Below are 48853 nucleotides of genomic sequence, written 5' to 3' on the forward strand. Positions count from 1 at the left end.
TGCTCGCGTCGCGCTTCATGAATGCTTGCGGATTGGCGTCGAACAGCGCGCGGCCGGCACGCGCGAGCACGCCGGGATCATGCGATTGCGTGGCCGCTTTCGCGATGTCGTTCAGCGACTGGCCCGGCTGGACCGTCACGGTAAGCGGTACGGCGCCGCCGACGGCGGACGCCGGCAGTTCGACGGTGCCGACGGCCCAGGCCGATGCGGCTGCGCCGAGCGCCAGGATCGCCAGCGCGCCACGCACGGCGCGCGACAGACGGGACTGACGCGGAAACAAGGAAATTCGGGACATCGTGGGCTCTATCGCCGCGCGCGGGCGCGGCTCGGATTCGCGGTTGAAGGCGTCAATAAAGTTGCCGCAGAAATGCAAAAGCGTCGCGCGGAACGCGACGCTTTCGGCGGGTCTGTGCGTCGTAACCGCGTAGTTTACTTCACGCGATCGCATTCGGGCCGAATTCGTCGCCGGCCGGTGCAACCCGGCGCGGCCGCCCGGCGATCGGGCCATCGCGCCGCCCGGGTCCGCATGCCGCGGCCGGCCGCCGGGCAGATCGAACACAGCCGCATCAATGGATGAAAATCATCGCCGCGCCGGGCAGCCCTCGGACGATCAAGACGCGGCAGGCAGTCGACCAGACGCCGCCGAGCATGCGCCGATCCATTCGCACATGAAAAACGCGCCGCGCCAGCCCCGAACCGGGGGCCGACGCGGCGCGTCATCGCGCGCAGTCCGGCCTGCGGGCCGGACATGCTGACAGGCTTACTTGTCGAGCAGGATGCGCAGCATGCGGCGCAGCGGCTCGGCCGCGCCCCACAGCAGCTGGTCGCCGACCGTGAACGCGGACAGGTATTCGCCGCCCATCGCGAGCTTGCGCAGGCGGCCGACCGGCACCGTCAGCGTGCCCGTGATCTTCGCCGGCGACAGGTCGCGCATCGACGCTTCGCGCTCGTTCGGCACGACCTTCACCCAGTCGTTCGCCGACGCGAGGATGCCGTTGATCTCGTCGAGCGGCACATCCTTCTTCAGCTTGATCGTCAGTGCCTGCGAGTGGCAGCGCATCGCGCCGATCCGCACGCACAGGCCGTCGACCGGGATCGAGCCCGGCTCGCCCATGGCCGGCTTGCCGAGGATCTTGTTGGTTTCCGCGCCGCCCTTCCACTCTTCCTTCGACATCCCGTTGCCGAGATCCTTGTCGATCCACGGAATCAGCGAACCGGCCAGCGGCACGCCGAAGTGGCTCGTCGGCATCGCATCGCTGTTCATCGCGGCCAGCACGCGGCGGTCGATGTCGAGGATCGCCGACGCCGGATCGGCCAGCTGTTCCTGCACCGCGCCGTTCAGCGTGCCCATCTGCGACAGCAGCTCGCGCATGTTCTGCGCGCCCGCGCCCGATGCGGCCTGGTAGGTCATCGCCGTCATCCAGTCGACGAGGTTCTCGCGGAACAGGCCGCCGAGCGCCATCAGCATCAGGCTGACCGTGCAGTTGCCGCCGACGAAGTTCTTCGTGCCCTTGACGAGCGCGTCCTTGATCACGTCGAGGTTGACCGGGTCGAGGATGATGACCGCGTCGTCCTTCATCCGCAGCGACGATGCCGCGTCGATCCAGTAGCCGTTCCAGCCGGCCGCGCGCAGCTTCGGGAACACGTCGTTCGTGTAGTCGCCGCCCTGGCACGTGATGATCACGTCGCACTTCTTCAGCTCGTCGACGTTGGTCGCGTCCTTGAGCGTAGTCTCGTTTTTCGCGAACGACGGCGCCTTGCCGCCCGTGTTGCTGGTGCTGAAAAACACCGGTTCGATCAGGTCGAAATCGCCTTCTTCCTGCATGCGCTGCATCAGGACGCTGCCGACCATGCCGCGCCAACCTACGAGACCTACGTTCATGACTAACCCTTTGCTTTGAATGGAGCTTCCCCGCCATTTCCGTCCCCGCGTGACCGCGCGGGGAAACAGGCGGGCACGACGGCGATCAGCGTTTAATGATCGTTTTCGTGGTAATGGTTTTCGTGATGACGATGGCGCGCGCACCCGCACGGGCAGTGTTGCCGTGGAGTTTCAGGACCGGGGAGATCAGGGAAATCAGCGCCATCGTTCGAGTCTACACAAAGCCGGTGGCCCGCACAACGGCCAACCGGGGGCGAACCGGCCGATTTTCCCGGCCCGTTCGCGCCCTTTCTATATTACTGCCGCGTTGCCTTACAGCGCCGCGACCACCGCATCGCCCATCGCCGCCGTGCCGACCTGCCGGCAGCCCGGCGTGGCGATGTCGCCCGTACGGTAGCCCTGTTCGAGCACCGTTTTCACCGCGCGCTCGATGCGATCGGCCTGCTCCGCGCGATTCAGCGAGTAGCGCAGCAGCATCGCGGCCGACAGGATCGTCGCGAGCGGGTTGGCAATGCCCTTGCCCGCGATGTCCGGCGCCGAACCGTGCGACGGCTCGTACAGGCCCTTGTTGTTCTTGTCGAGCGACGCCGACGGCAGCATGCCGATCGAGCCCGTCAGCATCGACGCCTCATCGGACAGGATGTCGCCGAACATGTTGCCCGTGACGATCACGTCGAACTGCTTCGGCGCCTTCGCGAGCTGCATCGCCGCGTTGTCGACGTACATGTGCGACAGCTCGACGTCCGCGTATTCGTTCGACACGTCGATCATGACGTCGCGCCAGAACTGCGACGTTTCGAGCACGTTCGACTTGTCGACCGACAGCAGCTTCTTCGCGCGCTTGCGGGCGGCCTGGAACGCGACGTGCGCGATGCGGCGCACTTCCGGTTCCGAATAGCGCATCGTGTCGAAGCCTTCGCGTTCGCCGGCGAACGGGCCGTCCGGTGCCGCACGCACGCCGCGCGGCTGGCCGAAGTAGATGTCGCCGTTCAGTTCGCGCACGATCAGGATGTCGAGGCCCGCGACGAGTTCCGGCTTCAGCGGCGAGGCATCGACGAGCTGCGGATAGCAGATCGCCGGGCGGAAGTTCGCGAACAGCTCGAGATGCTTGCGCAGCCCGAGGATCGCCTGCTCGGGGCGCAGCGCGCGCTCGAGCGAGTCGTACTTCCAGTCGCCGACCGCGCCGAACAGGATCGCGTCGGCTTCCTTCGCGAGCGCCAGCGTCGCGTCGGGCAGCGGATGGCCGCTCGCCTCGTAGCCGGCGCCGCCGACCGGCGCCTGTTCGAGTTCGAACTTCTCGTCGAGTGCGTTCAGCACCTTCACGGCTTCCTTGACGATTTCCGGACCGATGCCGTCGCCGGGCAGCACTGCAATCTTCATGCGAAATTCCTGACTGGGTAGGTTGTATGAGGCAGGCCGGCGAACGCGCCGCTGGCGCGCCCGCCCGAAAGGCACGATCAGCCGACCAGCTTGGTGTTGAGCCACGGCTGCTTCACGAGCCGCTCCGCTTCGAACTGGCGGATCTTGTCCGCGTGGCGCAGCGTGAGGCCGATGTCGTCGAAGCCGTTCAGCAGGCAGTACTTGCGGAACGCGGTGATCTCGAACGGATACTCGCGGCCGTCGCCCGAGCGCACGACCTGGGCGTCGAGGTCGATCGTCAGTTGAAAGCCGTTGAACGCCGCCGTCTCGTTGAACAGGTGATCGACCTGCTGCTCGGTCAGCACGATCGGCAGCAGGCCGTTCTTGTAGCAGTTGTTGAAGAAGATGTCCGCGAAGCTCGGCGCGATGATCGCGCGGAAGCCGTACTGCTGCAGCGCCCACGGTGCGTGCTCGCGCGAGCTGCCGCAGCCGAAGTTCTTGCGGGCGAGCAGCACCGATGCGCCCTGGTAGCGCGGCTGGTTCAGCACGAAGTCCGGATTCAGCGGACGCTTCGAGTTGTCCTGGCCCGGCTCGCCGTGATCGAGGTAGCGCCATTCGTCGAACGCGTTCGGACCGAAGCCCGTGCGCTTGATCGACTTCAGGAACTGCTTCGGGATGATCGCGTCGGTGTCGACGTTCTCGCGATCGAGCGGCGCCACGACGCCGGTATGTACAGTGAATTTTTCCATGATCCGTCTATCCGGTTGAAGGGCCGGCACGCGGCCGGCACACATCGACAAATTCTCGGTGGCGGTGTCAGTCCGCGGCGCGCTTGAGCGCGTTGCCCGCGGCGTTGACGTCCTCGCCGAAGCCGCGGACGGTATTGCAGCCCGCGAGGCCGAAGCCCAGCCCCGCCAGCGCCAGCGCGGCAACCAGCCGCGCGATGACCTTCGTTGCCGTCACGCGTTACCCCAGCTGGCGAATGTCGACGAAGTGACCTTCGATCGCCGCGGCTGCCGCCATCGCGGGGCTCACGAGGTGCGTGCGACCGCCCGCGCCCTGCCGGCCCTCGAAGTTGCGGTTCGACGTCGACGCGCAGCGCTCGCCCGGATCGAGCCGGTCGGCGTTCATCGCGAGGCACATCGAACAGCCCGGCTCGCGCCATTCGAAGCCCGCATCGGTGAACACCTTGTCGAGCCCTTCGCGCTCGGCCTGCGCCTTCACGAGGCCCGAACCCGGCACGACCATCGCGAGCCGCACGTTCGATGCGATCCGGCGGTTCAGCTTCTTCACGACATACGCGGCCGCGCGAATATCCTCGATCCGTGCGTTCGTGCACGAGCCGATGAAGATCTTGTCGACCTTGATCGATTCGATCGGCGTGTTCGGCTCGAGCGCCATGTAGGCCAGCGCGCGCTCCATCGCGTCGCGCTTGACCGGATCCTTCTCGCGCTCGGGATCGGGCACGCGACCGTCGATCGACGTGACCATTTCCGGCGACGTGCCCCACGTGACCTGCGGGACGATCTCGGCCGCGTTCAGCTCGACCACGCGGTCGAACTGCGCGCCGTCGTCCGACTTGAACTGGCGCCAGTATTCGACGGCCTGATCCCATTCCGCGCCGGTCGGCACGAACGGCCGGCCCTTCAGGTAATCGATCGTCGTGTCGTCCACCGCGACCATGCCCGCGCGCGCGCCGGCTTCGATCGCCATGTTGCAGACGGTCATGCGGCCTTCCATCGTCAGCGCGCGAATCGTCGAGCCGCCGAATTCGATCGCGTAGCCCGTGCCGCCCGCCGTACCGATCTTGCCGATGATCGCGAGCACGATGTCCTTCGCGGTACAGCCGCGCGGCAGTGCGCCCTCGACCTTCACGAGCATGTTCTTGCTCTTCTTCTGCAGCAGGGTTTGCGTCGCGAGCACGTGCTCGACTTCCGACGTGCCGATGCCGTGCGCGAGCGCGCCGAACGCGCCGTGCGTCGACGTGTGCGAATCGCCGCACACGATCGTCATGCCCGGCAGCGTCGCGCCCTGTTCCGGCCCGATGATGTGGACGATGCCCTGGCGCACGTCGTTCATCTTGAACTGCGTGATGCCGAACGCATCGCAGTTCGCGTCGAGCGTGTCGACCTGCAGCTTCGAGACGGGATCGGCGATGCCGTGGCTGCGGTCCGTCGTCGGCACGTTGTGGTCCGACACGGCGAGGTTCGCGCTGATGCGCCACACCGGGCGATGCGTCATCTTCAGCCCTTCGAACGCCTGCGGGCTCGTGACTTCGTGCAGCAGCTGACGGTCGATGTAGAGCAGGGTCGTGCCGTCTTCCTCGGTGTGGACCACGTGGGTGTTCCACAGTTTGTCGTAGAGAGTCTGTGCCATGGGTATTCGGGGTCGTTGTGACTACAAGCCTTGCGGATGAAGTCGATTATGCCACGCAGCGTGCGCCCCGGCTCAGGCCGGGCGCGAAAAAACCCATTAAAAACAGTAGTTTGGCTGGTAGTGCCAATACCTGTATCGGCATTACCCGGCAAAACGGGGCACGCACGATCCGGCGGGCGGCGATCGCGCGGCCGCATCGCCCGGGTCGCGCGCCGCGCCCCGTGGCTGGCGCATCAGCCGTTCGGGTACGCGCGGTTGATCAGGTCGAGCCGCAGCATCGCGAGCTGCATGCCGGCGTTGCCCAGCAGGTAGAGATCGCGCCGCCGCATGGCCGCCATCTGCGCGGACGTGTCGTAGCGCGACGGCAGCGCGAGGCCTGCCGGCACCGCCGCCTGCATCCCCGCGGCATTCGACGCGCGCACGGCGAGCGACGCCTGGTCCTGATGCGTGACGACGCCGACCTTGCCGAGCGCCGCGCTCGCGGCCGCCTGCCTGACGATCGCGGCGGCGACGCCGTCGGGGGTCGATATCGGGCTGCCGGCGGCGACCGCGGGCGTCGCGATCGACGTCACGCCGGCCGTGAGCCCGTATGTCGACGCGAGCACGCTCGCGACCTCCTGCTGCGCGAAGATCGGTGCCGCGACCTTCTGCCGAAGCTGGAACACGGTATCGGCAATCGCCTCGTTGACGGGGCCCGGTACGGGTGCGGCGGCCGATGCGCCGGCGCGGCTGCCGAAACTATATGCGACGATCGTATCGATGGCGGCCGCCGCGACGCTCGGCGGCGTCCACGAGAAAAACGTGTCGAGCAGATAACCGGTTTCGGCGGCGGCGGTCGCGCGATCGTTCAGTTCGTTCGTCAGCTTGCCGAGCATCTGGCGCTGCAGTTCGGCATCGGTGGCCGGCGCGGCGCTCGCGAACACGGGCGTGACGGCCGCGCACGACGCGGCCAGGACGGAGGTGGAAGCCAGGAAATGGCGACGGGTATGCATGGTCATGAGCATCGATGGGGGATCGGCGGGCGTCAGCCCTTCGGGTAGGCCTGCGTCGTCGCGGTCATCGCGCGCGTCAGCATCTGCGCATACATGTCGTGCACGAGGTAGAGGCTGCGGTTGCGCGTCCACGGCTGGCCCGACTGCGGGTCGTACACCGTCGGCAGCGGCACCTCGGCGACGGCCGCCGCCTTCATGCCCGCCTGTTGCGACGTCTGGATGCAGCGCTTCGCGTGATCGCGATGGCCGACCACCGCGACGGTGCCCATCGCCGCCGCCCCGCCCGCCCGCGACACGGCGACCGCCGCGACGCCCGCGGTACTCAGGTACACGATCGAGCCGTCGTTCGCGATCACCGGTTCGACCGACGACAGCACGTCGGCGCCCATCCCGTATTTCGACACGAGAAACCGCGCGATTTCCCATTGCGCATAGACCTTGACGGGCTTCAGCTGGCGGATGCGGTACACGGCGTCCGCCAGCGCCTCGTTCACGGGCCCCGGATCGGGCAGCGCCGCCTGGTTGCCGCCGGTGCTCGACGTGTTGCCGCTCGACGCGTTCGGACGGTTGCCGAAGCTGTACGCGACGATCGCACCGATCTGCGCGGCGGCCACGGTCGGCAGGTCCCACGTGAAGCCGACGTCGGACATCGCCGGGACGATCGCGTCGACGGTCGCCGCGTCGCCGAGCTGCGCGTTCAGTTTCGCGGACATCTGCGCGGCCAGCGCGCTGTCGGTGACCGGCGCCGACGTGACGTCGTCGCCGCCGCAGGCGCTCAGCAGGGAAGAGGCCGCGACGGCTGGCGCGGCGGCGAGGAATTTTCTTCGGGACGAAGCCGGGGAATGCTGACTCATGTACACGCTACGCCATGATGCGAATGACGACCGTGCGTGAGGACAGGCAGGGTCGACGAAATTCGCGGGGTCCAGGGAAAAGGCAATCGGGCAACCGCGCGCGAACCGGCATTGCGGCATGCCATCGATCGATGCAGCGCGATCCTAGGCGGCGTTGGTTAAATTGCGGTGAAAGTAACGGCCGAATCCGTTCGATCGCCGCGCCGTTTCGCCGATGGACGATCTTGTTTCACCTGCGGCGAGCGAATCGCGCGCCTGTTTCGCCGGTGGAGCGCTCGCGACTGGCGCGGCGTTTCGACATATCGGCACCCGCATCACCATGGCGCAAGCCGCGTTCCCTCACGATCCGGACCCGGAGCCCGCCACGATGAAGCTCGGCCTGAACGAATCGCTTGCGCGCCTCGACGACGAAGGCACGCTGTTCACGACGCTGTTTCGCCACGGCACGCGCGATGTCGAGCTGTACCGGCCGCGCGTCGAGGACGGGCAGACGCCGCACACGCGCGACGAGATCGACGTGATCACGACCGGCGCGTCGCGCTTCGTCGTCGACGGGCGCGAATGCGGCGTCGCGGCCGGCGACACGCTGTTCGTCCCCGCCCACGCGGCGCATCGCTTCGTCGGCTTCTCCGACGACTTCTCGACCCGGGTGTTCTTCCACGGCCCGGAAGGCGGCGAGCGCGCACGCGACGCATGATGCCGCGCACGGCGCTTTTCGTTCGATCGCCTAGACTGTCTATTCGCAACGGGCGGCGCGCGGCCGCCCGGTCGTCACGAGGCCGGCGGCAGCCGGTTCAACGAACTGGACAACAGCATGCGATATGAACTCTATTACTGGCCCGAGATCCAGGGCCGCGGCGAGTACGTGCGGCTCGCGCTCGAGGCGGCCGAAGCCGACTATGTCGATGTCGCACGCGAATCGGGGCGCGGGATGGGCGTGTCGGCGATGATGCGCATGATGGACAGCACGAAGGCCGAGTGCGTGCCGTTCGCGCCGCCGTTCCTGAAGGCGGGCGACGTGGTCGTCGGGCAGACGGCGAACATCCTGCTGTTTCTCGGCGCGCGGCTCGGGCTCGCGCCCGACGACGAAGCCGGCCGGCTGTGGGTACACCAGCTCCAGCTGACCGTCGCCGACTTCGTCACCGAGATCCACGACACGCATCACCCGATCGCCAGCTGCCTCTACTACGAGGACCAGAAGGCGGAAGCCGCGGAGCGCGCGGCCGACTTCATCGAGAACCGGCTGCCGAAATTCCTCGGCTACTTCGATCGCGTGCTCGAGCAGAATCCGCACGGCGGCGGCTACATCGCGGGCACCGCTCTCAGCTACGCGGACCTGTCGATGTTCCAGCTGATCGAGGGCTTGCGCTATGCGTTTCCGAAGGCGATGAAACGCGCGGAGCGGAAAGTCGCGGCGCTCGTCGCGCTGCACGATCGCGTCGCGCGGCATCCGCCCGTCGCGCGCTATCTCGCGTCGGCGCGCCGCATCCCGTTCAACGACATGGGGATCTTCCGGCACTACCCGGAGCTCGACCGGTAACGGCGCCGTTCAATCGCCATATCGATAGCGGCTGCGCATCGCGTCGAGCGGATTGCCGTCGGCCAGCGTGCCGCCGAGGCTGTGGATCACCGCGCTCGCCGCATTGATCGCGGTCTGCACCGCGCCCTCGATCCAGCCGCCCGTAAACGAACAGCAGCAGCCGGCCAGATAGATCCCGCGGTCCGACGACGGATCCGCCGCCGTCTGGAACTGGTAGAACAGCGCCTGCGAGTGGATGTCGTCGCCCGGGTAGTTCAGCTTGAACGCGCCCAGCGCGTAACGGTCCGACAGCCAGTCGTGACTCGTGACGTTGCGCGCGTAATCGTCGTCGAGCGGGCGCAGATGCGCGGCGAACGCCGGCGACACGACGCCGATCTCGGCCACGAGGCGCTTGAACCGCTCGATCTTGTCGGTCAGCGACAGGATCTTGTGCGAATCGTCTTCCCACGTGTAGCTGATCAGCACGACGCCGTGCGCGTCGGGATCGTCGGGCGCGTAGTCGAGGCAGTAGATGCCGCGCGCGAGCGTGTCGGTCTGAATGTTGTGCGGCAGCCCGTGCTTGAGCCAGAACTTGTCGCGGGTCAGCACGAAAAGCTTCGACGAGCTGACCATGTGCGTCTCGTTGATCGCGCGGACGACGTCCGGGGCGAACAGGTTCGCGATGCCCGTCATCCCCATGCCGACCTGCATCGCCCGCGTCGTCGTCGCGACGATCACGCGATCGAACACGCGGGTCGCCCCGTCGTCGAGTGCGAGCGCAAGCGTACCATCGGGCTGCTTCGTCACGCCGCGCACCGCTGCGTGAACGATGCAGTCGCGCACGCGCACGCCGTCGGCGCCGTCGTCCAGCAGCCCCTGCGCGAGCGCGAAGATGCCGGCCGGGATCAGCCGCTGGTCGACCTCGAGCTCATTGACGACGATCCGCAGGATTTCGAGGAACGACGCGCGATAGACCGGCTGGAAGCCGCCCGACCCGATGCCGAGCGTGCCGAACAGGCGCAGGTCCTCGCTCTTGCGCCAGCGAACGCCGCCGGGCGGCGTCGCGCCGGTGAAGATCTTCACGATCGCCGAATAGAACGACTCGTCGCCGAAGCGGTCGATGTACTGCTGCCAGCCGCACCGCGCATCGTCGTAGCGATGCGCGCGCAGCAGCGCCGTCAGTTCGGCCGGCGCCGGTAGCGACGTGCCGTCGTCGAGCCGCACGCCGTCGCGGATGAACGCGCGCCAGCCGCAGTCGACACGCTCGAACAGCGCCGGCGGCGCTTCGCCGGCCGGCCAGCGGTACGCATGACCCTGATAGTGGATCTCCGTGTCGACGATGCCGGGATCGGGAAACGCCGATGCGCTGTCGACGCCGAACCGGTCCAGGTAGTGATACAGCGCCGCCTGCGACGGCGGAAAGCGCATCGCGCCCATTTCGGCGAGCAGGTGCGGATGCTCGGGATTGATCGACTGCGTCAGCAGGCGTCCGCCGACGCGCGCCCGGTTCGCCTCGAACACGACGACCTGCCGCGCACCGGCGCGCAGCAGTTCGCAGGCCGCGACGAGCCCGCCGACGCCCGCGCCGACGATCGCGATCCGCGCATCGCGCGCGCTTTCGGCCGCCAGCGTACCGACACGGCCGCCGGTACGGGACAGGAAAGCGCCATAGTCGTACAGCGTGTCGATGTACGGTAGCGTGTGCGGCAGGCGTTCAGGGGCGTTCATGGAATCGGGACCAAACCAGGGAAGGAAACCGGCAGCGCGAGCCCGCGCTCACACGGGCAGGTGGATGCTGCCGAGCGGCGCATCGGCGTTGACGAGGTCGACGCGCTTCACGCGGATGCGCAACGCGTCGCCGCTGACCGCGAGTTCGTGCGTGTACCAGCCGGCAAACAGCGTCTGCTCGTCGCGCCGCGCTTCGACGTAATGGAACGGCGTGCGCAACACGTACACGCCGCGCGCCGGGTCGGCGCGCTCGACGTACGGCTGCTGGAGCAGATGATGGCCGCGGCTCGCCGGCTGCTGCGAGAACGTGCGGCGGCCGGCCAGGCGCTCGATGCGGATGCGCAGCAGCAACCGGTCCTCGTCCATCAGCGCGCCATGCAGCACCGAATCGGGCTGATCCGGCGACAACGGCATCCAGTAGCGCGCGTCGTCCGCGTACAGCGCGAGCCAGTCTTCGTAGCGCCGCTCGTCGAGCAGGCGCGCCTCGCGATACACGAACGCGGCGAGTTCATCGTGAGCAAACGTGCGCATCGGCGGCCTCCTTCGTCGATGCGGGCGCGATATAGCGCAGCCACGCGCGGAACTGGTTGCGGATCTGCAGCTCGCTGGTGCCGTTCGTCTCGGCCGTCGCGTGCATGTGCTCGTGCGGATCGAACAGCCGTCCCACATGCACCCAGTCGCGCGATTGCGTCGCGAGGCCGCGCTGCGCGCGTTCGTACATCTCGAGATCGTCGTGCGCGACGATCGACGTCGGCGCGTTGATCAGCCGGTTGTAGGCCAGCGTGCGCTCGAACATCGAATCGGGTGCGCCCGCAAGACGGAACGACCACGATTCGACCAGCGTGCGGTCGGCCGCGAGCGGCTTGAACACGCGCAGGATCTGGATCGGCCCCTTCACCATCGCGTTCGGGAACAGCACCGTGTTGTGGCGCACCTCGCCGAGAATGCGGGCCGCGCGCGCTTCGCCGTACGCCGCCGTCATCTTCTCGTGATAACCGGGAATCGGCGTATAGCGCGCATGGATCGAATCGGCGGTGCCGGTGTGACCGTGCCCGTTGGGCCACACGCGCAGCCCCATCCGCTCGAAGAACGCATGCGGCTGGATGAACGGCTCCAGCAGTTCCACCGCCATCGGCTTCGCGCCTTCCATGCCGTCACGCTCCCAGACGCGCACGGCCGTGCCGGCCGACGACTCGTGCGCGACCATCGGGTGACAGGTGTCGGTCTGGTTCTCGACCAGCATCTTCCAGTTGCACGCATGCACGTACCGGAACACGCCGCCCGCGACTTCGACGCGCCCTTCCGGCGAGCGGTCGACCAGGTTGTCGAGCGACGACAGCGCCGCGCCGAAATAGTCGTGGAAGCCGACGCCCTCCGGGTTCAGCCGACAGAACACGAAACCCCGATGCTCGTGGGTCGCGCCGACCGCCTGCATGCCCTTGCTCGCCTCGCACGATTCGAAGCCGGTCTGGTCGTAGCCGCGCCGCAGCGGAATCGCATGGAGGCTGCCGTCGGTCCGGTAGGACCATGCGTGGTACGGACAGCGAAAGAACGTACCCGTGTTGCCGCACGCGTCGGTCACGAGCTGCGTGCCCTTGTGCGAACACCGGTTGTGCAGCACGCGCACCGATCCGTCGACGTGACGCACCATCACGACCGGCTCCGCGCCGATCGTCGTCGTCACGTAGTCGCCGGTGTCCGGAATCTGGCTGACGTGGCCGACGTACACCCATGTGTTCGCGAACAGGTGGCGCATCTCCAGTTCGAAGATCCGCGGTGACAGGTAAAGATCCTTGTGCACCTCGGTATCGCGCACGAGCGCCGCCACCCCATCGGTGAACCCGGGCGCCGTCATGCGCACCTCCGGCCGCGCACGCGTTGTTGCCGCGCGCCGTCGCGGCGCGCGGATTCGATTGTTGTTATCGTCATCTCTCAGGTTTCTGCTCGTAGGTGCCGCTCGGACTCCATACGCCCGCCGCCAGGCACGCGGCGGCGGGCGCGGCGGCGACGGTCAGCCCGTCACCGGTGTTTCATGCAGGCGCAGCCAGCCGATGCGGCCGTTCGCGTCGCGCTCGAATACGACGGTCGAACGGCGCACGGTGCGCCGCCCCGCTCCGTCGACCTGCGTCTCGCGATAGGCAATCACCGCGCCGCCCTGCCACGCGCTCACTTCGTGCAGTTCGTCGATCGCGATCCGCAGCCCGGGACGCGCGCCGTGGCCGCGCGAGAACAGGACGTCGACATCCGCGAAATCCAGCGCATGCCCCTGCAGCGAAATCATCGAGAAACGCCGCGAAAAACGCGCGATCAGCGGCGCGAGCGCGTCGCGTGACGCATGGCCGGACAACCATTGCTCGATGTCGACGTGCGCGTCGACCACTTCCTGGAAAAACGGGTTGGACGGATTCATTTCGACACTTGCGTACGTTGGGAAACCGGTCGCGCGGCAGGCGCGCGGTGCAGGGCGAGGCGCGCGACGAACGGCAGCGGCAGCAGCGTCAGCAACGCGGCCAGACCGAAGCACTGCTGGTAAGACAGCCGCGCGTCGTCGCCCTGCGTCGACAGCAGGAAATTCAGCGCGCTGCCCAGCACGGCGACGCCGAGGCAGAAGCTCAACTGCCGGTTGATGTTCCACAGCGCGCTCGCGTCGCCCATCCGCGCCGCGGGAACGTCGAGGAACGCCGCGCTTTGCGACGTGCTCGTGCACATGCTGGCGCCGAGCCCCATCGCGACGAAAGCCAGCACGCGCCCGGCCTCGAAACCAGCGAGCGGTGTCGCGAGCAGCACGATGCCGATCGCGTCGATCGCGATCCCGCCGATGAACAGCGGCTTCGCGCCCCACTTCGGAAAACAGCGCCGCGTCGTCGCGATCGCGACGAACGACGCGATCGCCCACGGCACCATCAGCGCGCCCGTATGCGTCGCGCTGAGCCCGAGCGCGTTCTGCAGGTACAGCGCCGCGACCAGGTTCACGCCGGTGAACACGCCCGGCACGCACAGATAGACGACCAAGCCGATCCGCAGCAGCGGCTGCGCGACGAGGCGCAGGTCGAGCAGCGGGGACGCCGCGCGCCGCGCATGCGCGACGTACGCGCCACCGGCGACCAGCGCGACCGACAGCGGCGCGATCGCCAGGCGGCCGCCCCCCGGCTGGCCCGCGAACGTCAGGCCGAGCAGCAGCGCGACCAGCGCCACGGCGCTCAACGCGAGGCCGCGGGCATCGAGCGCCGGCGGACGTTCGCCCGCTGCGTCCGGCGGCAGCCACGCGAACGCGAGCACGCTGGTCGCGGCGGCCAGCGGCACCATGCCGAAGAAGATCGCCCGCCACGACGCGCGATCGACGATCACGCCGCCGAGCGCCGGCGACAAGGCGGGCACGAGCAGCGCGACCATCATCACGATCGACGTCAGGTGGGCACGTGCATCCGGCGGATACGCGCGATAGGCCATCGTCTGCCCGACCGGGATCAGCAGCCCGCCGCCGAGCCCCTGGATCAGGCGCCACGCGAGCAGCGCGCCGATCGACGCCGACAGGCCGACGCCGACGCTGCCGAGCGCGAACAGCACCAGCGACGCGATCAGCAGCCGGCGCTCGCCGAAACGCCGCGCCAGCCAGGTGCCGAGCGGGATCACGACGGTCAGCCCGAGCACGTACATGTTGCCGATCCACGCCAGCTGCGCGACCGATGCGTGCAGCTCGCGCTGGATCGTCGGATACGCGGCGTTGATGACGAACATGTTGGCGAGGTCGATCGCGAACCCGAGCAGGTAGACGGCGGCGATTTTCGAGCGATCGGTCATGTGGCGGAAGACGAACGAAACGCCGCAGTGTAAGGTTCGACGCGCGCGTCGATAAGACCGTCCGGACGGCAAGACTGGTCGAAAAATTTTGACAATCAGGGCAACATGTCGGTTTTCCGGAAAGCAGCCGACACGCCATGGTGAGTCTCGATCGTTTCGCCGTCTTCCGCGCCGTCGTGGAAGCGGGGTCGTTTACGGCCGCCGCCGCCCAGTTGAATCAGGCCCGGGCCGCGGTCAGCTTCAACATCAAGCAGCTCGAAGCCGAACTCGGCGTCACGCTGTTCACGCGCACGACGCGGCGCGTCGAGCTGACCGACGCGGGCGAGCGCTTCCATGCGCGCTGCCTGCGCGTGCTGGAGGAAGCCGAGAGCGCGATCGACGACGCCCGCAGCGAGCACGGCGGGATGCACGGCGTGCTGCGCGTGACGTCGACGGTCGAGTATGGGACGATGGTGGTCGCGCCCGCGCTGCATGCGTTCATGCAGCGCCATCCCGCGCTGCGCGTGCGGCTCGAGACGCATGCGGCGCAGGTCGACCTGGTGCGGGAGCGCGTCGACGTCGCGATTCGCCTCGGGCGCCTCGAGCAGTTCCAGGACCTGCCCTACCGCGGCGCGTGCCTGGCGACCTACGAAGTGCGGCCCGTGATCGCGCCGTCGCTGCTCGCCGCCGCGGGCCTGTCCCGCATCGACTCGCCCGACGTGCTCGCGCGCCTGCCGCAGCTCGGGCATACGCGGCTCGAGCGCATCGCCACCTGGACGCTCACGGACCGCGACGGCAACCCGCATGCCTTCCGGCCCGGCGCCAAGCCGCGCGTCGTCGTCGACAACGCGTCGGTACTGCGCGTGCTCGCGCGCCAGGGCAGCGGCGTCGCGCTGCTGCCCGAATGGCTCGTGCGCGACGACCTCGCGTGCGGCGCGCTGGTCGACGCACTGCCCGACTACCGGTTTCCGCCGCAGGCCGTCTACGCGTTGTATCCGTCGACCACGCACGTGCCGCAAAAGGTGCGCGCGTGGGTCGACTTCATGAAGGCCTATCTGGCCTGAACGCGGCCGCGGCTCAGGCGGCCGCTGCGCGATCCCGCAGCCGCGCGTCGATCCGGCGGGCGATCGCGAGCAGGCGCCGGTCGCTGCCCCACGGCCCCTCCAGCATGAGCCCGACCGGCAGCCCCGTCCGCGTGGAAGGCCCGGCCGGGATCGACACGGACGGTACGCCGGCGAGTGTCGCCGGCGACGTCTGGCGCACGACGCGCGCGAACAGCGCAGCGCCCTGTTCGGGCGTCATCGCGGCGGTGTCGCCGAGCGACGGCGGCTCGCCCGGCACCGTCGGCATCGCGATGCAGTCGACCGGCGCGCCGAACGCATCGTCGTACCAGTGCACGAGACGCTGCCGGCACACGATCGCTTCCGCATAGGCGTCGGCCTCGACCGGCGCTTCGACGAGTGACCGGAAGATGCCGCGCACGTCGTCGCTCGCGATCCGTTCGACGAACGTCTCGAACGGAATGCGCAGCCGCTCGGCCGCAAAGCGGCGCCAGTACCGGTTCGCCTCGAACGCCACGATCGGCAGGCCGCAGGCCTCGCTCGCGTCGTGCAGCGGCATCGCCGGCAGCGGCACGAGCGTCGCGCCGGCCGCCACGCACGACGCGAGCGCGTGTTCGATGCGGGCCGCAACGCCCGGGTCGAGCGCGTCGAAGTAAGGCGCGCCCGGTACGCCGATACGCAACTGCGGCCATTCCGGCGCGACGGCCACGCTGTCGTCGCGCGTCAGCACGGCGTCGAGCAGCAGCAAATCGTCGATGCCGTGGCCGATCGGCCCGACCGTATCGCGGGTGGGCGACAGCGACAGCACGCCATGCGGCGAATAGCGCTGCGCGGACGGCCGCAGCCCGTACACGCCGCAGAATGCGGCCGGAATGCGCACCGAGCCACCCGTGTCGGTGCCGAGGCCGAACGGGATGCCGGCCGCGACCGCGGCCGCCGTTCCGCCGCTCGACCCGCCGGCGATGCGCTGCGGATCATGCGGATTGCCGACCGCGCCGAAATGCCCGTTGCCGCTCGTGATGCCGAACGCGAGCTCGTGCATGTTCGCCTTGCCCAGCGGCACCGCACCGGCTTCGAGCAGGCGCCGTACGGTCTGCGCATCGCCGGTTGCGCGATAGCCGCCCAGCGCCGGGCTCGCACCGAGCGTCGGCATCGCGGCGGTATCGAGGTTGTCCTTGATCACGAACGGCACGCCCGCGAGCGGCAGCGCCTCGCCCCGCGCGACGCGGGCATCGATGCGCTCGGCCGTGCGGCGGGCCAGCTCGGCATCGACGTGCACCATCGCATTGAGCGGCGCGATCGCCGCGAGACGCGCGAGCGCGTCGTCGGCGACGTCGACGGCACGCCGTCCGGCCGCGCGCACGGCATCGGCGATCTCGCGCACGCTGGCGCGGGAGGCAAGTGACGGGGAGGAAACGCGGTTCGGCTGGGTTGTCATGTTGTGTGCTGGACGCGAAATCGATCGGGAAACGCGCGGCATGCCACCGGCCCGGGCAGCACGCCGTGCGAATCGCGATGTTATCGCGGCCCGCGGCCGGCCGTCACGCGAGCGGCCCGCCCGCTACGCGCCGCGCGACGACTCGCGCGCATCCGCCGCCCCGTCGACCGCGCGCGCCAGCCACGGCCCGATCTCCATCTCCTCGTAGCGCACGAGCCGGCTCTTGCGTGCGCGGCGATACGCCCACCAGATCGCGACGAACAGCGGAATCCAGACATAGATCGACAGCACTTCCATCCAGTCGATGCGCGCCGCGAAGAACGCCTGATAGTCCTGCCCGAGCGAAATCACGATGCAGATCGCGATCGCGAACAGCGGCCCGAACGGGAACCACTTCGCGCGGTACGGCAACTGGTCGAGCCGGTAGCCCTGCTTCAGGAAACCCTTGCGGAACCGGTAATGGCAGACCGCGATGCCGAGCCACGCAATGAAGCCCGTGATGCCGACCGTGTTCAACAGCCACAGATAGATGCGCTGGTTGTTGGTCAGCGACGTGAGGAAGCACAGCCCGCCGACGGCCATCGTCGCGTACAGCGCGTTGCGCGGCACGCCGCCCGGCGACAGCGTCGCGAACATCGCCGGCGCGCGCCCTTCCGCGGCGAGGTTGTACAGCATCCGCGTCGCCGCGTAGGTGCCGGAATTGCCGGCCGACAGCACGGCCGTCAGGATCACCAGGTTCATCGCGCCGGCGGCAAGCGGGAAGCCCGCATGGCTGAACACCAGCGTGAACGGACTCACGCCGATGTCGGTCACGTCGCTCTTCAGCAGGTTCGGGTCGGTGTACGGCACGAGCAGGCCGATCACGAAGATCGCGAGCACGTAGAACAGCATGATCCGCCAGAAGATCTGCTTCACCGCGCGCGGGATCGTCTTGCGCGGATTTTCCGATTCACCGGCCGCGATCCCGACCAGCTCGGTGCCGAGAAACGAGAAACCCGCGATCAGCGCGACGCTCATCATCGCGTGCACGCCGCCGACGAACGGCGCGTCGCCCGTCGTGAAGTTGCGCCAGCCGACCGGATGCCCGGTGCCGGTATGCCCGGTGCCGGTATGCCCGCTGCCGAGCACGCCGGCCGCGATCAGCAGCCCCGCCGCGATGAACGCGATCACGGTGACGACCTTGATCAGCGAGAACCAGTATTCCGATTCGCCGAAGCCGCGCACCGACAGCGTATTGAGCAGGAAGATCAGCACGAGGAAGCCCGCGCCCCACCCGATGCCCGGCACCGCCGGAAACCAGTAGCGCATCACGATCTGCGCGGCGACCAGCTCGATCGCGATCGTCACGGCCCAGCTGTACCAGTAGGTCCAGCCGAGCGCGACGCCGAAGCCTTCGTCGACGTACTTCTCGCCGTAGATCGCGAACGAGCCCGACACCGGCATCAGCGCCGCCATCTCGCCGAGCCCGGTGACGACGAAATAGACCATGATCCCGATCGCGATATAGGCGGCGATCGCCCCGCCCGGCCCCGCCTGCGCAACCGACGCGCCCGATGCGACGAACAGCCCCGTGCCGATCGAGCCGCCGATCGCGATCATCGCGATGTGGCGGCCCTGCAGACGGCGCTGGAGCGTCGTCCCGGACGGCGCAGCCGTCTCCACTGCCGCTTGCATAGCATCCATAGTGTTCACCCTGATTGGTTCCGGCTTCTTCCGCCAATTTTATTGATTCGGGATGCGAATCGATTGGCCTGGTCATTCGCGTCGAGCCGGGTCCTGCCCGGCCGGGCGCATCACACGACGCTGCGCTTGATCGCCTGCAGTTCGGCCGTCGTCACGATTTTCTCGATCCGGAATCGCGGGCTTTCCAGCCACACGTTGGCGATCCGCCGGTACTCGTCGAGATCCTCGCACGCGAGCCGCACCAGAAAATCGAACGTGCCGCTGACGAGCCAGCAATCGAGCACGGCCGGATTCGCCCGCATTTCGTCCTCGAACGGCGCCTGCGAACGCCCGTGGTCGGCCAGCACGATCTGCGCGATCACGACGATCGGCTTGGTCGCGCGCGGCGCCTTGATCACCGCGCGGTAGCCTTCGATCACGCCGAGCGCCTCGAGCCGCTCCACGCGCGCCTGGCAGGGCCGCGGCGTGAGGTTCACGCGCTCCGACAGCTTCCGGTAGGAAATCCGCCCGTCGGTACGCAGGATGTCGAGGATCCGGAGATCGATCTTGTCGAGCTGCCTCTTCTTGTCGGTCATCCGCGTTCGCTCCGGTCGGTCGTGGCTGGTGCGCGGAACGTGTCCTCGTCCGCGCGGGGCCACATTATCCGGCCGAAGCGGCCGCGCGCCAATCGGCTAGAACCGCAGCGACAGGCAGGTCAGGCCGCCGTCCATCTTGCGGAACTCGCTCGTGTCGATCACGTGCAGCGGCATGCCGAGCGACGCGATCGCATCGTGAACGCGCGGATAACCGGCCGGCGTGATCAGCGTGCCGTTCACGCGCAGCGTGTTGCCCGCGTATTCGTCAGCGGCCGAGACCGTGATCCGGCGATAGCCGGCGAACGCCGGATGCGCGGCCAGCGCTTCGGTCACGAGCAGCGTGTCGTCGCCGAGCGCGTTGACGACCGACTTCAGGTGCAGCCCCGCGCCGACCGGTACCGCCACGACCGAGTAGCCGTAGCGCGACACCAGCGCCTCGAACGCGGCGATGCCTTCGGCGTCGGTGCGGCCCGTCAGGCCGATGTAGAAGCACTTGCCGACCAGCATCACGTCGCCGCCGTCGAGACGGCCGTCCTGCATCGGCAGCAGGTCGCGATGCGCGGCGAGTGCCGCTTCGATATGCACCGTCTCGCCGCGCCGCGCAGGGGCGCCGGGGCGCGTGATCACCGCGAATTCCGGCGTCACGACCGCGACGTCCTCGACGAAGTGCGAATCGGGGAACGCGTCCAGCGGCGGCAACTCGGTCAGCGCGACGCCGAGCGTGCGCAGCGCGTCGCAATACGCATGAAACTGCGTGAGCGTCTTGTCGTAGTCGGGTGCGCCGAGTGCGGCGGTGGTCAGGCCCGCGCCACACGACGGTGCCGGACGGCGAACGATCGCTTGCGTGAATTGCATCGACTCCTCCATGGTCTGCGCCGCACCCTTGCGGCGCAAGGGCCCGCGGCGTTGTGTCCGGACCATTATCGGAAGCCAAATTGCGCAATTCGCGTCGATTTCGGCAGCGCCGACAGCCGATTGCGTCGAATTGCGCGCGGCACGCAGCGGATTCGGCAGAAGGCCGTCACGCGCCGGGCCCGAACCCCATCTGCGCTCGGCCCAGCACCGTCAGGTCGCCTTCGTCGCCACGCCCGTCGAAATCGACCTCGAAATGATCGGCCGGGAAATCGGGCGGACTCTCGCCGCGCACGAACGCGGACCGCTGACGCCGCAGGTACGCGTCGTTCTTCGCGCAGCCCGGCGCGGCCGCGATGTACATCACGTTGCTGTCGCCGCTGCCGCGGTGCGCATCCTCCACCGCATGCACGACGTCGCCGTGCCAGAACACCGCGTCGCCCGGCGCCATGTGCGGGATCGGCACCAGCGCGTCGAGCAGCAGCGCATGCCATTCGGGCCGGATCGACAGCGCGCGGCCGGGACGCGCGCCGCACAGGTCGTCGTCGGCGACGTCGTCCTGCAGCGCGCGCAGCACGACGTAGGCCATCGCGTTCGCGACCGGGATCAACTGCAGCGTGCCGTCGCCGGGCCCCTGCGGCGTCAGCGCGGTCCAGCCCTGGAACGTGCGGAACATCGAACAGACGGCCGGCGACGGAATCTCTTCCACGTCGGGACGGAACGCGGCGTCGAACGGATCGTAATCGCGCCAGCGACCGGCCAGCACGTGCCGGTAGACCTGCCGGAAGTTCGCCCCGAGCCAGCGCTCGACGGAGCCGCCGTCGACGTGCGGCGACAGCCCGAGCGACGTCGAACCGGGCGGCCGGCGGCGAATCCGGTCCGCATAGGCCGGCACCTGGTCCGGATCGAAATGCATGCGCACGGCATCCGCGCGCCGCCACAGGCGGTTCAGGAACACACGTGCCTGCGTCAGCGCCGGCGACTGGCGCGCGGCCACCTGCGGCTTCGACCAGTAGACGCCGTAGATCTGCGGCTTGCCCGATGCGAGATTGCCGAAATAGCGGTCTTCCGCACGCGCATTCAACCGCTCGGCGAAGCGGTTCGCATCCAGATACGCACCGATCTCGTCGTTCCAGTCGCGCGCCTGATGCGCGTCGAATACGCCGCGGATCACGACCGCGCCGTGCGTGCGGATGGCGGCGATCGCGCGAGGATCGACGGTGCCGCCCGCGATATCCGCGAACGGCACGACCGGGATCACGTCATGGCCGTGCGCGTGCGCGCGGCGGATCGCCTCGACCTGCCGCGCGATGTCGCCCTCCAGTTCGCGAAACGACGCCGCGTAACCGGGCAGGTCGGCGCGCAGCACCCGTTTCGCCGCGCGGATCGCGGCCGGCAGATCGTCAATCGTCAGTTGCATCGTGGTCTCCTCGCTGAAGCGTATCGTGATGTGCTGTCAGCGTACGGCCGGTACGGGGCCGCCATCACCGCTATCCGGTCAACTATCGATACAATTCTGACAACCGCGCGTTACTCCGGACGATGACAGACCACGCAGAGCTTGTTGCCGTCCGGATCGCGAAAATAGGCGCCGTAGTAGTCGCGGTGATAGTCCGGGCGCAGGCCCGGCGGCCCTTCGCAGGTGCCGCCGTGCCGCAGCGCGAGCGCGTGGCAGCGATCGACGAGCGCGCGGGCCGGCGCGACGAACGCGACCGTGTGCCCGTTGCCCGGTTCGGGCGCGCGGCCGTCGAGCGGCCGGCCGAAGAAGAACAGCGGCCGGTCGGCATCGGCCGGCATCCAGCCCGACCAGCCGTCCGGCTCGCGGAATTTCAGGCGCAGCCCGAGTGCCGCGAACAGCGGCGCGTAGAAATCGTAGGCGCGCGTCGTATCGCTGACGCCGACGCAAACGTGTGAAAACATGGCATCGCTCCGTGGTGACGATTGCGTTCTCGATCATGCCACGACGCGCTGCCCGCCCCTACCGGAGGCCGCGATGAAACCGCAGTACGAGCATGTGACGTTCTCGCCAGGCTGTTCGATCCGCGTGTATCACCGCCAGCTCGCGCGCATCCCGTTCGAATGGCATCGCCATCCCGAGTACGAACTGACGCTGACGCTCAACAGCCGCGGCCAGCGCTTCATCGGCGATCACGTCGCGCGCTACGCGGACGACGATCTCGTGCTCGTGCCGCCCAACCTGCCGCATACGTGGTCGTCGAACGCGCGCATCGATCGCGCGGCGCCCGAAGTCGCGCTCGTCGTCTGGTTCGACGGCGACTGGGTGCGGCGGCTGGCAGATTGCTGCCCCGAATACGCGCCGCTGCGCTCGCTGCTGCGTCGCGCGGCGCCCGGCCTGCGTTTCGACGTGGAAGCCGCCCGCGCGATGCGGGCGCGACTGCCGCGGTTGCTCGATCCGTCGCCGCGCGCACGGCTCGCGGCGGCGCTCGACACGCTCGCCGATCTCGCCGAAGCCGGCGGCACGCCGCTCGCCACCGCACACGCGTATGACCGGCCGGACGGCACGGCACCGTCCGCCGACGCGGCCGCGCCCGAAGCCGAACGCCTCGACCGCGTGCTCGATGCGATCGACCGGCGCTTTCACGAACCGCTGCGCATCGACGCGCTCGCCGCCGCCGCGCACATGTCCGAGCGCACGCTGCAGCGCCTGTTCGTCCGGCATCTCGGCGAAAGCGTCGGCCGCTACCTGCAACGGCTGCGACTCGCGCACGCGTGCCGTCATCTCGTCGGCACCGACTGGCCGATCGCGACGGTAGCCGCGCGCTGCGGCATTCCGAACGCCGCGAACTTCAACCGCCAGTTCCTCGCCGCGCGCGGGATGACGCCGGGCGCGTACCGGCAGTTCTTCAAGCAGCACGGCCACGCCCCCGACGACGACGCGCCGGCACTCGATACCCGCCCGCCCTCGCTGGAGCGCCGCGCCCATTCACGGCACAAATGAAAACACCCCGACGGGCGGACCCGTCGGGGTGTCGTGGCGTTGCGATTGCCCGACGCGAGCGGCCTGCCGGCCGTTCGCGCCGCACACGACTTAACGTGCGTCGATCGGCTTCGCTTCGCGCGGCGTGTCGCCGATGAACAGCTGGCGCGGACGGCCGATCTTCTGTTCCGGATCGGCGATCATTTCGTTCCACTGTGCGATCCAGCCGACCGTACGTGCCATCGCGAAGATACACGTGAACATCGACGTCGGGATGCCCAGCGCGCGCTGGACGATGCCCGAGTAGAAGTCGACGTTCGGGTACAGCTTGCGCGACACGAAGTATTCGTCTTCCAGCGCGATCTTCTCGAGCTGCATCGCGAGCTTGAACAGCGGGTCGTCGTGCAGGCCCAGTTCGTTCAGCACTTCGTAGCACGTTTCGCGCATCAGCTTCGCACGCGGATCGTAGTTCTTGTACACGCGGTGGCCGAAGCCCATCAGCTTCACGCCCGAATTCTTGTCCTTCACCTGCTTGATGAATTCGGGGATGTTGTCCGGCGAACCGATCTGCTCGAGCATGTTCAGCGCGGCTTCGTTCGCACCACCGTGCGCCGGGCCCCACAGACATGCGATACCGGCGGCGATACACGCGAACGGGTTCGCACCCGACGAACCGGCGAGGCGGACCGTCGACGTCGACGCGTTCTGCTCGTGGTCGGCGTGCAGGATCAGGATACGGTCGAGCGCGCGGACGAGCACGTCGTTGACCTTGTACTCCTCGCACGGGTTCGAGAACATCATGTGCATGAAGTTCGCGCTATACGACAGCGAGTTCTTCGGATACACGAACGGCTGGCCGATGCTGTACTTGTACGCCATCGCGACGAGCGTCGGCAGCTTCGCGATCATGCGGATCGCCGACACTTCACGGTGACGCGGGTCGTTGATGTCGAGCGAGTCGTGGTAGAACGCGGACAGCGCGCCGACCGCGGCGACCAGGATCGCCATCGGGTGCGCGTCGCGGCGGAAACCACGGAAGAAGAAGTGCATCTGCTCGTGCACCATCGTGTGCTTCGTGACGGTGTCGACGAATTCCTTCTTCTGCGCTGCGTTCGGCAGCTCGCCCTTCAGCAGCAGGTAGCAGCTTTCGAGGAAGTCCGCGTTCTGCGCGAGGTTGTCGATCGGGTAGCCGCGGTACAGCAGCTCGCCCTTGTCGCCGTCGATGTACGTGATCGCCGAATTACAAGCCGCCGTCGACATGAAGCCCGGGTCGTACGTGAACTTGCCGGTCTGGCCGTACAGCTTGCGGATGTCGATTACGTCCGGGCCCATCGTGCCCTTGTAGATCGGCAGTTCGACGCTCGGCGAGTTGTCGCTGAACGATAGCGTGGCTTTAACATCAGACGGAGTCATGGCACATCCTCAATCGAAATAAAGAAACGGGATTCGATAACGGGCACAGCGCGTTACACCTTGGCGTTACACGTTGCGCAGCATCTCCAACAGCCGGTGAATATCCGGGCTGTCTAGGTCGCCCTCTGGTTCCTTGCGCGCGAGGAGCAAGTCCATCAGGTCGTTGTCGCTCAGATCGAGCAGGCGCGACAACGCGCCTACGTCTGCATCGGTGAGGTCATGCTCGTATCTGCCGAAGAAACGCTCGAATACGATATCGTTTTCCAGCAGACCCCGCCGCGCGCGCCAGCGAAGGCGCGCGCGACGGTGCGGGTCGGATTGATGCGAATCGTCGCTCATTGCAACCCGGCCTTAAACCGCGCGGCGGACCATCAGTTCCTTGATCTTGCCGATCGCCTTCGTCGGGTTCAGGCCCTTCGGGCAAACGTCGACGCAGTTCATGATCGTGTGGCAACGGAACAGACGGTACGGGTCTTCCAGGTTGTCGAGACGCTCGCCGGTGGCCGTGTCGCGGCTGTCCGCGATGAAGCGGTAAGCCTGCAGCAGGCCGGCCGGGCCGACGAACTTGTCCGGGTTCCACCAGAAGCTCGGGCACGACGTCGAGCAGCTCGCGCACAGAATGCACTCGTACACGCCGTCGAGCTCGTCGCGTTCTTCCGGCGACTGGAGACGTTCCTTCTCCGGCGGCGGCGCGTCGTTGATCAGGTACGGCTTGATCGAGTGGTACTGGTTGAAGAAGTGCGTCATGTCGACGATCAGGTCGCGCACGACGGGCAGGCCCGGCAGCGGACGCAGCACGATCTTCTGCGGCAGGTCGTTCAGGTTCGTCAGGCACGCGAGACCGTTCTTGCCGTTGATGTTCATCGCGTCCGAACCGCACACGCCTTCGCGGCACGAACGGCGGAACGACAGCGTCTCGTCGACGGCCTTCAGCTTCACCAGTGCGTCGAGCAGCATGCGCTCATGCTGGATCTCGAGCTCGTACGTCTGCATGCGCGGCGCTGCGTCCTTGTCCGGATCGTAGCGGTAGACTTCAAAAATGCGTTTTGCCATTTCGGATTCCTTTGACTCGGCTTAGAACGTGCGCGGCTTCGGCGGCACGGATTCGACCGTCAGCGGCTTCATTTGAACCGGCTTGTAGTCGAGGCGATCGCCTTCGCTGTACCACAGCGTGTGGCGCAGCCAGTTCTCGTCGTCGCGATGTTCGTAGTCGCTGTGTGCGTGCGCGCCACGGCTTTCCTTGCGCGCTTCCGCCGACACCATCGTGGCGCGCGCCACTTCGATCAGGTTCTCCAGCTCGAGCGCTTCGACGCGCGCGGTGTTGAACACCTTCGACTTGTCCTTCAGGTGGATGTTGTCCACGCGCGCCGCCAGGCCGGCCATCTGCTCGACGCCTTCCTTCAGCAGCGCCGACGTGCGGAACACGCCCGCGTGCTTCTGCATCGTCGCGCGGATGTCGTTCGCGACGTCCTGCGTGTATTCGCCCGACGTCGACTTGTCGAGCTTGTTCAGGCGCGCCAGCGAGAATTCGCCTGCATCGGCCGGCAGCGGCTTGTGTTCCTTCTGGTTCTTCACGTGCTCGACGATGTGGTTGCCGGCCGCACGGCCGAACACCACGAGGTCCAGCAGCGAGTTCGTGCCGAGGCGGTTCGCGCCGTGCACGGACACGCACGAGCATTCGCCCACTGCGTAGAAGCCGTTGACCGGTTCCTTGTGATCGCGCGACGTGCCGACGACCTGACCGTGGATGTTGGTCGGGATGCCGCCCATCTGGTAGTGGATCGTCGGGACGACCGGGATCGGTTCCTTGATCGCGTCGACGTTCGCGAACTTCAGCGCGATTTCGCGGATCGACGGCAGACGCTTCATGATCGTCTCGGCGCCGATGTGCGACAGGTCGAGCAGCACGTGATCCTTGTTCGGACCGACGCCGCGACCTTCCTTGATTTCCTGGTCCATCGAACGCGACACGAAGTCACGCGGCGCCAGATCCTTCAGCGTCGGCGCGTAGCGCTCCATGAAACGCTCGCCGTTCGCGTTGCGCAGGATACCGCCTTCGCCGCGCACGCCTTCGGTGATCAGCACGCCCGCGCCGGCCACGCCGGTCGGGTGGAACTGCCAGAACTCCATGTCCTGCAGCGCGATGCCCGAACGCGCGGCCATGCCGAGGCCGTCGCCGGTGTTGATGAACGCGTTGGTCGACGCCGCGAAGATCCGGCCTGCGCCGCCCGTCGCGAACAACGTCGTCTTGCCTTCCATGATGTAGACGTCGCCCGTCTCCATCTCGAGGGCCGTCACGCCGAGCACGTCGCCTTCCGCGTCGCGGATCAGGTCGAGCGCCATCCATTCGACGAAGAACTGCGTCTTCGCTTCGACGTTCTGCTGGTACAGCGTGTGCAGCAGCGCGTGACCGGTACGGTCGGCGGCCGCGCACGCGCGCTGGACCGGCTTCTCGCCGTAGTTCGCGGTGTGGCCGCCGAACGGACGCTGGTAGATCGTGCCGTCCGCGTTGCGGTCGAACGGCATGCCGAAGTGCTCGAGTTCGTACACGACGTTCGGCGCTTCACGGCACATGAATTCGATCGCGTCCTGGTCGCCGAGCCAGTCGGAACCCTTGATCGTGTCGTAGAAGTGGAAGTGCCAGTTGTCTTCGCTCATGTTGCCGAGCGACGCACCGATACCGCCCTGCGCGGCCACCGTGTGCGAGCGCGTCGGGAACACCTTCGACAGCACGCCGACCGACAGGCCCGCGCGCGACAGTTGCAGCGCTGCGCGCAAGCCCGAGCCGCCCGCGCCGACGATCACCACGTCGAACTTGCGGCGCGGCAGGTTAGTTTTGATTGCAGCCATTCTTTACACTCTCCAGAGAATCTGCGCGGCGTAGCCCGCACATGCGAGCAGCCAGACGATGGTCAGCGATTGCAGCAGCAGGCGCACACCGACGGGCTTCACGTAGTCCATCCAGATGTCGCGCACGCCGACCCATGCGTGGTAGAAGAGGGAAAGCAGCATCACGAAGGTCGCGAGCTTCATCCATTGCGCGGCGAAGATCGATGCCCAGCCTTCGTACGAAAAATCGTGCGCGCCGAAGAACAGGACGAGCAGAATGACCGTGTAGACCGCCATGATGGTGGCGGTGATGCGCTGCGCGAGCCAGTCGCGCAGGCCGTAGTGAGCGCCGACGACGAGGCGCTTCGAGCCGATTCGGTTATTGGCTGCCATTTTCTTAGAATGCTCCGAACAGTTTGAGTGCCATGGCGATCGTCAGCGCGATCGAGACGACAAAGACGACGACGGCCGTCCGCTTGCCGCCTTCCTTCGTGACGGCGTCGTGGTTGACGTCCATCAGCAGGTGGCGAATGCCGGCGCAGAAATGGTGGAAGAAGGCCCACGACAGTGCGAGGACGATCAGCTTGACGATGATGTTGGAGAGGAAAGCCTTGAAGACTTCGAAGCTGAGCTCGGACGTGAGGCTCTGGTCGAAGAGGAACAGCAGGAACGGCAGGAACAAGAACAGCAGCGCGCCGCTGACTCGATGGAGAATCGACAATATCGCCGCCAGCGGCATGCGATATTTCATCGTGATATCGCCGAATCCGATGTTCCGGTATTCCGGCCTCGGCTTTCTTACTGCATCAGTCATGCTAGACCCCTACTATGTTGTCACACTAATCCGCGATTTTAGCGCCTTTTTATATCGCGCTGCAGCGAAAGTCTGCTCTGGATAGTTGCGCGAACACGAACAAAGGCGGCCCGAAACGTGCTTCGCGAGCGTGGGAATCGCGAACGCACTCGGCTTGAGCCGAAGCTGCTCAACTCAAGTCATTCTGATAGTAGTACCCGGTTGTGACATACCAGCCGCGACGCACTTCCACCGGCCGGTCCCCGTATGTATAGGACACGCGCTCGACCGACAGCAACGGGAAACCCGCGGGCACATGCAGCAGGTCCGCCACCGACGGCTCCGCCGCGACCGCGCGGATCTTCTCCGTCGCGCGGATCATCCGCGTGCCGAATTCCGTCTCGAACATCGCGTAGAGCGGCCCCTTGTACTCGCTCAGCCGCTCGAACGTGAGCCCGCGGAACATCGCGCCCGGCAGCCAGATCTCGTCGAGCACCGTCACTTCGCCGTCGAACTCCAGCAGCCGGCGCACCTGCACGACCGGGTCGGCCGGCTTCAGGTCGAGCTGCCGCGCGATCTCCGCCGGCGCACGCAGGCGACGGCATTCGAGCAGGCGGCTCACGTGCGGGTGTTCGGCGCCGTCGTCGGCCAGCAGACGCAGGAAGCGGAACTGCGCGCGATCCTCGTTGTGCGTTGCAACAAAAGTACCCTTGCCCTGCCGCCGGACCACGAGGTTTTCGGCGGCCAGCTCGTCGATCGCCTTGCGAACGGTGCCCTGGCTGACCTTGTAGCGGGCCGCGAGCTCCACTTCGCTCGGAATGATCTCGCCCGGCTTCCATTCGCCGGATTCGAGACTTTGCGTGATCAATGACTTAATCTGCTGGTATAACGGGCTGAACGTCGGCGACGGCGACGCCGCGGGCGAAGGTGCGGGATCGCCCGCGCCCGGCTGCCCTGGGCCGCCTGCGCCGGTCTGATTCGCGGTATTCGCCTGGTTCGATGTCATGGCGCGCATTTCATCACAAACCGCACTTTTTCGTCCACTCAATTTCCGCAAAACATCTGTCTTATATAAGACATATGATACCGTTTGACTTTGCGCGTGACGGCTCCTACACTCCCGGTCGAGCAAGGGTTCGCGGGTGCAACAGCGCGTCCCCGGCTACGTGCCACGGCCGTCTCCAGGTTCACCGCGTCTGCCATCGCGAGTCCTCCGCCCTGCTTCAATGCAACGCTACGCACAACGCGCATAGAATGGCGTTTTCGCTCGCGTCCAACGCTTCATCCGTCCTGGAGATTTTCAATGGCTAAGCCCGCAAAGCGCGTTGCCGTCACCGGCGCCGCAGGTCAAATCGCTTACTCCCTGCTGTTCCGCATCGCGAACGGCGACCTGCTCGGCAAGGACCAGCCGGTCATCCTGCAACTGCTCGACCTCCCGCAAGCCCAAGCCGCCGTCAAAGGCGTCGTGATGGAACTCGACGATTGCGCGTTCCCGCTGCTCGCGGGCGTCGTGATCACCGACGATCCGAAGGTCGCATTCAAGGATGCCGACGTCGCGCTGCTCGTCGGTGCACGTCCGCGCTCGAAGGGCATGGAGCGCAAGGACCTGCTGTCGGCGAACGCTGAAATCTTCACGGTTCAGGGCGCCGCGCTGAACGAAGTCGCGAGCCGCGACGTGAAGGTGCTGGTCGTCGGCAACCCGGCGAACACGAACGCCTACATCGCGATGAAGTCGGCGCCGGATCTGCCGAAGAAGAACTTCACGGCCATGCTGCGCCTCGACCACAACCGCGCGCTGTCGCAGCTCGCCGCCAAGTCGGGCAAGCCGGTCGCGTCGATCGAGAAGCTCGCCGTGTGGGGCAACCACTCGCCGACGATGTACCCGGACTTCCGCTTCGCGACCGCCGAAGGCGAATCGCTGCTGAAGCTGATCAACGACGACGTGTGGAACCGCGACACGTTCATCCCGACCGTCGGCAAGCGCGGCGCGGCGATCATCGAAGCGCGCGGCCTGTCGTCGGCGGCGTCGGCGGCCAACGCGGCGATCGACCACGTCCGTGACTGGGTGCTCGGCACGAACGGCAAGTGGGTCACGATGGGCATCCCGTCGGACGGTTCGTACGGCATCCCCGAAGACATCATCTACGGTGTGCCGGTCGTCTGCGAAAACGGCGAGTACAAGCGCGTCGAAGGCCTGGAAATCGACGCGTTCTCGCGCGAGAAGATGGACGGCACGCTGGCCGAGCTGCTCGAAGAGCGCGACGGCGTCGCCCACCTGCTGAAGAACTAAGCATCACGCGCCGGTGCCGGGCGGCCCTCGGGCCACCCGGTTTCGACCCGGGCCGGCCAGCCGCCGGCCCGGCCGAACGATCCGATCCGCGCACGTTTTGCCGCCCCGCGCCCACGGCGCACCGGCCCAGAACCTGCCCGAATCCGATTTTCTCCACGCTGACACGCTCCCCTGACGTCGAACAGATGGCCGCGCTCACTCCTGCACAAGTGCTGTACGACGGGGCGTCCCCGCCCGCGATCCTGCCCTGCTGCGATCATTACGCGGGCAGCGAAAAGCTGATGCGCAAGTCGCTCGCGCTGCAGGCCGAGCTGGGTCCCGTATTCGACATCACGCTCGACTGCGAGGACGGCGCCGCCGTCGGCCAGGAAGCCGCGCATGCGGCGCTCGTCGCCGACCTGCTCGGCAGCGACGAGAACCGCTTCGGCCGCGTCGGCGTCCGGATCCACGACTTTTCCCACCCGCACTGGCGCGACGACGTCCGCATCGTGCTGCGCGCCGCGCGTGCACCGGCCTACATCACGCTCCCGAAGATCGCGGCCGCGGCCGATGCCGCGGAAATGTCCGCGTTCATCGAAGGAACGCGCCGCGAGCTCGGCATCGCGCAGCCGATCCCGGTGGACGTGCTGGTCGAGACGCACGGCGCGCTGGCGCAGGCGGCCGCGCTCGCCGCGCTGCCGACGGTCGGCACGCTGAGCTTCGGGCTGATGGACTTCGTCTCCGCGCACCATGGCGCGATTCCCGATTCCGCGATGCGCTCGCCCGGCCAGTTCGACCATCCGCTCGTGCGCCGCGCGAAGCTGGACATCGCCGCGGCCTGCCACGCGCACGGCAAGACGCCGTCGCACAACGTGACGACCGAGGTGCGCGACATGGGCGTCGTGGCCGGCGATGCGCGCCGCGCGCGCGACGAATTCGCGTTCACGCGGATGTGGAGCATCCACCCCGCGCAGATCCGCCCGATCGTCGACGCGTTCGCGCCGCGCACCGACGAGGTCGCGCTGGCCGCCGAGATCCTGCTGGCCGCGCAGGCGGCCGACTGGGGCCCGACGCGCCACGGTGATACGCTGCACGATCGCGCGAGTTATCGCTATTACTGGTCGGTGCTGCGCCGTGCGCGCGCCACCGGCCAGCCCGTTCCGGCCGAGGCCGCGCCGCTGTTCGGCCCGGCCGCCGCGGGCGCCGCGCCTTGAGCGCGCGCCGCCGGCCGAACCACGCGTTTCATGCATTCGCCGGGACGCAAGCCGGACAGAGGTTTGCGAAACGACAAAAAACGTAACGGAGCCCGAAAACCTGATATCTGCGCGGCCAAATAGGTGAAAATAGCGGCCGCTGCGCGCTTTCGGGGCGCGTGCAGTTTCAAACCGGCCGGCGGTTTCGATTGCCGGCCCTTGTCAACTGATTATCGAAAGGTTCTGACTCCATGAAGAAACTCCTGATCGCTACCGCCATCGGCGCCTTGTCCGCCACGATGCTGGTGTCGGCTCCGAGCGCGTTTGCCCAGGGTACGGCCACCACGACCGCGAAAAAAGCCACGGCCAAGCGCCCGGCACCGGCCAAGCGCATCATCCCGCGCAGCAAGAAGGCGCAGGCGCGCGCAGCGGCCAAGGTCGATCCGGTACCGGACGGCGCGGTCAAGTGGTCCTGTAAGGAAGGCCTGTCGTTCGATCTCGCCGGCGACATGAAGCGCGACCAGGTCGTCACGGTTCACTGGGCGAAGAAGAACTACAAGCTGCCGCGTCAAGCCACGACGACGGGCGCCGACACGTTCTACGATCCGGCAGCAGGCTTCAAGCTGGTCGTGATCCCGACCAAGGCGATGCTGTTCTCCGACGCCAACGGCGGCGAGCGCCTCGCGGACGAGTGCGTGACGCCGGAAATGGCGCAAGGCACGCCGGCACCGACGCAGTCGAACGAACTGAAGCCGGCAACGAACTAAGCGCGTTCCCCTCGGCCCCTCGATGTCCGCCCCGGTCTCCAACGTCCGCCCTGCTCCGGATACGGTACTCGTCGATATCGTCGACTACGTGCTGAACACCGGCATCGACAGCGCGCTCGCGCTGGAGACGGCGCGTCATTGCCTGATCGACACGCTCGGATGCGGACTCGAGGCGCTGTCCTACCCTGCCTGCACCAAGCTGCTCGGCCCCGTCGTGCCCGGCACGATCGTGCCGAACGGCGCGAAGGTGCCCGGCACGTCCTTCCAGCTCGATCCCGTCCAGGCCGCATTCGACATCGGCGCGATGATCCGCTGGCTGGACTTCAACGACACCTGGCTCGCCGCCGAATGGGGCCATCCGTCCGACAACCTCGGCGGCATCCTGGCGACGGCCGACTGGCTTTCCCGCACGGCCGTCGCGGCCGGCCGGAAGCCGCTCCCGATGCGCGACGTGCTGGTCGCGATGATCCAGGCCCACGAGATCCAGGGCTGCCTCGCCCTCGAGAATTCGTTCAACGCGGTCGGGCTCGACCACGTGCTGCTCGTGAAGGTCGCGTCCACGGCCGTCGTCGGCCGGCTGCTCGGGCTCACGCGCGACGAGCTGATCAACGCGGTGTCCAACGCGTTCGTCGACGGCCACGCGCTGCGGACCTACCGCCACGCGCCGAACACCGGTTCGCGCAAGTCGTGGGCGGCCGGCGACGCCACGTCCCGCGCGGTGCGCCTCGCGCTGATCGCGAAAACGGGTGAAATGGGCTACCCGTCGGCGCTCACCGCGCAAACCTGGGGCTTCTACGACGTGCTGTTCGGCGGCAGGCCGTTCCGCTTCCAGCGTCCGTACGGCACGTACGTGATGGAAAACGTGCTGTTCAAGATCGCGTTCCCCGCCGAATTCCATGCGCAGACGGCCGCCGAGGCCGCGCTGCAGTTGCATGCGCGGCTCGCCGCGGCGGGCCGCACGACCGACGACATCGGCAGGATCACGATCCGCACGCATGCGGCCGCGATCCGCATCATCGACAAGCAGGGCCCGCTCGCCAACCCGGCCGACCGCGACCACTGCATCCAGTACATGGTCGCCGTGCCGCTGCTGTTCGGCCGGCTGACCGCCGCCGACTATGAAGATTCGGCCGCGGCGGACCCGCGCATCGACGCGCTGCGCGCGAAGACCGTGTGCGTCGAGGATCCGCAGTTCACGAAGGATTATCACGATCCGGACAAGCGATCGATCGCGAATGCGCTGACGATCGAATTCACGGACGGATCGAAGCTTGCCGAAGTGGCGGTGGAATACCCGCTCGGCCATCGGCGGCGCCGCACGGACGGCATCCCGCTCCTGGTCGACAAGTTCAGGACCAACCTCGCCCGCCGTTTCCCAGCCAAGCAGCAACAAGCGATTCTCGACGTGTCGCTGGACCAGGCAAAGCTCGAAGCGATGCCGGTCGATCAGTACGTCGATCTGTATGTGATTTAGCCGTCATCTACAGGACACGTAGTTTCCTAGCCTTAAACCCAGGAAAATCACCATGGCCCACAATCTCCACAAGACCCTCAAGGAATTCGACAGCGGTTCCGGCAAAGGCAAGTTCTACTCGCTGCCGCAACTCGGCAAGGAGCTGAAGACGAAGATCGAACGCCTGCCGGTGTCGATCCGTATCGTGCTCGAGTCCGTGCTGCGCAACTACGACGGCAAGAAAATCACCGAAGAGCACATCGAGCAGCTCGCGAACTGGAAGCCGACCGCGAAGCGCGTCGACGAGATTCCGTTCGTCGTGTCGCGCGTCGTGCTGCAGGACTTCACGGGCGTGCCGCTGCTCGCCGACATCGCGGCCATGCGCGGCGTCGCCGAGCGTACGGGCAAGAACCCGAAGAAGATCGAGCCGCTGGTCCCGGTCGATCTCGTCGTCGACCACTCGGTCCAGATCGACTACTTCCGCCAGAAGGACGCGCTCGACCTGAACATGAAACTGGAATTCCAGCGCAACAACGAGCGCTACCAGTTCATGAAGTGGGGCATGCAGGCATTCGACACGTTCAAGGTCGTGCCGCCGGGCGTGGGCATCGTCCACCAGGTGAACCTCGAATACCTCGCGCGCGGCGTCCACAAGAAGACGGACGGCGGCGACACCGTGTATTACCCGGACACGCTCGTCGGCACCGACAGCCACACGACGATGATCAACGGCATCGGCGTGGTCGGCTGGGGCGTGGGCGGCATCGAGGCGGAAGCCGGCATGCTCGGCCAGCCGGTGTACTTCCTGACGCCGGACGTCGTCGGCGTCGAGCTGAAGGGCCGGCTGCGCGAAGGCGTGACGGCCACCGACCTGGTGCTGACGATCACCGAAATGCTGCGCAAGGAGAAGGTCGTCGGCAAGTTCGTCGAGTTCTTCGGCGAAGGCACGAAGTCGCTGTCGCTGCCGGACCGCGCGACGATCGGCAACATGGCGCCGGAATACGGCGCGACGATGGGCTTCTTCCCGGTCGACGAAAAGACGATCGACTACTTCGAAGGCACGGGCCGCACGAAGGCCGAAATCGCCGCGTTCGAAAACTACTTCAAGGCGCAGAAGCTGTTCGGCATCCCGAAGGCCGGCGACATCGACTACACGAAGGTCGTGACGCTGGATCTGGCGACGGTCGCCCCGTCGCTGGCCGGCCCGAAGCGCCCGCAGGACCGCATCGAGATCGGCAACGTCAAGTCGACGTTCACCGACCTGTTCTCGAAGCCGGTCGCGGAAAACGGCTTCGCGAAGAAGGCGGACGACCTGGGCACGCAATACACGACGAGCAACGGCGTCGACGTGAAGAACGGCGACGTGCTGATCGCCGCGATCACGTCGTGCACGAACACGTCGAACCCGAGCGTCCTGCTGGCCGCCGGCCTGCTCGCGAAGAAGGCCGTCGAAGCCGGCCTCACGGTCGATCCGAAGATCAAGACGTCGCTCGCGCCGGGATCGCGCATCGTCACCGAGTACCTGACGAAGACGGGCCTGCTGCCCTACCTGTCGAAGCTCGGCTTCGAAGTCGCGGCCTACGGCTGCACGACCTGTATCGGCAACGCGGGTGACCTGACGCCGGAACTGAACGAAGCGATCACGAAGAACGACATCGTCGCGGCAGCCGTGCTGTCGGGCAACCGTAACTTCGAAGCGCGCATCCACCCGAACATCCGCGCGAACTTCCTCGCGTCGCCGCCGCTGGTCGTCGCGTACGCGATCGCCGGCAACATCACGCGCGACCTGATGACGGAACCGGTCGGCAAGGGCAAGGGCGGCCGCGACATCTATCTCGGCGACATCTGGCCGACGAGCGAGGAAATCCACGCGCTGCTCAAGTTCGCGCTCGACCCGAAGAAGTTCGAGGACAACTACTCGAAGCTGACCAAGAAGGGCGACCTCTGGAGCAAGATCGAGGGCGAATCGGGCCAAGTCTACGACTGGCCGAAGTCGACGTACATCGCCGAGCCGCCGTTCTTCGGCAACGACTTCTCGATGGAGCCGGCCGCGTCGATCCCGACGGTCAAGGGCGCGCGCGCGCTGGGCATCTTCGGTGACTCGGTCACGACCGACCACATCAGCCCGGCAGGCTCGATCAAGGAAGACTCGCCGGCAGGCAAGTGGCTGAAGGAAAACGGCGTGCAGAAGGCCGACTTCAACAGCTACGGCTCGCGCCGCGGCAACCACGACGTGATGATGCGCGGCACGTTCGCGAACGTCCGGATCAAGAACCTGATGATTCCGGCGAAGGCGGACGGCACGCGCGTCGAAGGCGGCCTGACGATCCACCAGCCGAGCGGCGAACAGCAGTCGATCTACGACGCGGCGATGCAGTACGTCGCCGCCGGCACGCCGACCGTCGTGTTCGCGGGCGAAGAGTACGGCACGGGCTCGTCGCGCGACTGGGCCGCGAAGGGCACGCAACTGCTCGGCGTGAAGGCCGTGATCGCACGCAGCTTCGAGCGGATCCACCGCTCGAACCTGGTCGGCATGGGCGTGCTGCCGCTGCAGTTCAAGGGCGCGGACAGCGTCCAGTCGCTCGGCATCACCGGTGAAGAGACGTACGACATCGAAGGCCTCGGCGACGACTTCAAGCCGCAGCAGGACGTCACGCTCGTGATCCACCGCAAGAACGGCGAAACGCAGCGCGTGCCGGTGCTGCTGCGCATCGATACGCCGATCGAAGTCGACTACTACAAGCACGGCGGGATCCTGCCGTTCGTGCTGCGCTCGCTGCTCGCCGCGTAAGCGCCCTGCCTTTGCAGGTGCCGCAGCCGCCTCGCGGCGGTTGCGGCCGATTTGGATGCCCGACCTCGTGTCGGGCTTTTTTTGCCTGCGCGCTGCGCCGCCCTACGCCGCCTTGCTGCCGCGCGCCTTCGCCGCCGCGCCCCGCGCGTTCTTCTTCAGATGCGCGCGGTTGTATTCGATCGCCGCGCGCACGAGGTTCTTCAGCGCCCGCTGGTCGACCCGATCGCCTTCGAACAGATCGATCGCGCGTCGCGCATTGCCGTCGAGGCCGTCGTTGAACAGCTTGTCGGGATCGGGGAGCTGCGCGCCGTGCATGAAGGTCAGCTTCACCTTGCCCTTGTGCGCGTTCGCAACCGCGATCATCCCGTCGCATGACCAGACGGGGCTGCCCATCCACTTCCATTCCTCGACGATGCCCGCTTGCGCAGCGAGGATCGTCTGGCGCAGGTCGGCGAACGTCTTGCCGCGCCAGTCGGTGATACCGGCGATCAGCGCATCGATGCGCGCCGACGGTGTGAGGTCCGCGGTACTCATGCGCGGACCTCCGTGCCTTCGTCGGGGCCCGCCAGCACCTGCTCGAGCGACGCGAAGAACCGGACCCAGCCATGCTGCGCGCCACGGTACGCCTGCTCCTGATCCGTGCGGAACCCGACCTGCTCCATGCGCAGGTGCGTGCCGGCCGGCGTCGGCGTGAGCGTCCACGTGACGACGCTTTCGAGGCCATGCGCGGCCCACGTATAGGACAGCGTGCGCGGCGGCTCGATCGTCAGGACCGTGCAGTCGACCGAGCCCCAGTCCGCCCGGAAGCTGAATGCGCGCCCCGCGACGGGCTCGAAGTCGCTCTTCATCAGCCACGCCTCGATCAGGTGCGGTTGCGTCAGCGCACGCCAGATCTTCTCCGGCGGATGAGGCAGTTCGCGGTCGACGACGACGGCGCGCGTTTCGGTAGTGGCTTGGTTCATTACTGATCCATCCTTTTGAGCAGATCTTCGAGGGCGTCGAACCGGCTCTGCCAGAAACCTGCCATCTGGCTCGTCCAGTCGATCAGCGGGGCCAGCGCCTGCGGCTGCGCGCTGTAGTGCGTCTGCCGGCCTTCGTGACGGTCGTTCACGAGCCCGGCCTGCTTCAGTACACCGAGGTGCTTCGACACGGCCGGCTGCGAGACGCCCGCATGGGCCGTCAGCGCGGCAACCGTCAGCTCGCCCTCCTCGCACAGCCGCTCGAAAAGCGCGCGGCGCGTCGGATCGGCAAGCGTCCTGAAAAGCATGTCGTGAGCGTTCTGCATGTCGTTCCAAAATCCATAACCCGTTGGTTATGGATTGAAGGATATCCGCGGATTGCAGCGCGTCAAGGCGGGATTTCGCGAGCTGTGTCGTTCGATCCTGCCGGTGCGGGCGGCCTGCCGCACCGGCTCGCGCCCGCCGCCAAATTCGAATAACCCCTCTAATCCACGATTGCGACACGCGATCCGAAAGGCGCCTGCAAGACTGCCCGACAGGCTGTTCCACAGTTCGAGAAACGTTCGCGCATGGCCCGCCCCGTTCGTGTGCATCCGCGCATCGGTTCCTGACAAGCCGCTTCCATTGACCACATAGTGCGACTCGGCGCGCAGCGACGGACACGCAAACGACATGCATGCACGCGCCCGTCCACTCCGCGATCGCGCATGTTCCGAAGCGACGACGAACGACTCGTGCGTGCGAACGTCGCCCGTTGCCAGGCCATCGTGCGGCGAACCGGTTCCGTTCGCCGAGCCGGCCATCGGCCGCGCGCACGAGGCGGCGCGCGCGTGCGGCCGCCCCGATGTCAGAACTGACAGCTGTGGAAAATGGCAGCTACCCGAACGACACCGACGCCCTACGCTCGTCACCGCTCGCGGCCCCACAAGGGCCGGGGGTTCCAGTAACGTCGCTTCTCCTAAAAAGGACTCCCGATGAAAAGGAACACCTGGTTTGCCCTTCCCCTTCCGTCGCCCCGCCGCCTCGCGTGCGTGGCGCCGTTCGTGTTCGCCGCCGCCGCGGCGCACGCGACGACGGATTGGGTCGATACTCATACCAAGGCCTTTCTGACCGGCCCGCAGTTGATGGCCCGCAGTGCGGCGCCGTCGCTCGAACTGGCAGCCGGTGAAACGACCAACGTCGTCGTCAGCCTGAAGCTGCGCAATGCCGCGCAGCTCAAGCAACTGGCGCGCGACGTGAACCGGCCCGGCAGCGCGCATTACCGCCAGTACCTGACCCACGAGCAGTTCCTCGCCAACTACGCGCCGACCGATGCACAGGTGAAGTCGGTGGTCGACTATCTGCACAAGAGCGGCTTCGTGAACGTCGAGGTTGCGCCGAACCGCCTGCTGGTCTCCGCCAGCGGCACGGCCGCCACGGTGAAGACGGCGTTCAACACGTCGCTCGTGCACTTCGAGTATGCCGGCCGCTCGGGCTTCGCCAATGCGTCGACCGCGCAAGTGCCGCGGGCGCTCGGCGACATCGTCGGTTCGGTGCTCGGGCTGCAGAGCGTCGCGCGGGCGCGGCCGATGCTGCGCATCGGCAACGTCGCGAAGCCGCAGGCGCTCGCGGCCGGCACGGCGACGGGCCACTATCCGAAGGAATTCCCCGGCCTCTACAACGCCACCGGCGTGCCGACCGCGGCCGGCGTGACCGTCGGCATCATCACGATCGGCGGCGTGTCGCAGACGCTGCAGGACCTGAAGCAGTTCACGTCGAGCAACGGCTACGGCACGGTATCGACGCAGACCGTCAAGACCAACGGCTCCGGCGGCAGCTACACCGACGACCAGGACGGCCAGGGCGAATGGGACCTCGACAGCCAGTCGATCGTCGGCTCGGCCGGCGGCCAGGTCGGCAAGCTCGTGTTCTACATGGCAGACCTCAACGCCTCGGGCAACACGGGCCTCACGCAGGCGTTCAACCGCGCGGTATCGGACAACACCGCGAAGGTGATCAACGTGTCGCTGGGCTGGTGCGAAACCGATGCGAACGCGGACGGCACGATCGACGCCGAAGAGCAGATCTTCACGACGGCAGCCGCCCAGGGTCAGACGTTCTCGGTATCGTCGGGCGACGAAGGCGTGTACGAGTGCAACAACCGCGGCTATCCGGACGGCGCGAACTACACGGTGTCGTGGCCGGCTGCGTCGCCGCACGTGCTCGCGATCGGCGGCACGACGCTCTACACGACGTCGGCAGGCGCGTTCTCGAACGAGACCGTGTGGAACGAAGGGCTCGACGGCAACGGCAAGCTGTGGGCGACCGGCGGCGGCGTCAGCACGATCCTGCCCGCACCGTCGTGGCAGTCGGGCAGCAACCGCCAGTTGCCGGACGTCTCGTTCGACGCCGCGCAGAGCACCGGCGCGTACATCTACAACTACGGCCAGTTGCAGCAGATCGGCGGCACGAGCCTCGCCGCGCCGATCTTCACGGGCTTCTGGGCGCGCCTGCTCGCGGCGAACGGCACGGGCCTGGGCTTCCCGGCCGGCAACTTCTACGCGGACATCCCGTCGCACCCGTCGCTCGTGCGTTATGACGTCGTGTCGGGCAACAACGGCTATCAGGGGTATGGCTATACCGCCGGCACCGGGTGGGATCTGACCACCGGCTTCGGCAGCCTGAACATCGCGAACCTCAACCAGCTGATCAAGTCGGGCGGGTTCTGAGCGATGCATGAAGGCCGGTGCGCGGCGGCGTTTGCCGCGCGCCGGCTCGTTACTGTCCCGTACGCTGTTCCGCCGGCTGCGCCGGCACGCGTTCCGGCGCGGCCGGCACTCCCGCGCGATGCGACGGCGCAAACAACCGCAGCCCGCTCGCGACACTCGCCGCGCCGGCGAACCCCGCGCCGAGCATCAACGCCAGCGTCGGCCCGTGACGCCCCGCGATCCCGAACGACAGCGCCACCAGCGCCGCGCCCGTTGCCTGCCCGATCAGCCGCGCCGTCGCGATGATCCCGCTCGCGCCGCCGCTGCGCTCGGGCGGCGCGCTCGACATCAGCGCCTTCAGGTTCGGCGACTGGAAGAAGCCGAAGCCCGCGCCGCACAGCATCATCCGCCAGCCGATGTCGACGACGCTCGGCGACATCGGCAGCGCGGCGAGCGACACCATGCCCGCGCTCAGCAACGCGAGCCCGATCGCGCCGAGCAGGCCGGGCGGATAACGATCCGACAACCGGCCCGCGATCGGCGCGGCGAACGCGACGATCGCCGACCACGGCGTCATCAGGAAACCCGTCTCGACCGCGCTGCGATGCAGGACGGTTTCGAAATAGAACGGCAGCGACACGAATGCCAGCCCCTGCGCCGCGAACGCACACACGGCCGTCAGGGCGGACAGCGTGAACACGGGCCGGCGAAACAGGTCGACCGGCAGCATCGGCGCCGGGTGCCCGGCCTGGCGGCGGATCAGCAGCCAGCCGAACGCGAGCGCAACCGCGGCCGACGCGAACACGATCGAAAGCGGCCCGCGCTGCGCGAATTCGCCGAGCGCGAAGATCAGCGACGCGAACGTGATCACGTTGAACAATGCGGCGACCGGATCGAACGCATGCTTGCCGCGCGCCGTCTGCGGCAGCGACGGAACCGCCACGGCGAGCGCAATCACGCCGAGCGGCACGTTCACCGCGAACAGCCACGGCCACGCGGCGACCGACAGGATCAGCGACGCGATCGTCGGCCCCACCGCGAACGACACGCCGACGACGAGCGCGTTGAAGCCGACGCCGCGTCCGAGCCGATGCGCGGGAAACAGGCCGCGGATCAGCGCGACGTTGACGCTCATGATCGCGCTCGCGCCAAAGCCCTGCACGATCCGCGCGGCCGTCAGCATCGGCAGCGTCGACGCGAGCGAACAGCCGAGCGAGGCGAGCGTGAACACCGCGAGCCCGGCGATGTACACGCGCTTGTGGCCGACGATGTCGCCGAGCGACGCGAACGGCAGCAGCGTCGCGACCATCGCGAGCTGGTACGCGTTGATGATCCATACGGAAGCGGCCGGCGACGCCTGCAGGTCGGCGGCGATCGCGGGCAGCGCGGTGTTCGCGATCGCGGTGTCGAGCGTCGCGAGCGCGACGGCCAGCAGCACCGCGGACATCGCGCGCCAGTTGACGGCCGGCTCATGGGCGCCGGCGGGGGAAGCGAATTCGGACAAGATGAGGCTCGGCTGACGAGCGACGCACGGCGTCGCGGATTGAGCGGCGCGGCAACCAACGCGTGCTCCGTGCGCAGCAAACGGAACGCGCGGCACCGCGAACCGTATTGTTGCAGAGCCGCATCGAACGTGCAGGCAACCGCTTCGTCAGTCAGTCAAACGAAAGCTTCGGCGCACCAGGCCGGCTACGTGAGCCTCGTCGGGCACGCAACGCGCGGCGGCGCGCCGGCCGTTGCGTGCGGGCATCGTTACGACACCGCGCGCCGTGCATTGCGCCCGCGCAGCCATTCGAGCGCCAGCAGCAGGCTCGTCGAAAAGATGATCAGGATCGTTGCGAGCGCAGCGATCGTCGGGCTGATGTTCTCGCGGATACCGGTGAACATCTGGCGCGGCAGCGTGGTCTGGTCCGCGCCTGCGAGGAACAGCGTGACGACCACTTCGTCGAACGACGTCGCGAACGCGAACAGCGCGCCCGACATCACGCCCGGCGCGATCACCGGCAGCGTCACGCGGAAGAAGGTCGACACCGGATTCGCGCCGAGCGACAGGCTCGCGCGCACCAGGTTCTGGTTGAAGCCCTGCAGCGTCGCGGCGACCGTCGTCACGACGAACGGCACGCCGAGCGCCGCATGCGCGGCGATCAGGCCGGTGTACGTGTTCGCCAGCCCGAGCGGCGCGAAGAACAGGTACATGCCGACGCCGACGACGACCACCGGCACGATCATCGGCGACAGCAGCACGGCCATCAGCAATCCCTTGCCGCGGAAATCGGCCTTCGTGAGACCGATCGCCGCGAGCGTGCCGAGCACGGTCGCGACGACGGTGGCCGACGGCGCGACGATGAAGCTGTTCTTCGCGGCCATCCGCCACTCGTCCGATGCGATCAGGTTCTCGTACCAGCGTGTCGAGAAACCCGGAATCGGATAGACGAGGAACGTGCTCGACGAAAACGACAGCGGCACAATCGCGAGCACCGGCAGGATCAGGTACAGCAGCGTCAGCACGACGAGCACGCGCAGCGCGACGTACCACGCGCGCTCGACGAACGACATGTGCGGCGCGAACAGCGGCCTGGCGAGTTTCATGGTCCGAATCCCCTTCCCGTTTCGTAGTGCGCGGCGCTCAGCCGAGGCTCACGTTCGTGCGCGTGAAGCGCCCGTACACGGCGTACAGCACGAGTGTCGCCGCGAGCAGCAGGCCGCCGAGCGCGCACGCCATGCCCCAGTTGATCGTCACGTTCGTGAAGTACGCGACGTAGTAGCTGACCATCTGGTCGTTCGGCCCGCCGAGCAGCGCGGGCGTGATGTAGTAGCCGATCGCGAGGATGAACACGAGCAGCGCGCCCGCGCCGACGCCCGGATAGGTCTGCGGCACGTACACGCGCCAGAACGCGGCGAACGGATGGCTGCCGAGCGATACGGCCGCGCGCTGGTAAGTGGGCGGGATCGACTTCATCACGCTGTACAGCGGCAGGATCATGAACGGCAGCAGGATGTGCGTCATCGAGATGTACACGCCGACGCGGTTGAACAGCAGCGTCAGCGGGTGCGAGATCAGCCCGCTGCCGATCAGCGCCTTGTTGATGAGCCCTTCGCTCTGCAGCAGCACGATCCACGCGGCGACGCGCACGAGCACCGAGGTCCAGAATGGAATCAGCACGAGGATCATCACGAGGTTCGCGCGCCGCTCCGACAGCGTCGAGATCCAGTACGCGAGCGGATAGCCGAGCAGCAGCGCGAACAGCGTGACGGCGATGCCGATCACGAACGTACGGCCGAAGATCGCGAGATAGATCGACTGGTCGGGATCGGCCTGCACGACGTGGCCGAAGCCGTCCTGCTTGTGGTCGAGCGCGGCGAGCAGGTAGAACGGCGACACCTGGCTGCCGTTCTTCGCGATCGCCTGCCAGTATGCGACGTCGCCCCAGCGCGAATCGAGGTCGACGAATTTCTCGCGGGTCTGCGCGGGCGTCAGCGCCGCGCCGTTGTCGCCCTTCAGCGGCATCGCGCGCGCCGTCTTCGCGACGAGCGAGCGATAGCCGGGAATCTCGGTGTTCAGGCGCCGCGCGAGCGCACCCATCGCCTCGCTGTCGGCCACCTTCGTCATGTCGGCCGCGAGCGCGACATACGCGGCGTCGGCCGGCGGTACCTTGCGGTCCCAGCCCGACAGCGCGGCGACCGTATTCGGCAACGCGGTCGCGATCTCCGGGTTCTGCACCGCGCGCGTGAGCAGCGTGCCGATCGGCACGACGAAGATCAGCAGCAGGAAAATCGCGAGCGGCGCGACCAGCAACAGCGCCATCGTGCGCTTGCGGGCCTCGGCGGCCTTCAGCTCGCGCTTGAGCGCGGCGGTCGACGGCGAGGAAGGCGCGATCGTCATCGTATTCAACGGTTCTCTCCGGCCGGGCACGTTCCGGCGGAATGCCGCGCGACACGATCGACGCGTCGCGCGGCCGGTTGCATCAGGACACCTTTCAGGAAGCCTGACCGGTTACTTCGTCGCCCATGCCGCGAAGCGCTGCTCGAGTTCGTCGCTGTGGTCGGTCCAGAAACCGATGTCTTCCAGCACCGCGTTCTTGCCGTTGGCCGGCGAGTTCGGCAGGTTCGCGAGCGTCTTCGCGTCGAGCGACTTGATCGCCGCGACGTTCGCCGGGCCGTACGCGATGTGCTGCGCATAGGCCTGCTGCGGCTTCGGCGTCAGCGAGTACGCGATGTACTGCTCGGCGAGCGCCTTGTTCGGCGAGCCCTTCGGAATCGCCCAGTAGTCGAGGTCGTAGATGCTGCCGTTCCACACGACCTTCAGGTTCTTGCCTTCCTTCTGCGCGGCATCGATGCGGCCGTTGTACGCGGTCGACATCACGACGTCGCCGGCGACGAGGAACTGCGGCGGCTGCGCGCCGGCTTCCCACCACTGGATGTACGGCTTCAGCTCGTCGAGCTTCTTGAACGCGCGGTCCTGGCCGGCCTTCGTGCCGAGCACCTTGTACACGTCCTTCGTCGCGACGCCGTCGGCCATCAGCGCGAATTCGAGGTTGTAGCGGGCGCCCTTGCGCATCCCGCGCTTGCCGGGGAATTTCTTCACGTTCCAGAAATCGGCCCAGCCGGTCGGCGCCGACTTCAGCTTGTCCGCGTTGTACGACAGCGCGGTCGACCACACGAAGAAACCGACGCCGCACACCTGCGGCGCTTCCGGAATCAGGTCGGATTTCTTCGCGATCTTCGACCAGTCGAGCTTCTCGTACAGGCCTTCGTCGCAGCCGCGGTTCAGGTCGCCCGATTCGACTTCGACCACGTCCCAGTTGACGTGCTTCGCCTCGACCATCGCCTTCACCTTCGCCTGCTCGCCGTTGTACTCGACGGCCGTGACCTTGTTGCCGGTCGCCTTCTCGAACGGCTGGTTGAACGCGACTTTCTGCGCGTCGCCGTTCGCGCCGCCGAAGTTGACGACCGTGAGTTCCGCAGCCGATGCCGATGCACCGACCGCGATCAGTGCCAGCGCGAGTGCCGTGCGGCGTGCAGTAAAGCTTGCTCGTTTCATGATGGTTCCTCTCCTCTCGTGGTGGAAATGGGCTTTGTTGTTGACGACGTGCTGCGGAAAAGCGGGGAAACCGGGATCACGCGAACACGCGCAGGTGTTCGGGCGAGAACGCGAGCGAGACCGGCGCGCCGGGCGAGAACGCGTCGAGCGCGCCCGTGCCCAGCGGCACCTTCACGAAGCATTCGTCCTGGCCCGGCAGCGCACAACGCATGCGCACGTGATCGCCGAAATAGATGAGGCTGCGCGCTTCGCCGCTCAGGCGGTTCGCGGCGGCGCCGTTGGCGTGGCCGCTGGCCGCGAGGCTCATGCGTTCGGGGCGGATGCACGCGACGGCCGACGCGCCCTCGGCGGCTTCGCCGATATGGCGGCCGACGAGCTTCGTGCCGTCGTCGAGCCGGAATTCGCAGAATTCGCCGTCGACGCGTGCGATGGTGCCGCGCAGCCGGTTGCTGTCGCCGATGAAGTTCGCGACGAATTCGTTGCACGGCGATTCGTACAGGCGGTCCACGGTGTCGAGCTGCTGCACGATGCCCTTGTCGAACACGGCGACGCGGTCGGACATCGTCAGCGCCTCGCCCTGGTCGTGCGTCACGTACACGAAGGTCACGCCGAGCTTTTCGTGCAGCGCCTTCAGTTCGTACTGCATGTGTTCGCGCAGCTGCTTGTCGAGCGCGCCGAGCGGCTCGTCCATCAGCACCAGCTTCGGCTCGAACACGAGCGCGCGCGCCAGCGCAATGCGCTGCTGCTGGCCGCCCGACAACTGCGCCGGATAGCGTTTCGCGAAGCGCTCCATCTGCACCATCTTCAGCGCGTGCGCGACGCGCTCCGCGCGTTCGCCGGCCGGCAGCTTGCGCACGGTCAGCGGATACGCGACGTTCTGCTCGACCGTCAGGTGCGGGAACAGCGCGTAGTTCTGGAACACCATGCCGATGTTGCGCTTGTGCGGCGGCACGTTGTTCAGCAACTCGCCGTCGAGGCGGATCTCGCCGCCGGTCGGGAATTCGAAGCCGGCCAGCATCATCAGGCAGGTGGTCTTGCCCGAACCCGACGGCCCGAGCAGCGTCAGGAATTCCCCCCGGTGGATGTCGAGGTCGAGCGATTTGACGACCAGCGTTTCCCCGTCGTAGGTCTTCCGCACGCCGCGAAAGCTGACGATCACATCATCGGACTTCATCGTGGCTGTCCCCTTGCTTCGCGACAAATGATTTTGAGATGCGAGCCACTATACGGTGCGCACGGTTCTATACTAGGGAACCATTTCAATATTCCAAGTAGGACCACTTTGGATACCGTGATCGTCGCCGACTGGCTCTCCGGCCGTCTCGACCGCAGCTCGCCGGAGCCGATGTACCGGCAGTTGCTGCAGCTGATGCAGCAGGCCATCCTGACAGGGGAATTAGGGCCAGGGACGAAACTGCCGAGTTCGCGCACGCTCGCGGGCGACCTGTCGATCGCGCGCAATACCGTGCTGCACGTGTACGACCAGCTGACGGCAGAAGGCTACGTGCTGACGACGACCGGCAGCGGCACCTATGTGGCCGACACGCGGCCGGACGCCGCGGCAATCCATGCACCGGGCGCGGCGCCGCCGCCATCGGCCGCCGACGAACTGCCGCCGCCGGACGCGCAGGGCAGCCTGTCGACGCGCGGCCGGCAGTTGATCGCGCACGCGGGCGTATCGCGGCGCCAGTGGGGTGCGTTCATGCCGGGCGTGCCGGACGTGTCGGAATTCCCGAGCCGCACGTGGAGCCGCCTGCAGGCGCGGCTGTGGAAGGAAGCCAATCCCGAGCTGCTGACGTACGCGCCGGGCGGCGGCTACCGGCCGTTGCGGCGCGCGCTTGCCGACTACCTGCGCGTCGCGCGCTCGGTCAAATGCTCGCCGGACCAGGTGATCATCACGACGGGCATCCACCAGTCGATCGATCTCGCGGTGCGGCTGCTGTCCGACATCGGCGATCGCGCGTGGGTCGAGGAGCCGTGCTACTGGGGCGTGCGCAGCGTGCTGCAGGCGGCCGGCCTCGCGCTCGCCCCGGTGCCGGTCGACCAGGAAGGGCTCGACCCGCGCGCGAGCGACATGCAGCATCCGCCGCGGCTCGTGCTCGTCACGCCGTCGCACCAGTACCCGCTCGGCATGGTGATGAGCCTCGCACGGCGCCGGATGCTGCTCGAATACGCGCGCCAGCACCGCTGCTGGATCATCGAGGACGACTACGACAGCGAATTCCGCTACGGCAGCCGGCCGCTCGCGTCGCTGCAGGGGCTCGACGACGGCGGCCGCGTGATCTACGTCGGCAGCCTCGGCAAGATGCTGTTCCCGGGGCTGCGGATGGGCTACATGGTCGTGCCCGAACATCTGGTCGATACGTTCCGCACCGGGCTGTCCGAGCTGTACCGAGAAGGCCAGCTGATGCAGCAGGCCGTGCTCGCCGAATTCATCATGGACGGTCACCTCACCTCGCACGTCAGACGAATGCGCACCCTGTACGGCGAGCGCCGGCAACTGATGATCGACGCGATCCGCACGCGCTTCGGCGACGCGCTCCCGGTGATGGGCGACGAGGCAGGCCTGCATCTGGTGCTCGGCCTGCCCGACGCGTGCGACGATCGCGCGGTCACGCAGAGCGCGTTCGACGCGGGCGTGATCGTTCGGCCGCTCACGAGCTACTACAGCAACCTCGACACCGCGCGGCAGGGCCTGCTGCTCGGCTATGCGTGCGTCCCGCACGAAAGCATCGGGCCCGCGTTCGACACGCTCGCCGATACCATCGAGCAACATCTGCCGCGCGACATCACACGCGCCGCATAAGGCCGCATCAGACCGCCCCCACCCAGGGCCGCCCGCGTCATTGCATGCTGCCGGCCCCGCGATCGAGCGATGCCGCGCGCACGGCTTCGCCGGGCTTCGTGAACACGCGTTGCCGCAAGGCGGCGATCCGCGCGTCGCGGTCCTGCGGCGACAGGCCGGCCGATTCGATCTGCGCGCGCTGCGCCGCATAGTCCGCGTAGCGGCTCTGCCACGACGCGTCGTCCTGCTGCATCTGCGCGACGCGCGCGGCGGCCTCGGGGCCGAGCGTCTGCGTCAGCTGCGCGCGCATCGCGTCGGGTGTCGCGCCGCGCTTCTGCAGCTGAGCGATCTGGTCGATCGCGGCGCGCTGCCGGTCGATCCGCTGCTGCGCCGCCCGCTCGTCGGCCGGCATCTGCTGCTCCAGCGCCGCGAGACGCTCGGCCTTCTGCGCATCGGTCAGCGAGCGATCCTGAGTGATCTTCAAGCGTGCGAGGTCGTAGCGCTGCCGCCACTGCTCCGCACCGAAGAACGGCTGGCTCCAGTCGCCGAGCGTGCGGGACGCGATCGACGCACGCTGATCGAGCGCGAGCTGCAGCGCGCCCAGGTCGGACTTGTCGACCGCGCCGGCATCGCGCAGTTTCGCGAGCGCATCCAGATACGCGCGATAGCGGTGCCACACGTCGAGCGCCTCGGCCTGCGCCGCCGTGCCGTCGAGCTGCGCGGCGATTTCTCGCGCGACGAACGCATCGAGCGCGGTCGCGCTCAAATCGCTCCGCGCCGTCAGGCAATAGTCGAAGAAATCGCGCACCGCGCGCGACTTCGCGAGATGGCCGCCG

General features: G+C 67.3%; 46 protein-coding genes and 1 pseudogene. 11 read left to right on the forward strand and 36 right to left on the reverse strand.

Translation table 11 applies throughout. From position 1 onward, the window contains the following. The 9 genes and pseudogenes from G3N62_RS35985 to G3N62_RS15920 form a co-directional block, all read right to left on the reverse strand. A pseudogene (locus tag G3N62_RS35985) lies at positions 1–508 on the reverse strand (pilus assembly protein FimV); the annotation flags it as partial. A 252-nt stretch (positions 509–760) separates the two neighbouring features. Beyond that, positions 761–1882 (reverse strand): aspartate-semialdehyde dehydrogenase, encoded by a 1122-nt coding sequence (gene asd / locus G3N62_RS15885; protein WP_034185812.1) that lies wholly within the window; start codon positions 1880–1882, stop codon positions 761–763. A gap of 85 nt (positions 1883–1967) precedes the next feature. After that, the gene (locus G3N62_RS15890; RefSeq protein WP_006756675.1) at positions 1968–2087 is read right to left on the reverse strand and encodes a hypothetical protein; all 120 of its coding nucleotides are present in this window, start codon (positions 2085–2087) and stop codon (positions 1968–1970) included. Positions 2088–2194: 107 nt separating this feature from the next. Then, complete coding sequence (gene leuB / locus G3N62_RS15895) at positions 2195–3262, reverse strand: 3-isopropylmalate dehydrogenase (RefSeq protein WP_124668859.1); 1068 nt, start codon at positions 3260–3262, stop codon at positions 2195–2197. Between the two features lie 77 nt (positions 3263–3339). Then, positions 3340–3990, reverse strand: a complete 651-nt coding sequence (gene leuD, locus G3N62_RS15900; protein WP_034185810.1) for a 3-isopropylmalate dehydratase small subunit — start codon at positions 3988–3990, stop codon at positions 3340–3342. Between the two features lie 67 nt (positions 3991–4057). Continuing rightward, positions 4058–4204: an entericidin A/B family lipoprotein gene (locus G3N62_RS15905; RefSeq protein WP_034185809.1), complete on the reverse strand. Its 147-nt coding sequence runs from the start codon at positions 4202–4204 to the stop codon at positions 4058–4060. Between the two features lie 3 nt (positions 4205–4207). Next, positions 4208–5617, reverse strand: coding sequence for a 3-isopropylmalate dehydratase large subunit (gene leuC, locus G3N62_RS15910; RefSeq protein ID WP_034185808.1), 1410 nt, complete (start codon positions 5615–5617; stop codon positions 4208–4210). Between the two features lie 233 nt (positions 5618–5850). Further along, complete coding sequence (locus tag G3N62_RS15915; RefSeq protein ID WP_124668858.1) at positions 5851–6609, reverse strand: Tat pathway signal protein; 759 nt, start codon at positions 6607–6609, stop codon at positions 5851–5853. A 32-nt stretch (positions 6610–6641) separates the two neighbouring features. Beyond that, positions 6642–7463, reverse strand: a complete 822-nt coding sequence (locus G3N62_RS15920; protein WP_124668857.1) for a hypothetical protein — start codon at positions 7461–7463, stop codon at positions 6642–6644. Positions 7464–7830: 367 nt separating this feature from the next. Between G3N62_RS15920 and G3N62_RS15925 the strand changes: the two genes are divergently transcribed. Together G3N62_RS15925 and G3N62_RS15930 are read left to right on the forward strand one after the other, a co-directional pair. Next, positions 7831–8160, forward strand: a complete 330-nt coding sequence (locus G3N62_RS15925; RefSeq protein WP_034185983.1) for a cupin domain-containing protein — start codon at positions 7831–7833, stop codon at positions 8158–8160. A 117-nt stretch (positions 8161–8277) separates the two neighbouring features. Further along, positions 8278–9003 (forward strand): glutathione S-transferase, encoded by a 726-nt coding sequence (locus G3N62_RS15930; protein ID WP_059558350.1) that lies wholly within the window; start codon positions 8278–8280, stop codon positions 9001–9003. A gap of 9 nt (positions 9004–9012) precedes the next feature. Here G3N62_RS15930 and G3N62_RS15935 read toward each other — a convergent pair whose 3' ends face one another. From G3N62_RS15935 to G3N62_RS15955, 5 genes are all read right to left on the reverse strand, one after another. Next, a complete protein-coding gene (locus tag G3N62_RS15935) occupies positions 9013–10710 on the reverse strand; it encodes an NAD(P)/FAD-dependent oxidoreductase (RefSeq protein WP_124668856.1) in 1698 nt (565 codons plus the stop codon). Between the two features lie 48 nt (positions 10711–10758). Continuing rightward, positions 10759–11241 (reverse strand): aromatic-ring-hydroxylating dioxygenase subunit beta, encoded by a 483-nt coding sequence (locus G3N62_RS15940; RefSeq protein WP_034185804.1) that lies wholly within the window; start codon positions 11239–11241, stop codon positions 10759–10761. Beyond that, entirely contained in the window at positions 11219–12565 is a 1347-nt protein-coding gene (locus G3N62_RS15945) for an aromatic ring-hydroxylating dioxygenase subunit alpha (protein WP_034185803.1), read from the reverse strand. The genes G3N62_RS15940 and G3N62_RS15945 overlap by 23 nt, the downstream gene beginning before the upstream one ends. A 156-nt stretch (positions 12566–12721) precedes the next feature. Beyond that, positions 12722–13120, reverse strand: coding sequence for a DUF4440 domain-containing protein (locus G3N62_RS15950; RefSeq protein ID WP_124668855.1), 399 nt, complete (start codon positions 13118–13120; stop codon positions 12722–12724). Beyond that, complete coding sequence (locus tag G3N62_RS15955; protein WP_124668854.1) at positions 13117–14511, reverse strand: MFS transporter; 1395 nt, start codon at positions 14509–14511, stop codon at positions 13117–13119. The genes G3N62_RS15950 and G3N62_RS15955 overlap by 4 nt, the downstream gene beginning before the upstream one ends. 137 nt (positions 14512–14648) lie before the next feature. Here G3N62_RS15955 and G3N62_RS15960 point away from each other — a divergent pair, with 137 nt between their 5' ends. Then, positions 14649–15554 (forward strand): LysR family transcriptional regulator, encoded by a 906-nt coding sequence (locus G3N62_RS15960; RefSeq protein ID WP_034185800.1) that lies wholly within the window; start codon positions 14649–14651, stop codon positions 15552–15554. A gap of 13 nt (positions 15555–15567) precedes the next feature. Here G3N62_RS15960 and iaaH read toward each other — a convergent pair whose 3' ends face one another. The 6 genes from iaaH to G3N62_RS15990 form a co-directional block, all read right to left on the reverse strand. Further along, positions 15568–16989 carry an indoleacetamide hydrolase gene (gene iaaH / locus G3N62_RS15965; protein WP_124668853.1) on the reverse strand — a complete coding sequence of 474 codons (1422 nt, stop codon included), beginning with the start codon at positions 16987–16989 and terminating at the stop codon, positions 15568–15570. Between the two features lie 123 nt (positions 16990–17112). After that, positions 17113–18672, reverse strand: coding sequence for an amino acid permease (locus G3N62_RS15970; RefSeq protein WP_124668852.1), 1560 nt, complete (start codon positions 18670–18672; stop codon positions 17113–17115). Between the two features lie 110 nt (positions 18673–18782). Next, positions 18783–19247 (reverse strand): Lrp/AsnC family transcriptional regulator, encoded by a 465-nt coding sequence (locus G3N62_RS15975; RefSeq protein ID WP_034185797.1) that lies wholly within the window; start codon positions 19245–19247, stop codon positions 18783–18785. 96 nt (positions 19248–19343) lie between these two features. Continuing rightward, positions 19344–20102 (reverse strand): amidinotransferase, encoded by a 759-nt coding sequence (locus G3N62_RS15980; RefSeq protein WP_034185982.1) that lies wholly within the window; start codon positions 20100–20102, stop codon positions 19344–19346. A gap of 166 nt (positions 20103–20268) precedes the next feature. Further along, complete coding sequence (locus tag G3N62_RS15985) at positions 20269–21519, reverse strand: DUF1479 domain-containing protein (RefSeq protein WP_124668851.1); 1251 nt, start codon at positions 21517–21519, stop codon at positions 20269–20271. Positions 21520–21629: 110 nt separating this feature from the next. Beyond that, on the reverse strand, positions 21630–22019 hold the full coding sequence (locus G3N62_RS15990; RefSeq protein ID WP_034185795.1) for a VOC family protein: 390 nt from the start codon (positions 22017–22019) through the stop codon (positions 21630–21632). A 73-nt stretch (positions 22020–22092) separates the two neighbouring features. On the opposite strand from G3N62_RS15990, the gene G3N62_RS15995 reads away from it, so the two are divergent. Continuing rightward, positions 22093–23058 (forward strand): AraC family transcriptional regulator, encoded by a 966-nt coding sequence (locus G3N62_RS15995; RefSeq protein WP_124668850.1) that lies wholly within the window; start codon positions 22093–22095, stop codon positions 23056–23058. Positions 23059–23148: 90 nt separating this feature from the next. Here G3N62_RS15995 and gltA read toward each other — a convergent pair whose 3' ends face one another. The 7 genes from gltA to G3N62_RS16030 form a co-directional block, all read right to left on the reverse strand. Next, on the reverse strand, positions 23149–24450 hold the full coding sequence (gene gltA / locus G3N62_RS16000) for a citrate synthase (protein ID WP_034185794.1): 1302 nt from the start codon (positions 24448–24450) through the stop codon (positions 23149–23151). A 66-nt stretch (positions 24451–24516) separates the two neighbouring features. Then, a complete protein-coding gene (locus G3N62_RS16005) occupies positions 24517–24789 on the reverse strand; it encodes a succinate dehydrogenase assembly factor 2 (RefSeq protein WP_011548107.1) in 273 nt (90 codons plus the stop codon). Between the two features lie 12 nt (positions 24790–24801). Further along, positions 24802–25503, reverse strand: coding sequence for a succinate dehydrogenase iron-sulfur subunit (locus G3N62_RS16010; protein ID WP_011658352.1), 702 nt, complete (start codon positions 25501–25503; stop codon positions 24802–24804). 21 nt (positions 25504–25524) lie between these two features. Next, positions 25525–27300 carry a succinate dehydrogenase flavoprotein subunit gene (gene sdhA, locus G3N62_RS16015; protein ID WP_034185793.1) on the reverse strand — a complete coding sequence of 592 codons (1776 nt, stop codon included), beginning with the start codon at positions 27298–27300 and terminating at the stop codon, positions 25525–25527. Between the two features lie 3 nt (positions 27301–27303). After that, on the reverse strand, positions 27304–27672 hold the full coding sequence (gene sdhD, locus G3N62_RS16020; RefSeq protein ID WP_011355745.1) for a succinate dehydrogenase, hydrophobic membrane anchor protein: 369 nt from the start codon (positions 27670–27672) through the stop codon (positions 27304–27306). 4 nt (positions 27673–27676) lie between these two features. Further along, on the reverse strand, positions 27677–28093 hold the full coding sequence (sdhC, locus tag G3N62_RS16025) for a succinate dehydrogenase, cytochrome b556 subunit (RefSeq protein WP_034185792.1): 417 nt from the start codon (positions 28091–28093) through the stop codon (positions 27677–27679). 169 nt (positions 28094–28262) lie between these two features. After that, positions 28263–29087: a GntR family transcriptional regulator gene (locus G3N62_RS16030; protein ID WP_080287700.1), complete on the reverse strand. Its 825-nt coding sequence runs from the start codon at positions 29085–29087 to the stop codon at positions 28263–28265. A gap of 288 nt (positions 29088–29375) precedes the next feature. On the opposite strand from G3N62_RS16030, the gene G3N62_RS16035 reads away from it, so the two are divergent. From G3N62_RS16035 to acnA, 5 genes are all read left to right on the forward strand, one after another. Beyond that, positions 29376–30362: a malate dehydrogenase gene (locus G3N62_RS16035; protein ID WP_006754984.1), complete on the forward strand. Its 987-nt coding sequence runs from the start codon at positions 29376–29378 to the stop codon at positions 30360–30362. A 185-nt stretch (positions 30363–30547) separates the two neighbouring features. Continuing rightward, positions 30548–31555 carry an aldolase/citrate lyase family protein gene (locus G3N62_RS16040; protein ID WP_124668849.1) on the forward strand — a complete coding sequence of 336 codons (1008 nt, stop codon included), beginning with the start codon at positions 30548–30550 and terminating at the stop codon, positions 31553–31555. Between the two features lie 230 nt (positions 31556–31785). Further along, entirely contained in the window at positions 31786–32301 is a 516-nt protein-coding gene (locus tag G3N62_RS16045) for a hypothetical protein (RefSeq protein WP_034185790.1), read from the forward strand. A 22-nt stretch (positions 32302–32323) separates the two neighbouring features. After that, on the forward strand, positions 32324–33775 hold the full coding sequence (locus tag G3N62_RS16050) for a bifunctional 2-methylcitrate dehydratase/aconitate hydratase (RefSeq protein WP_069705028.1): 1452 nt from the start codon (positions 32324–32326) through the stop codon (positions 33773–33775). A 52-nt stretch (positions 33776–33827) separates the two neighbouring features. Beyond that, positions 33828–36545: an aconitate hydratase AcnA gene (gene acnA, locus G3N62_RS16055; protein WP_034185788.1), complete on the forward strand. Its 2718-nt coding sequence runs from the start codon at positions 33828–33830 to the stop codon at positions 36543–36545. Between the two features lie 102 nt (positions 36546–36647). Here the strand turns inward: acnA and G3N62_RS16060 are convergent, their stop codons facing one another. Genes G3N62_RS16060 through G3N62_RS16070 form a run of 3 tightly spaced genes read right to left on the reverse strand, consistent with a single transcriptional unit; the run spans position 36648 to position 37830 of the window. Beyond that, positions 36648–37079, reverse strand: a complete 432-nt coding sequence (locus G3N62_RS16060; protein ID WP_124668848.1) for a DUF1801 domain-containing protein — start codon at positions 37077–37079, stop codon at positions 36648–36650. Beyond that, positions 37076–37507, reverse strand: a complete 432-nt coding sequence (locus G3N62_RS16065; RefSeq protein ID WP_034185785.1) for an SRPBCC domain-containing protein — start codon at positions 37505–37507, stop codon at positions 37076–37078. Before G3N62_RS16065 ends, G3N62_RS16060 begins: the two co-directional genes overlap by 4 nt. Continuing rightward, positions 37507–37830 carry a metalloregulator ArsR/SmtB family transcription factor gene (locus tag G3N62_RS16070; RefSeq protein WP_034185784.1) on the reverse strand — a complete coding sequence of 108 codons (324 nt, stop codon included), beginning with the start codon at positions 37828–37830 and terminating at the stop codon, positions 37507–37509. Before G3N62_RS16070 ends, G3N62_RS16065 begins: the two co-directional genes overlap by 1 nt. Before the next feature lie 648 nt (positions 37831–38478). On the opposite strand from G3N62_RS16070, the gene G3N62_RS16075 reads away from it, so the two are divergent. Beyond that, complete coding sequence (locus G3N62_RS16075; RefSeq protein ID WP_124668847.1) at positions 38479–40212, forward strand: S53 family peptidase; 1734 nt, start codon at positions 38479–38481, stop codon at positions 40210–40212. Positions 40213–40261: 49 nt separating this feature from the next. Here G3N62_RS16075 and G3N62_RS16080 read toward each other — a convergent pair whose 3' ends face one another. The 5 genes from G3N62_RS16080 to G3N62_RS16100 form a co-directional block, all read right to left on the reverse strand. Continuing rightward, positions 40262–41695, reverse strand: coding sequence for an MFS transporter (locus G3N62_RS16080; protein ID WP_124668846.1), 1434 nt, complete (start codon positions 41693–41695; stop codon positions 40262–40264). 248 nt (positions 41696–41943) lie between these two features. Then, positions 41944–42780, reverse strand: coding sequence for an ABC transporter permease (locus tag G3N62_RS16085; RefSeq protein ID WP_049032914.1), 837 nt, complete (start codon positions 42778–42780; stop codon positions 41944–41946). Between the two features lie 37 nt (positions 42781–42817). Further along, on the reverse strand, positions 42818–44074 hold the full coding sequence (locus G3N62_RS16090) for an ABC transporter permease (protein WP_069705107.1): 1257 nt from the start codon (positions 44072–44074) through the stop codon (positions 42818–42820). A 111-nt stretch (positions 44075–44185) separates the two neighbouring features. Then, entirely contained in the window at positions 44186–45232 is a 1047-nt protein-coding gene (locus tag G3N62_RS16095; protein WP_034185780.1) for an ABC transporter substrate-binding protein, read from the reverse strand. A gap of 76 nt (positions 45233–45308) precedes the next feature. Next, positions 45309–46406: an ABC transporter ATP-binding protein gene (locus G3N62_RS16100; RefSeq protein WP_034185779.1), complete on the reverse strand. Its 1098-nt coding sequence runs from the start codon at positions 46404–46406 to the stop codon at positions 45309–45311. A 108-nt stretch (positions 46407–46514) separates the two neighbouring features. Between G3N62_RS16100 and G3N62_RS16105 the strand changes: the two genes are divergently transcribed. Continuing rightward, entirely contained in the window at positions 46515–48038 is a 1524-nt protein-coding gene (locus G3N62_RS16105) for a PLP-dependent aminotransferase family protein (protein ID WP_124609438.1), read from the forward strand. 37 nt (positions 48039–48075) lie between these two features. Here the strand turns inward: G3N62_RS16105 and G3N62_RS16110 are convergent. Further along, the coding region (locus G3N62_RS16110; RefSeq protein WP_206141255.1) for a lipase secretion chaperone at positions 48076–48853 on the reverse strand (778 nt) is incomplete at its 5' end.

This window comes from Burkholderia sp. Tr-20355 (genome assembly GCF_017104685.1).
Lineage (GTDB): Bacteria > Pseudomonadota > Gammaproteobacteria > Burkholderiales > Burkholderiaceae > Burkholderia > Burkholderia seminalis.

Bases quoted from the DNA above. Each gene is read 5' to 3' on its own strand.
- asd (WP_034185812.1), bottom strand. From the start codon at position 1,882: ATGAACGTAGGTCTCGTAGGTTGGCGCGGCATGGTCGGCAGCGTCCTG.
- G3N62_RS15890 (WP_006756675.1), bottom strand. From the start codon at position 2,087: ATGGCGCTGATTTCCCTGATCTCCCCGGTCCTGAAACTCCACGGCAAC.
- leuB (WP_124668859.1), bottom strand. From the start codon at position 3,262: ATGAAGATTGCAGTGCTGCCCGGCGACGGCATCGGTCCGGAAATCGTC.
- leuD (WP_034185810.1), bottom strand. From the start codon at position 3,990: ATGGAAAAATTCACTGTACATACCGGCGTCGTGGCGCCGCTCGATCGC.
- leuC (WP_034185808.1), bottom strand. From the start codon at position 5,617: ATGGCACAGACTCTCTACGACAAACTGTGGAACACCCACGTGGTCCAC.
- G3N62_RS15915 (WP_124668858.1), bottom strand. From the start codon at position 6,609: ATGCATACCCGTCGCCATTTCCTGGCTTCCACCTCCGTCCTGGCCGCG.
- G3N62_RS15920 (WP_124668857.1), bottom strand. From the start codon at position 7,463: ATGAGTCAGCATTCCCCGGCTTCGTCCCGAAGAAAATTCCTCGCCGCC.
- G3N62_RS15925 (WP_034185983.1), top strand. From the start codon at position 7,831: ATGAAGCTCGGCCTGAACGAATCGCTTGCGCGCCTCGACGACGAAGGC.
- G3N62_RS15930 (WP_059558350.1), top strand. From the start codon at position 8,278: ATGCGATATGAACTCTATTACTGGCCCGAGATCCAGGGCCGCGGCGAG.
- G3N62_RS15935 (WP_124668856.1), bottom strand. From the start codon at position 10,710: ATGAACGCCCCTGAACGCCTGCCGCACACGCTACCGTACATCGACACG.
- G3N62_RS15940 (WP_034185804.1), bottom strand. From the start codon at position 11,241: ATGCGCACGTTTGCTCACGATGAACTCGCCGCGTTCGTGTATCGCGAG.
- G3N62_RS15945 (WP_034185803.1), bottom strand. From the start codon at position 12,565: ATGACGGCGCCCGGGTTCACCGATGGGGTGGCGGCGCTCGTGCGCGAT.
- G3N62_RS15950 (WP_124668855.1), bottom strand. From the start codon at position 13,120: ATGAATCCGTCCAACCCGTTTTTCCAGGAAGTGGTCGACGCGCACGTC.
- G3N62_RS15955 (WP_124668854.1), bottom strand. From the start codon at position 14,511: ATGACCGATCGCTCGAAAATCGCCGCCGTCTACCTGCTCGGGTTCGCG.
- G3N62_RS15960 (WP_034185800.1), top strand. From the start codon at position 14,649: ATGGTGAGTCTCGATCGTTTCGCCGTCTTCCGCGCCGTCGTGGAAGCG.
- iaaH (WP_124668853.1), bottom strand. From the start codon at position 16,989: ATGACAACCCAGCCGAACCGCGTTTCCTCCCCGTCACTTGCCTCCCGC.
- G3N62_RS15970 (WP_124668852.1), bottom strand. From the start codon at position 18,672: ATGGATGCTATGCAAGCGGCAGTGGAGACGGCTGCGCCGTCCGGGACG.
- G3N62_RS15975 (WP_034185797.1), bottom strand. From the start codon at position 19,247: ATGACCGACAAGAAGAGGCAGCTCGACAAGATCGATCTCCGGATCCTC.
- G3N62_RS15980 (WP_034185982.1), bottom strand. From the start codon at position 20,102: ATGCAATTCACGCAAGCGATCGTTCGCCGTCCGGCACCGTCGTGTGGC.
- G3N62_RS15985 (WP_124668851.1), bottom strand. From the start codon at position 21,519: ATGCAACTGACGATTGACGATCTGCCGGCCGCGATCCGCGCGGCGAAA.
- G3N62_RS15990 (WP_034185795.1), bottom strand. From the start codon at position 22,019: ATGTTTTCACACGTTTGCGTCGGCGTCAGCGATACGACGCGCGCCTAC.
- G3N62_RS15995 (WP_124668850.1), top strand. From the start codon at position 22,093: ATGAAACCGCAGTACGAGCATGTGACGTTCTCGCCAGGCTGTTCGATC.
- gltA (WP_034185794.1), bottom strand. From the start codon at position 24,450: ATGACTCCGTCTGATGTTAAAGCCACGCTATCGTTCAGCGACAACTCG.
- G3N62_RS16005 (WP_011548107.1), bottom strand. From the start codon at position 24,789: ATGAGCGACGATTCGCATCAATCCGACCCGCACCGTCGCGCGCGCCTT.
- G3N62_RS16010 (WP_011658352.1), bottom strand. From the start codon at position 25,503: ATGGCAAAACGCATTTTTGAAGTCTACCGCTACGATCCGGACAAGGAC.
- sdhA (WP_034185793.1), bottom strand. From the start codon at position 27,300: ATGGCTGCAATCAAAACTAACCTGCCGCGCCGCAAGTTCGACGTGGTG.
- sdhD (WP_011355745.1), bottom strand. From the start codon at position 27,672: ATGGCAGCCAATAACCGAATCGGCTCGAAGCGCCTCGTCGTCGGCGCT.
- sdhC (WP_034185792.1), bottom strand. From the start codon at position 28,093: ATGACTGATGCAGTAAGAAAGCCGAGGCCGGAATACCGGAACATCGGA.
- G3N62_RS16030 (WP_080287700.1), bottom strand. From the start codon at position 29,087: ATGCGCGCCATGACATCGAACCAGGCGAATACCGCGAATCAGACCGGC.
- G3N62_RS16035 (WP_006754984.1), top strand. From the start codon at position 29,376: ATGGCTAAGCCCGCAAAGCGCGTTGCCGTCACCGGCGCCGCAGGTCAA.
- G3N62_RS16040 (WP_124668849.1), top strand. From the start codon at position 30,548: ATGGCCGCGCTCACTCCTGCACAAGTGCTGTACGACGGGGCGTCCCCG.
- G3N62_RS16045 (WP_034185790.1), top strand. From the start codon at position 31,786: ATGAAGAAACTCCTGATCGCTACCGCCATCGGCGCCTTGTCCGCCACG.
- G3N62_RS16050 (WP_069705028.1), top strand. From the start codon at position 32,324: ATGTCCGCCCCGGTCTCCAACGTCCGCCCTGCTCCGGATACGGTACTC.
- acnA (WP_034185788.1), top strand. From the start codon at position 33,828: ATGGCCCACAATCTCCACAAGACCCTCAAGGAATTCGACAGCGGTTCC.
- G3N62_RS16060 (WP_124668848.1), bottom strand. From the start codon at position 37,079: ATGAGTACCGCGGACCTCACACCGTCGGCGCGCATCGATGCGCTGATC.
- G3N62_RS16065 (WP_034185785.1), bottom strand. From the start codon at position 37,507: ATGAACCAAGCCACTACCGAAACGCGCGCCGTCGTCGTCGACCGCGAA.
- G3N62_RS16070 (WP_034185784.1), bottom strand. From the start codon at position 37,830: ATGCAGAACGCTCACGACATGCTTTTCAGGACGCTTGCCGATCCGACG.
- G3N62_RS16075 (WP_124668847.1), top strand. From the start codon at position 38,479: ATGAAAAGGAACACCTGGTTTGCCCTTCCCCTTCCGTCGCCCCGCCGC.
- G3N62_RS16085 (WP_049032914.1), bottom strand. From the start codon at position 42,780: ATGAAACTCGCCAGGCCGCTGTTCGCGCCGCACATGTCGTTCGTCGAG.
- G3N62_RS16090 (WP_069705107.1), bottom strand. From the start codon at position 44,074: ATGACGATCGCGCCTTCCTCGCCGTCGACCGCCGCGCTCAAGCGCGAG.
- G3N62_RS16095 (WP_034185780.1), bottom strand. From the start codon at position 45,232: ATGAAACGAGCAAGCTTTACTGCACGCCGCACGGCACTCGCGCTGGCA.
- G3N62_RS16100 (WP_034185779.1), bottom strand. From the start codon at position 46,406: ATGAAGTCCGATGATGTGATCGTCAGCTTTCGCGGCGTGCGGAAGACC.